This window comes from Alkalihalobacillus sp. BA299 (genome assembly GCF_017745675.1).
In the GTDB taxonomy this organism is placed as follows: Bacteria; Bacillota; Bacilli; order Bacillales; family Bacillaceae_F; genus Alkalihalobacterium.
This window is the reverse complement of the sequence record NZ_JAFLJM010000011.1, coordinates 1-57,671: the sequence shown is the minus strand read 5'-3', so window position 1 is coordinate 57,671 and position 57,671 is coordinate 1. Positions and strand designations below refer to the sequence as shown.

The window sequence follows — 57,671 nt, the reverse complement described above, 5'->3', positions numbered from 1 at the left end:
TAAAAAGAGCGTATCGTGGCCGTTCCCAGCTGTACAATCAATAGCGATATCGCCATGATGAACGACTTTTTCTAATAAAGTACGCGCAAAAGGAAGAATTCCATCTAACATCATCCCTTTTCAACTTCCCTTCTGTTATGTGAACCTACACAGAAATACTTACCTTGCCATGTGTTCCGTCGTTTGAGCTCTGCTTCTATTGTATTTAAGACATCCCATTTTTTTAAGCTCCACATTGGACCAATAACCATGTCTGCAGGTCCGTCTCCTGTTAAACGGTGAATAATCACTTGAGGTGGTAGCATTTCGAGTTGGTCGACAACAAGGTTAATATATTCATTAAAATCCATAAATTGCACAAGCCCTTTTTCATACTGTTTAACCATAGGTGTCTTTTTCATTAAATGAAGAAGGTGAATTTTAATCCCTTGGATATCTAGCTTACTCACTTCTTCTACTGTTTGCTTCATCATATCTGTCGTTTCTAATGGGAGTCCATTAATGATATGAGCACAGACCCGAATCCCGTGCTTTCTAAGCTTATTCACACCATCAACATAGCATTGATAGTCATGTGCCCGGTTAATGAGGAGAGCTGTTCGTTCGTGAACGGTTTGTAAACCAAGCTCTACCCAAAGATACGTACGCTCGTTTAACTCAGCTAAATAGTCAACAACGTCATCAGGTAAGCAGTCGGGGCGCGTTGCAATTGAAAGTCCAACTACCCCTTCCTGTTGTAAAATGACCTCATACATTTCACGAAGCTCTCTAACAGGAGCATACGTATTGCTATAAGCTTGGAAGTAACCGATATATTTACCACTTTTCCATTTACGATGCATCCGTTCTTTGATCGTATGAAATTGTGTCACTAAATCGTCTTTTCGGTCACCTGCAAAATCACCAGACCCACGTTCACTACAAAACGTACAGCCTCCACTCGCGACGTTTCCATCTCGGTTTGGACAATCAAAGCCTGCATCTAGAGGGATTTTAAAAATTTTTTCACCAAATTGCTGACGTAGATGATAATTCCAAGAGTGATATCGTTTGCCACCGAAGCAGAGAGGTACAGGTTCATGTTGTTTTATTTCCATTTATTAATCACCTTTATTGGGTTTAAGTTATTTATATATCCTATCATAAATAAAGGATAAACTCGAACGGCATCTTCACGGTAGTGAAATGTGATTGCTACAGATTAAACCGTTTCATCATAAAATTCAAAAAAAAAGTATTATTTTAGCGGAAAATGGTAAGAATGGTCTTGACAGAAAATCGACAAATTCATACAATAGCAAGTATATACACTCTTTTTACATGTGAAGAATGAAAAAAACGATGAAGAGGAATAGTAGTGATGTATCTCGTAATTAGAGAATTGACGGCTGGTGAAAGTCAATCGATGATCCCCACGAACTCGCCTTAAAGTTGCAGTAGTGAACAATTAGTAGCTGTTGCCGTACGCCGCGTTAAGGTTACTAAAGTGAGCATATGTATATAATATGCTAATTTGGGTGGTACCGCGGGAATTTTTAATATTGTGAACAACCTCTCGTCCCTAACGATAACGCTAGGGGTGGGAGGTTTTTTTATTCGATAAAAAATTATTACATATATAAAGGAAAACAATTAGGAGGAAAAAGGAATGTCTTTTCAACATCAAGCAATCGAGAAGAAATGGCAACAATATTGGGAAGAAAATAAAACGTTTAAAACGTTAGATGAGTTAGAAAAAAAGAAGTTTTATGCCTTAGATATGTTTCCGTATCCGTCAGGTGCAGGGCTTCATGTTGGTCATCCTGAGGGCTATACAGCAACGGATATCTTATCAAGAATGAAACGGATGCAAGGCTATAATGTACTTCATCCAATGGGATGGGATGCATTTGGTCTCCCGGCAGAGCAATATGCATTAGATACAGGAAAGCACCCGAGGGAATTCACACAACAAAATATTGATAATTTCCGAAGACAAATTAAAGCACTTGGTTTTTCATATGATTGGGACCGTGAAGTTGATACGACGGATCCGAACTACTATAAATGGACACAGTGGATTTTCCTTCAATTATATAAAAAGGGCTTAGCGTATGTTGATGAAGTCGCGGTGAACTGGTGCCCGGCTCTCGGTACAGTGCTAGCAAATGAAGAAGTCATCGATGGGAAAAGTGAACGTGGTGGTCACCCTGTAGAGCGCCGTCCGATGAAGCAATGGGTTCTAAAGATTACGGAGTATGCAGACCGCTTGTTAGAAGATTTAGAGGAGCTTGACTGGCCTGAGAGTATTAAAGATATGCAGCGTAACTGGATTGGTAAATCAGAAGGTGCAGAAGTCAGCTTTATGATCGATGGTCATGATGAGGCAATTACAGTATTTACGACGCGTCCTGATACTTTATTTGGGGCAACGTATATGGTCTTAGCTCCTGAACATAAACTCATTGAGCAAATTACAAAAAAAGAACAAAAAGAAGCGATTGAAGGTTATAAGAAAAAAGTAGCAACAAAAAGTGATTTAGAACGAACAGAGTTAGCAAAAGAAAAGACAGGGGTCTTTACTGGAGCGTATGCAATCAACCCAGTGAATGGAGAAAAGCTTCCGATTTGGATTGCTGATTATGTTCTTGTTAGCTATGGTACAGGAGCAATTATGGCGGTCCCTGCACACGATGAAAGAGACTATGAGTTCGCAAAAGAATTTAAGCTTCAAATTAAAGAAGTTGTTGCTGGTGGAAATATTGAGCAAGAAGCTTACACAGGAGATGGACCTCATGTGAATTCAGACTTCCTTGATGGATTAAACAAAGACGATGCAATTGCGAAAATGCTTGAATGGCTTGAAAAAGAAGGAAAAGGAACGAAGAAAATTACGTACCGTCTGCGTGACTGGTTGTTTAGCCGCCAGCGTTATTGGGGCGAGCCGATTCCAATTATTCATTGGGAAGATGGAACGATGACTCCTGTAGCCGAGGAGGAGCTGCCGTTAGTTCTTCCAGAAATGGACGAAATTAGACCATCAGGAACAGGAGAATCGCCTCTAGCTAACGCAACGGAATGGTTAGAAGTTGTTTGTCCTAAGACAGGTAAAAAAGGTCGTCGTGAAACTAATACGATGCCACAATGGGCAGGAAGCTGCTGGTATTACTTACGTTACATTGATCCCAAAAATAGTGAAAGACTGGCTGATCCGGAAAAGGTAAATCATTGGCTTCCAGTTGATATTTATATCGGTGGAGCCGAGCATGCGGTTCTTCACTTGTTATATGCCCGATTCTGGCACAAAGTTCTATACGATATTGGTGTTGTACCAACGAAAGAACCATTCCAAAAATTATATAACCAAGGGATGATTCTTGGTGAAAATAATGAGAAGATGAGTAAATCTAAAGGAAATGTTGTCAATCCTGATGATATTGTTAACAGTCATGGAGCAGACACTCTTCGTTTATACGAAATGTTTATGGGACCGCTGGATGCTTCGATTGCATGGTCAGAGAATGGTTTAGACGGGGCACGTCGTTTCTTAGATCGAATTTGGCGCTTATTTATTGACGAAGCGAGTGGCGAGCTTAACTCAATTATTACAAATGATGCAGGCTCTGAGGCGTTTACACGAACGTACCATCAAACGGTGAAAAAAGTAAGTGAAGACTTCGAGGGCTTACGTTTTAATGTTGGTATTTCTCAATTGATGGTGTTCATAAATGAAGCCTATAAACAGGAAAAATTACCAAAATCGCTAATGGAAGGCTTTGTGAAATTAATTTCTCCAGTCGCTCCTCATTTAGCAGAAGAGCTATGGGAAAAGCTAGGCCATCAGGAAACACTTGCTTATGAAGCTTGGCCAACTTACGATGAAGCGTATTTAGTTGAAGATGAAATTGAAATTGTTGTTCAAGTGAACGGGAAAGTGAAGGCGAAGTTAGTTATTCCGAAAGATGCAAATAAAGAACAAATGGAAGAGCTAGCACAAGCTGATGAAAAAGTAATAGAAGCAACAGAAGGAAAGACCATTCGAAAAGTAATTGCTGTCCCAGGAAAACTTGTTAATATCGTTGCGAATTAATGTAAATGGGGAAGATATTATTCTTTATTTCGGGATAATGCCTTTCCCGTTTTTTCATTTTTACTAATCCACGGTGGTAAAAATTTTGATGAACTAACAAGCCGGGGATAACTATCATTGTTGTGTATAAATCTGTGAATAACTTATATTATTGTACACAACTAATGTGGAAATATAAGATAATCCTGTAGATTATCTACACTTTTTATTCACAGTGAAACTATGTTTTTATCCACAAGCTGTGAATAAAATGTTGAGAAGTACATTTTAAAGTGAGTAAATAAAAAATGGTGTTTTAAAGATATAATATTTCAAAGAGATTACATGAAGTTCGTTTGAAGCATGTGAGTGTAGATGAAGGAATCATCAGAGCACTACAACAATATCATTAGCCTAGAAATGTAAGGGAGCTGTACAATGTACTCGGACATATGGTGGCGGTTTGCTCAAAGTCGTATTTTGTCATCGATGACATTCCAGAATAAATTAGAGATGTTTAACAGCGTTAAGCCGCATTCTTTCATTGAAAAATGCGGCTGTTTTTAAAAATAAGAGTTTGTTTTTGGGTTGAGAAATTTTATGAGTCTTAATTCTAACTCGAAATTTTAATACAACTATATTGTCAATCTAGCAGTAACGACCTAGAGCAAGTTAAGAACTTATGGCCGGTAAAAATACCGGTCCTTCTGGTCCAAGCGGAAGACCTAGCATAAACCACACAACTATAAGGATAATCCAAAAGATACCGAAAAAGATTGAATATGGAAGTAATGCAGCAATTAATGTTCCCATCCCGACTTTTGGATCATAAGCTTTAGCATAAGCAAGTATCAACGGTAAATAGGGAGTCAGCGGTGTGATTGGGTTTGTAATAGAATCACCGATCCGATAAAGCATTTGCGTAAGAGCCGGGTCATAACCCAACAGCATGAACATCGGCACAAATATAGGGGCTAAAATTGCCCATTTCGCTGAAGCACTACCGATAAACAAATTAATGAGTGCTATAACAATAATTAATCCGATAAACAACGGAATTCCCGTAAAACCTACATCCTGCAAAACATTTGCACCTTTAATGGCGAGGATTGGTCCTAAATTACTCCAACTAAAGAAGGCGAGCATTTGTGCAACAACAAATACTAAGACAATATAAGGTCCCATTGTACTCATCGATTTTCCTAGCATATCAGCAACATCTTTACCTGAACGGACCGTCTTTGCACCGATCCCGTAAAACAAGCTAGGGACTAAGAAAAAGATGGTGATTAGAGGAACAAGTGCCGACATAAAAGGTGAATTAGTAATTAATGATCCAGTCTCTGAATTTCTCAATAAAGAATCACTCGGAACCGATAAAAAAAGCAAGGGTACTGCTAAAACGAGCGTCGAGATTCCCGCCCAGCGCAGTCCACGCTTCTCCAATGACGAAAGCTCTTCTACTTGTTCAATTTTTCCTGAATACGTCCCGAAACGAGGAATCGTAATTTTATATGTGACCACTATCGCGACAATTAGCAACAAAAAGGTAGATACAATGATGAAGTAGTAATTCATTGCTGGATTTGCTACATATTCCGGATCAATTATTTGTGCTCCTGTTTGCGTAAAACTAGCGGCTAACACGTCTGCCATGCCAATCACTAAGTTAGCAGCAAATGCCCCAGATGTAGCGGCATAAGCAACAACTAGACCGACAAGCGGATTAAACCCTAGTGACATTAAAACGACAGCAGCAATCGGAGGTAATACTACAGTGGCTGCATCTGCAGCTGCATTTCCTAAAATTGCTAGTAAAATAACGACAGGAATAATCGCTTTCGTTGGAGCAGTAATTACCGTACGCTTCATAAGTGAGGAAAAAAAACCTGTAGCCTCCCCCAAACCAACTCCGATCAAAACGACTAATACCGCACCAAGAGGCGGGAAGCCACTAAAGTTGGTAACCATGCTTGTGAGAAAGTTAATCAAGCCTTCACCAGAGAGTAAGTTTACGGCTGAAATCGTTTCTTTTGTGACTGGATTAACAGCCGATACGTTCGCGAGTGATGCAAAAAAGGAAACAACAAGAATAACAGCTGAAATGATCACGAATAGAATAAGTGGATCCGGTAGCTTGTTTCCGTAAACCTCAATTTTGTCGAGGATTTGATTAAAAAGTCCTTTTTTATTCTCATTTGAAGGTGGGGGCTCTATAGCCTGTGGTTTAGATATTTGATTTTTCATTGGTCGTCCTCCTTTTAGTTTGATAAAGCTGTCTTCATATTTACTATTGACCTAATAACTTAAATGCTGAGTGAACAAACAATTTTACGCCACGCTCCAACGCTTCTTCGTCAAAGGTAAAACGAGGATGATGATGTGGATAAACAATTCCTTTCGCTACATTTCCTGATCCTACGAAAACAAAGCAGCCTGGAGCTTCTTTTGCCAAAGCCGAAAAATCTTCACTTGCCATAAGCGGTGGCATCTGCAGTAGGTATTCCTCACCAAATATGTCACGTACCGTTTCCTCAATTGCTTTTGTTACTTCTTTTTCGTTTATCGTTGGGCTGTATCCGAAATGATAATCGAAATGATAAGAAGCACCGTGAGCTTCGGTAATCCCCTTAACGATTCGTTGGATTAACAGAGGAACTTTTTTACGAATTTCAGGATTGAAGCTACGTACTGAGCCGCTTAATGTTAGTGAATGTGGAATCACATTATATGTGCTTCCTCCGTGGATCTTAGTTACGGAAACAACGAGTTTTTCCAACGGATCGTTGTTTCTGGCAACAATATTCTGGAGATGACTCACCACTTGTGAGCCAATCACAATAGGATCAACCGTTTCCTGCGGTTGAGAAGCATGACCGCCATTTCCTTGAATGGTAATATCAAATGTATCAGCAGCGGCTGTCATTGCACCAAAAGTCAGCCCGATTTTTCCAAGAGGAATTGTTGACATCAAATGAATACCGATAACGTTGTCTACCTTCTTCATTACACCAGCTTTCACCATTTCCTGTGCCCCACCTGGAAACAGCTCTTCAGCATGTTGAAATAAAAAACGTACCTCCCCTTTAATTTCGTGCTTTAACAGTGTAAGAATTTTTGCCGTACCAAGCAGCATCGCTGTGTGTCCGTCATGTCCGCAAGCATGCATCACGCCTGAATTCTTTGACACAAAGTCAAAATCATTTTCTTCTTCAATTGGAAGCGCATCCATATCTGCTCGCAGTGCAATAATCTTTCCAGGTTGCTGACCAATTAAACGAGCCATAACACTTGTTTTTGTCGGGCGTGAGATTTCCAAATTACGAAAACTTTGTAGTGTTTCATAAACAAATTGTGCAGTTTTTTCTTCCTGAAAAGATAGCTCTGGATACTTATGTAAATATCTTCGCCATCCAATCACTTCGTCTTTTACTTCCTCGATTAAATCTTGAAACATTGTCATTTTAGACACCATTTCATCTCCTTTTTTAATCATCTTAAGTAACAACTAATAATTAAGTGTACTTTAAGGAAAAAATTCCTTAAATGAAGTATAGTATTTCATGAAATTAATTTCAATAATTTTTTGAAATTTCCAAATGGAAATGTTTATTACTAAATCTAATGGTGGAAGTGTTCTTTTAAATAATTAAACATGCCAAAATAAATAAGCACCCAAAATCATGGGTGCTTATAACAATCGATAAAGTTTACTTGGCCTACCACGAGTGGCATAGGCCTCTTTGCCAACGCATTGTGCCAAACCAACTTCGCACATGTCCGTAACAATTCGCCTTACATTGCGTTCTGTCATCTCTATATGTGCCGCTAAGTCCTTTGTAGTAAAATCGCGCCATCTCATTTTTTGTATGATGGCCGATATTTTTTTATACGTTTTTACACTGATATTCCCTTTTTTTAACTTTTCAATAAGGATTTCATTTTGGGTACGGTTGGCATATTGCAGTTCTCTTTTTTTGCCAGGTGATTCGACAATCTTGCCATCATCTTGAACAATCACGATTTCGCGCTTTTTCATTTCCTTTGAATGTTGAATAGCACGAAAAGCATTTATTTCCGCCGAATAGGCGGTTTCGCCAAAGCCAATTCCAACGGCAACGGTAGTATCTGCTTCAAAAGCCAATTTTTGAATGGTCTCTTCAAGCGTAATAATTTCTCGCTCAATTGCGCCGCGAGAATTAAAAATCATGTATCTACCATTTCCTTTATCTGAAAAAGAACCATTTATTTTTTCAACAAGTTGAATTAACATTTCCTTTAGCCTAAGCTCTAAGTACTGTAAATGATAAGGAGTTTTCATTTCCTCTGCCACTCTGGTAAAATATTCAACTTCAATGATTTCAACTCCAATTTGTGTGTCCTTAAAGTAAGAAGTCTTTACTTTTTCAAAAAGAATCCGAAGAGTTTGTCGTATTTCCATTTTACTCATCGACAACCGATAGGCTGGAATTCCTTTTTCCCTTAAAGCTTCACACACTGATGGAAAACAAGTTAAAGCGCCTTCAATTTTTCCTTTATTCCATAAATTTAAGTGAAAATCGAATAATTCATTCGTATCAACGTCTAACTCAAACACTTTCGTATAAATTTTGGGGATTTTTATATTTAACTGTGACGAAGCTTCTTCACTAATATTGTTTGAGGACATTGTATCAACACTTAACTGCTCAATAATTTTTCCTTGTTCATAGATCATTTCTAAAAAAGAACTATAAAAACCCGATTCCGTTGCAGGAACATGGACCATTATTTTATCAGTATCTATCGTTTTTTTTGCAACTTCATAGGGAAGTGGACCTGAAAAAAGCCATGCATGTACGTGAGAATTATAATCCTTTACAATTCTTTCTACCTCTTCGGTTTTTACATAAGGAAAAGAGATGAATTCCAACTCATGTTTATATTCCTCTGCCAAATCCAAAATTTGTTTTATAGAAGAGTTTAGGCCGACTAATCCGATTTTATACATCCTGTATTCGACTTCCTTTATCATATGTAATATATTCATGGTTCCTTGGAGAACGTTTTCCTTTTGTACTATTTTATCATGTGACATGAAGGAAAAATAGGCTGTATACTTTATTAATATTTAGGTTTAAAATGGACATAAAAAACTTTGTTCAACATTAAGTACAGAATATTGGCATAATTATTGCGATTAAATTTACAGGAGAAGAAGAATTATAGAGTTTACTACAAATAAGGAGGAAATGAAATGAAAGTGATATTTATTCATGGTGCTGGGGGTTCAAGTAGTAAGTGGCGGAAAATAGATGAACATTTAAGAGAGATTCCGTTTGAATGCATTGACCTACCAGGACACGGATCGAACTCGGAGGAAATCGTAGAAACCGTTGAAGAATATGCAAAAAATGTGAATGATACGATAACTGAAGATGTAATTGTTGTCGGTCACTCGATGGGTGGTATGGTTGGAATAGAATTAGCAGCTATGAATCAGCATGTAAAAGGACTCATACTTGCAGCGTCATTTTATGAGCTTCCTGTCCACCCAAAGATTATTCGTCAATTAGAAACAGGTCACTTCCCAGAATTTCTTTTCCTAGCCTCTTACAGTAAAAATATTGATGAAAGCTTAATAGAAGAAGAAAATGCGGAACTTGATAGGACACCTGTATCCATTGCACTCAATGATTTTAAAGCGTGTGATTCATATGAAAAAGGCAAAGCGACGATTGCACAATTGACGTTGCCCATTCTAGCTATTTTTGGAGAAGAGGATCGATTGCTTCCTCCTAATGCACAAGTAGAAATCATGAATACGAATGAGAATATTCAACTTGAACTTCTTTCTCATGCTGGACATTTTATACAATTAGAACAGCCTAAGCAATTTGCTGAGCTTGTTCTAGCTTTCTATGAAAACATTAAAAATACAATAAATGTAAAATAAATTAAAACTGCACACAAGACAGGAGCCAACTACCCCTGTCTTGTGTTAGTTGGGGCTAATTTTTCAGCCACCATTTTCATTCCTAATGCTAACTGGTTTCAAAAGTGACAAAAAAATCGAATAATTTAAATACTTTTGTCGGAATTTATCATTATTTTGTGTATAATCTTGTGGGTAATCTAATTATTTATCCACAATTTAAACAATATGTAAGGAAAACGTTAATTTAACGTAAAGGAGTTTTACACAATTTGTGGGTGTGTTTATCCACAGGTTGTGCATAAGGTTGTGATTATCTTATGATTTCCTTATAAAATTCTTAGTTCCTGCAGAAAAACCAGCGGTATAACCCGTTGAAAACGCCACGGTAATATTATATCCGCCTGTATATCCATGTATATCTAAAACTTCTCCACAAAAATACAAGCCTTGCTTCTTTTTTGATTCCATCGTTTTCGGGTGAATTTCTTTAACTGAAACTCCCCCTCCTGTCACAAACGCCTTGTCTATCGATAATGTTCCGTTCACTTCAAAGCGAAAATCTTTAATGAGAAGGGATAGCTGACGAAGAAGTTCATTACCTAAGTTCGCACAGCTTATGACTGGATCCAGTTGAATCCTTTCTAAAAAGAAGGTCAGTATTCTATCAGGTAAATAGCCTTTTAACACATTTTTCACTGCTTTTTTCGGTTCATTCTTCGTTAGATCACGTAATTCTTGAAAAATATCTTCAGTCGTTTTATGAGGAAGTAAATCGATACTCATCCAAACGGTTGCCGGTTGGCTTTTTTTCTTCTTTAACTCTTTAACGACAAATTGACTACATCTTAAAACAATTGGCCCTGAAATGCCAAAGTGAGTAAAAATCATATCACCTTCATGGGTAATAACGTTTTTCCCTTTTGCATTAACGACAGACAATTGAACATCTCTTAATGAAAGGCCTTGAAGTGTTTTTGTTTGAATGAATGGTTCATTGGAAGTGATCGGCACTTCAGTTGGATATAAGTCGGTAATGGTATGACCGGCTTTTTTTGCCCAAGGATAACCGTCACCTGTGGATCCCGTGTGTGGAACACTTTTTCCTCCAGTAGCTATAATGACTGCCTCACAATTGATCGTCTCACCATTTTCTAAGATGACCCCAAGTACTTTTTCTTCGTCATATCGAACATCTTTTACAGGGGAATGGGTTCTGATTGTAACCCCAAGTTCTTTTACTCTGTTGATCAACGTTCGTACAACGGTCGAAGCTTTGTCACTGACGGGAAACATTCTCCCACGATCTTCTTCTTTTAAGCGAATACCTAAATTCTCAAAAAACTGGATAATATCTTCATTATTAAATACAGAAAAAGGACTATACATAAACCTTCCATTACCAGGAATATGGGCAATTAATTCATCAAGAGCCATGCGATTTGTGACATTACAACGACCTCCACCCGAAATCCCTAGTTTCCGACCGAGCTGATCCCCTTTATCAATTAGAAGAACAGCAGCTCCTTGACTTGCAGCAGCTATAGAAGCCATCAGTCCAGAGGGACCACCACCGATTACAATAACATCATACATATTGATATAGCACCTTTCATAAATGGTATTTACTCTTTTCTATAGTTTCTTTTTTGATTTTATCATTTGAATTGACTAGTTGCTAATCACTACAACGCGTTGATAAGGAAAAGCGCAAGCGCCCGTTTAGCGGTGCTTGCGCTAGACATCATCTGAAAAGTATACTTTCATATCTGAAAAAAGACGTCAAGTAGACGCCTTTAGTAAGAGGAGGTAATACTATTTTTATGCATACACGAATGAGATATTTATTGTTTTGATGGCTAGCAGTAGAATGTACCGACAATTACTAACAAGATAAACAATACTACGATTAACGCAAAGCTGTTGTTGTATGCGCTCATCACTTGCACCTCCTTTTTTCTTACTTAGTACAACTTATGCAATAAATCACGAAATGTAATAGGTGATATGTGGAAAGTGCAAAATTAAAGGTTGTATTTAGATAGAATGAATAATATATGAAAGTAACGACAATTCAATTGATCATGATAAAAGAGATGAGTACAATAAATAGATGGTAGCTATTTTATTTTCAAAACCTTCACGCTATGCGTGAAGAGCCAAGCATCCGCTTGGCTTACGGTCCAAAAGCTAAAAGCAGCAATCTTTGAGAAAAGAGCCAAATGAAAGTAACATTACATACAACAAAGCGAGATGAAATTATTTTTGTGAATTTGATGGTCCGAAAAAACGAAATTATTTTATAAAAATAATGAAAGATTGACTTGATACTTTGTCAAAATACTGTAGACTGTATATGTTCAGAGGTTGCAAATATTCAGGAGGACTCTATGTCAGACTCTAAACTTCTTCGCGGTACGATGATTTTAACGGCTGCGACGTTCATTTCAAAAATACTTGGTTTAATATATATTTTTCCGTTTAGTGCAATTGTTGGACAGCAAGGGCTAGCCTTATATGCATATGGGTATTTGCCCTATACGGTCATCCTTAGCTTAGCTACGATGGGGGTTCCGCTGGCTGTTTCAAAATTTGTTGCTAAATATAATGCATTAGGAGATTATTATACGGGTAGAAGGTTGTTTCGTTCGGGACTGGTGGTCATGTCGATTACAGGGTTTATGGCGTTTTTAATGCTGTTTTTTATGGCGCCTGTTATCTCTACGTGGATTATTAAAGACCCTAGTGAACTTCAAGGAAGTTCGATGGACGATATGATTTTTACGATTCGCATGGTCAGTACAGCGTTAATTATTGTTCCGATTATGTCAGTTATTCGCGGATACTTTCAAGGTTTTCAATCGATGGGGCCGACAGCGGTATCACAAGTTGTTGAACAAATTGTGCGAATTATATTCATTTTAAGTTTAACATTTTTAATTGTCGGAGTGTATCAAGGTAATATTGGAACGGCTGTTGGCTTTGCGACATTTGGAGCGTTTGTTGGAGCGATCGGTGGACTTAGTGTCCTATTATACTATTGGTTTAAAAGAAAAGAGCTTTTAAATCGTCAAATGAGTGAAAGTACAATTGATCATCAGATTTCTCTTAAAAAGATGTATCGTGAGCTCATTTCTTATGCGCTACCATTATCTTTTGTTGGCCTTGCGATCCCGTTATATCAGCTTATTGATTTATTTACATTTAACAAGGCATTAATGGCCTCAGGAGTTTCACAAGCGGATGCAGAAGTCGCATTCGGGGTGTTTTCCCAATCGTCACATAAGCTTATCCTAATTCCAGTGGCATTAGCTACAGCATTTTCGATTACGCTCGTTCCAACGATTACAAAATCGTTTATTGATGGAGATGAAAAGTTACTGCGAAAACAGGTAACGCAGACCTATCAAATTATCCTATTTTTAACGGTCCCTGCAGCTGTTGGTTTATCGATATTATCATACCCTGCGTTTGGTGTCCTTTTCGGATTTGCAGATGTTGAGATTGGTGGAAGCATCCTTCGCTACTATGCGCCAATTGCTGTGTTCTTTTCATTATTTGCTGTGTCAGCAGCAATATTGCAAGGGATGAATAAACAAAAGTATGCAGTGATTGGTTTAGTGATTGCTCTTGTTGTTAAGCTGGCTTCAAATTATTGGGCAATTTATTCTTTAGGTGCAGTAGGTGGGGTTTTAACGACATATGTTGGGTACGCGATATCGATTGCGATCAATGTGTGGGCGATTGGTAAGTTCGCAAATTATAGTTATCGGTTTATACTTAAGAGGTTTTTGCTCATTTCCATATTTGTAGCGGTAATGGCAATAGTCGTTATAGTATTAAAACATGTGCTAGAGCTTGTTTTTCCAATGACAGGATGGCTGAACGCGTTAATTATCTTAATTCCATCGATAGCTGGTGGCGGATTTGTGTATTTATTTTTTACCGTTCGCTCCCATTTAGCTGGTCATATTTTAGGTCATCGGTTTTCTTTTCTGCGATGGAAGAAAAAGAAAAGTGAAGCACAATAGAAAGAAACAACTAGTGAGAGTTTTTAACACATAGAGAGACATAATGAATGCTAGGGCAAGAAAACTGCCCTAGCATTTTCCTGTACAGATTTCAATAAGAATTAGAGCCATGTGTTAAAACCCGTCTGAATATGAGAAGCCTAGTTGGCGTTCGACTCTACGAAGACGACGATTCAGACGATTGATTTGCTCTTCTTGCTGTTCAACTGTGTGTTCGAGTCTAGATAAGCGACGTTCAATATTACGAGGAAAGGGCGAAAAGTATAAGTCAACTGCCTATTTTTCTACAAGAAGTGCCAGCAAAAGTCTCTTTCTCTTAGTTTCCTGGTTTGATATAATTGTACAAGCATAAAAAATTGAATTTGAATTTCCAATTACGATAGGACAGTAGTCTTCTTTTAAAAGTGTTCACAAAGGAGACTGATAGCCTTTTAAGTTAATTTGAGGCCATAAACTTGGGAGGGGCTATGAAATATTCGTTTACAAAAGACAATGACTGGTTACTTATTGTCGTTACTTTCTTATTAGCAATATTTGGTCTGATTATGGTATTTAGCTCTAGTTACGTTTGGGCTCTTTATACATTTGGTGATTATTACTTCTTTGTAAAGCGACAAGCGGTGTGGCTTGGGATAGGTGTCTTTTTATTTTTCATTGTCATGCATTTCCCATTTCGCCTTTATCGTAAAATATCCCCGATGATTATTTTAGGTTCTGTTATTATTTTGACGCTCGTTTTACTTATTGGGTTAGATGTAAACGGGGCCCAACGTTGGATAAAGATTGGTCCTTTTACATTACAGCCATCTGAGTTTGTAAAATTAGGAATGATTATTTACCTAGCTTCGGTATATAGCCAGAAACAAGCTTATATTAATCAATTTATAAAAGGAGTTATGCCCCCCTTAATCGTCGTAACGATTATCTTAGGATTAATTGTTCGACAACCTGATTTAGGAACAGCTACTTCCATTTTGTTAGTTACGATATTAATCGTATTTTTCTCAGGAGCAAAGATTAAACACTTATTATTTTTAGGCCTTTCGGGAGCAGCTGTGTTTGTGCTTGCAGTTCTTGCAGCCCCTTATCGAATGAAGCGAATTACATCATTCATGGATCCGTTTGCCTACGCTTCAGGAGATGGTTATCAAATTTTGCAATCCTATATAGCGATTGCGCATGGTGGATTGTCGGGTGCAGGTCTTGGACAAAGTGTTCAAAAGCTCATGTATCTTCCTGAGCCTCAAACTGACTTTATATTAGCGATTATCTCTGAAGAGTTAGGCCTGATAGGGGTTGCTTTTGTATTTCTTTGTTATACGATTCTCTTTATTAAAGGTGTGGTCATTGGTATTCGTTGCAAAAATGCTTTTGGAAGCCTATTAGCCTTCGGAATCGTCTTCCAATTTGGGATTCAAATTGTTTTTAACATTGGTGCTGTTTCTGGCTTATTACCGATAACGGGGATTCCATTACCTTTTATTAGTAATGGAGGTTCATCACTACTCGTATCGATGATATCAGTCGCGATATTAGCCAATATTTCAAGGGTAACCCGACAACAAAAGCGCCTCGCTGAAGAGACGGAAAATCGTTTAGGGGCATAACCTGTTTTTTATAAGGTAAGAAAATATAACTTGTCAGTGATGTCTAGCGCAAGCGCCAGCAGCTAGTGGACTTCGCTCTCCTCCTTACGATAAGTCAACATCGGTTCACTATCGATCACCGTGTTACCTTTATCTCGTTAGGAGGGCTTCAGTCCATACGCCGATGAACGGGCGCTTGTGCTTTTCTTAGATAGATGGAGGAAATTATGGAAGAACGTAAATCGAGTTTACAGCAGTTAGATTATACGTTATTGTTTTTACTATTTTTATTAATGTGCATAAGTTTAATGGCAATATATAGTGGTTCGGGTCAGTATTTTTCAAGTGACCCGACCTATTTTGTGAAACGACAAGTTGTTTGGTTTGCCATTGGGATCTTTTTAATGATAAGTGCGATGGTATTGGATTATGATTTATTTCGAAACTTTTCAATACCGTTATATATTATCGGATTAGTGCTACTAGTGCTTGTTGAGCTATTTGGAGTCATTCAAAATGGTTCGCAGCGGTGGATTGGTTTTGGAGGAATTTTATTTCAACCATCTGAATTTGTAAAAATCTTTGTTGTAATTGCTCTCGCTCATTTATTGTACCGAATTACAAAGGATGGTCGAGAGAAAGGATTTAGGTCGGATTGCATTCTTGTTGCCAAAGTTGCAGCTGTTGGGTTGCCACCGTTTTTTTTAATTTTAAAACAACCAGATTTAGGAACGGCTCTCGTGATTGGCAGTATCATTGCAACGATGGTATTAATGTCCGGAGTCGGGTGGAGAATGTTCACCTTACTTGTAACAAGTGTCATTGCAGGTCTTGGATTTTTAGTTTGGCTGCATAATCATTACTTTGTGTTATTTAATAAAATTATTAAAGATCATCAGATGGAACGAATTTATGGCTGGCTTTATCCAGAAGAAAATGCAGGAAGCTATGGTTACCAGCTTGTTGAAGCTTTAAAAGGAATCGGTGCAGGTAGATTGTATGGAAGTGGATACTTACAAGGGATGCAATCACAAAGTGAACCTGCTCGTGTTCCTGAACTTCATACTGATTTTATTTTTACGGTTATTGGTGAGGAGTTCGGTTTTCTTGGCGCTACTATTTTAATCGTTATTTACTTTTTGATATTTTACCGGATGATTGTGATTGCCTTTAGTTGTAATAACTTATTTGGAACCTATTTAGTATCAGGTATTGTCGGTTTATTAGTCTTTCAAATCTTCCAAAATATCGCGATGACGATTGGGTTAATGCCAATAACAGGTTTAGCCCTACCTTTTATTAGTTATGGGGGAAGTGCTTTAATGACCAATATGATAGCGGTTGGTATCGTATTAAATGTCAATATGAGAACGAGGCATTATATGTTTCAAACAGAAGAAGTATAGAAAAAGTGTCCACACTATCAAAAGACGAGATCAAGTACAATTATCATGTTGTGCAGTATCTTGTCATTGAGGTGTTGGACGCTTTTGTTTAAGCGCAGTTAATAAATGCTGTTGATTGAAAACTAGATAGGAAGTGGTAGACGTGATTTTATTTGTCGGATTTGGCCGTTTGACAAAAAGTCTATTGTCATTGAAAGAGAATGAAGCTAATATTCATGTTTTTCATAAAAAGGTCCGAACAAAGGATGATTACGAACAATTCAACGTTAAATTCCTGCAGCCCACTGAGTTTTCTGAAGTAACGCACGTTTTTTTATCATTACCTGCAACTGCTTACCCTAATTTTTTTACTGAATATGGTTCATACTTTCAAAAGGAAACAATTTTTTTTCATATGGCTACAGGATTGTTGAAAGCTGATGTCGAGCCATACATAAAAGGATGTAAAATCGTACCTTGTAAATGTATCGGACAAGCGGATCAAATGGTAGTCGATCAAAAAGCGATGCTGATTGTTCCAAAGCCGTTTGAGGAGGAAAGAAAGTGGCTTCAATCTTTTTTTTCAAAAGGTATCAGTGTGCTTGAAGGGAAAGAAGAGGATGTATTACTCATTAATCAACTGGCTACAAAAAAAGCGCTTGATTTAGCTGTATCATTAAAAACAGAGCTTCAAAACAAAGGATTTGATGAAAAGTGGATTGACCATTCGCTTGAAGTGACCGTTCGTGGGGTGATCAAGAGTTACTGCCATAAGCAGTTAGGAGGCTTTGGTCGAAAACTTTTAGAAGAGATAGAAAAGCAAAATGAGGTGTCGCTAGATGAGAATCGATAAATTGTTAGCTAATGTTGGCTTTGGAACGAGAAAAGAAGTGAAGAAGTTGCTAAAAACCGGTGTCGTGCATGTGGACGGTGAAACTGTTAAGGATGGAAAATTTCACGTCGATCCTGATAAACAGTCGGTTACAGTTCATGGTGAACAAGTGGAATATAAACAATATATTTATTTGATGTTAAATAAGCCAAAAGGGGTTATTTCTGCTACAGAAGATAACCAACATGAAACCGTTATTGATTTATTGGCGTTTGAGCATGCAATATATGAACCATTTCCAGTCGGTAGGCTTGATAAAGATACTGAGGGGTTTCTTATTTTAACAAATGATGGAAAATTATCTCATGAACTGATGTCGCCTAAAAAACATGTTGCTAAAACATATGTAGCAACGGTAAAAGGAGAAGTGACAGAAGAAGATGTTAAAAAGTTCAAAGAAGGGGTAGAACTTGATGATGGGTATGTCACCAAACCTGGACACCTCGTTATCCGCGAAGGAGGTCCGATTTCAACGATTGAGTTAACAATTACAGAAGGGAAATTTCATCAGGTTAAGCGGATGTTTCTTGCCGTAGGAAAAAAAGTTTTGGAATTGAAACGAATTTCAATTGGCCCACTTCACTTAGACCCAAAATTACGTCTTGGTGAATATCGTGAAATGACAGATGAGGAAGTGGAACTGTTAAGAAGCTCTAAAGGAAGCTAATAAATACACTTATCCTTCTGATGTTATCATTGCGCGATGTTGGATTGATAAAGAAAAACAGCCACGTAAATCAGTGGCTGTTTTGGGTTCATTCGAATTTTAAGATACTTTCGTTTTCTTCTTGTTTACGGTCCACTTTCCACGGCTAGGACTAAGTACTAAATCATTATACTCTAAGACGTTCAAGTCTCTCTGGATCGTTCTTTGAGTTATGCCAAACTCTTCAACCAATTCATTCGTAGTGACAGTCCCCCTTTGTTTAATATAGAGGTAAATCGACTTAATTCGAGTCAGCATTCGATCAGTTGAAGCTTTCAAAAAACCACTCCTTGTTATAAATGATCGTCCTTACAACCATTGTATTAAAGGGGGGTAATGATCATTCGTGCCAATTACAGTTATGGCTGCATGGTCGAATGAGCAGTGATAGGACATTAGCCTTTAATATCAATGTTCTGTCCTAGAGTTGGGTGAGGGGCTGATGCCTTTTCGGAAGTTGATTTGATGAAACCTCATCAAGCATATTCACTGCAAAAGCTGCTTGTGTTGCCATTGAACTTTTTAGTATATTAATACGTAAAGTTTGTTGTAACTGACTAACATTCGCAACCATCATATGGCTAAAATTCACATCAATTCCCTCCTTGCTACTTATTGTACAATAATTCATTTAATTTAGCAAAGTACCGTGTTACATTTTAGAACAAACGAAAGGCTGTGAAGGAATATTGTCTAAAATTAGTTGGAAGAACGAAGTGGATAAAAGGAAAGCTGAAATTATTAGCGAAACGCGGAAATTCCTGCAGATTCCAAGTGTTTTGGACGAAAGAAGTGCAGGTCCAGGTCACCCATTTGGTATGTCAATTCAGGATGCTTTAACCTTTTTATTAAAAAAAGGTGAAGAATGTAACTTTTCTGTTAAGAATTTAGATGGGTATGCCGGCTACATTGAATTTGGTCAAGGAGAGGAATCTGTCGGCATTTTATGCCATATTGATGTAGTTCCGGAAGGGGAAGGCTGGTCTAGTCCTCCGTACGCTGCTGATATTATTGACGATAAAATCGTTGCTCGCGGGGCGATTGACGATAAAGGTCCGACGATGGCGGCTTATTATGCGATGAGAATCGTCAAAGATTTAGGAATACCATTATCAAAGCGTGTACGAATGATTATTGGAACGGATGAAGAAAGTACGTGGCAATGTGTCGACCATTATTTTAAACATGAAGAAATGCCGACCGTCGGTTTTGCACCAGACGCAGATTTCCCAATTATATACGCCGAAAAGGGAATTTGCGATATTAAGCTTGAGTTTAAGGCTAACGAGGAAACACAAGGGACTTTGCCGTATTTAATTCGATTTCAATCAGGCAGGAGACTCAATATGGTTCCGGATGAAGCGACGGCAACGGTCGAACTTGCGGCTGGAAGTGAAATTAAACTGAAAAAACAGTTTAATCAATTTTTGAAAGCGAATAATTTAGAAGGTTTAACGACAGAAGATAAGAATCAGTTCACTTTTGTTGTAAAAGGAAAATCAGCACATGGAATGGAACCGAAACTAGGTATTAATGCAGGGGTATATTTAAGTCAGTTCTTGCAGAAGTTGCTACCAGATGGTGAAGCGAAGCAATTTGTCGATTTCATTACAGCTTATTTATATATCGACTCAAGAGGACATCGTTTAGGGATTGCTTATTCGGATGAGATTACAGGTGAATTAACGGTCAACTGTGGGCTGATTTCCTATGAAGTTGGTCAAGGTGGAAGTGTTGGGTTAAATATTCGCTACCCTGTGACAAAAAAAGGGGAAGAAATGATTGAGCAGCTTCAATTAGTAGCTAAGGAGCATCATCTTTCACTTCAACTACTCGATCATTCCAAACCACATCATGTGGACAAAGAACATTCTCTTATTCAAGCCTTATCGAAAGTTTATGAGGACCAGACTGGTGAAAAAGCTGAACTTCTTTCTATAGGTGGGGGCACATACGCACGTTCTTTAGAAGCTGGAGTGGCATTTGGACCTTTATTTCCAGGACGTGAAGACGTTGCGCATCAAAAAGATGAGTATATTCTAATTGATGATTTATTAAAAATGACAGCCATCTATGCTCAGGCGATTTATGAGCTAGCTAAAGCATAAACGAGGGTAATTTTTAAGCATATGCGGGGTTGAAGTGCCTGACACTTAGCTTTATTAGTTAACCACAACATTTGCTTGTCGGAGCTAATCAGGCGCCTTCCGCTTTTCTTATGTCTAGCTGCAGTCGCCAGCTCCTCGAGGACAAATAACCTGCCAGATAAAAGTCAAAAAGCGGACTTTGATCAGTCAGAACATTTGCTTGTCGGAGCTAATCAGGCGCCTTCCGCTTTTCTTAGTATAATGTGTACTGTTGTAAGAATAATAAAGACAGCAAACGTTTTTGAGAAGGAGGTATTTTTTATAGTGCAAAAAAAATTACTTTTCATCCTTTTCGGATTGCTTCTTTTTGGTGGAAGCGTTGGGTATGCAAAGGCTGGAGATCATTATAACGAACTTTATTGGAAACCGCAGTCAATCGAAAAGCAATACCAAATCATGGGGTATCAATCGATTCAAGCTGCAGTTAAAAAATTTGAGACCTTATATCAAAAAAAAGTAAGCTTACCTACAAAAAAGCCCCCTATCGAGATTACACATTCTTTTGGAATAATTGACTCTTATAGTTACCCGCCAAAGTTAGAAATAGAGTATATCAATGAAGAGAGACCGAAAGAACAAATCAAAATGTTTGTTATACCAGAGGATCAAGGAATATATAAAAAAGCACCGGTAGCTCAGCTGTATACGTTAGATGATGGAGGAAAAGCGATTCAATTGCGGGATAGATATCACAATATCCTAATATTTCAAAAAGGCGGTTGGGAATATATTCTTGCTAATAGTAAAAGAATTGAGGAGAAAGTATCGATTCATGATTTAATTGACATGGCCAATTCGATTGGAGAAAAAGACTAACTCATTGCTATATAGGTCATGGTGTTGATTTGTAAGACTTTTAGCATGAGTTAGTCAAGTGCATTATTATTTATTTTCAAAATCAAATAAATCAGTTGATAAATAACGCTCTCCTGTATCACAGGCAATGGCAACGACAACGTCATCAGGTGACAATGATTTAGCCACTTCGAGAGCAGCGAAGCATGCAGCACCAGATGAAGGTCCAACGAGTATACCTTCTTTTTGAGCCAGCTCAATGGCTGCCCAATAAGCATCCTCATCTTCAATCTTTTTAATTTCGTTATAAACTCTTTCGTTTAAGATAGGGGGGATAAATCCAGGGCTTGTCCCGACAAGTTTATGTGGTCCTGGTTTTCCTCCAGATAGTACAGGTGAACCTGCAGGCTCAACCACATGAACAGTAGCTTCTGGATAGAATTTCTTTAATTCCTCTCCTGTACCTGTAATCGTTCCACCTGTCCCAGAAGCTGCGACAAAAGCAGATAGTTTCTTTCCGATACTATCGAGCGCTTCTTTGATTTCAACAGCTGTTGTATAACGATGAGCATCAGGGTTAGCCGGGTTTTCGAATTGCATCGGAACAAAGCTATTTGGAATATGTTTAGCTAATTCATGTGCTTTATCAATGGCACCCGGCATTTTTTTTTCGCCGTCTGTTAACACAACTTCCGCTCCGTAAGCTTTTAGAATATTAATACGCTCTTGGCTCATCGTATCTGGCATAGTTAAGATTGCCTTGTACCCTCTTGCTGCAGCGTTCATTGCAAGGCCAATCCCAGTATTACCGCTCGTTGGCTCAATGATTGTCGCTCCTGATTTTAACAAGCCGTCTTTTTCTGCTTGTACAATCATTTGATAAGCAGCACGATCTTTAACGCTGCCACTTGGGTTAAAGAATTCAAGCTTAAGATACACAGCTGCACCTTTTTTATCTGCAATTCGGTTTAGTTTGACTAAAGGGGTATGACCGATTAAATCCGCAATATTGTTTACAACTCGCATGTAGTCACTTCCTTAATATTCTATGTAATAAATTTTCTCAATCTTATTTTATCATATGCAACAGGATAATTCCTATCGTCTAAATTGGTTATATAAACCTATATTATTTGTTTGATAATGTTTTACAAAAATTGTAACGACAAAATATGAGATATTCGTTAAAATATGAAGAGAGGGTGTATTAATGATGAAAACACATTTTTTTTTAGCTATACCTGTATTAGGTCAAGCCAATGTAAGCTTAATAGAGTGGAAAGAGCGTAATATTCAACAGTTCCCATTTCAAAAATGGGTACATCCACACGATTTGCATATCACTCTCGTATTTTTAGGTCATGTAGAAGAAGCTATGTTAAGGAGTCTTGGCGACCACATCGATGAAGTGATCAAAAGCTTTCCGTCATTCGCTCTGACGATTAATGAATTAAATACATTTGGTGAGAAAAATCGACCAAGAATTTTTTGGTCTAGTGTTGAAAAAGAGGAGCGATTATACGATTTACAAAAGAAAGTTGCAAATGCTTGTGCCGATCTGGGAATAGAGATTGAAAATCGCCCGTATCGTCCTCATATCACATTAGCAAGACGCTGGAAGGGGAATGATCATTATTCCTCAACACAGGCTTCGCAATCGTTTACCCAAGAGTATAGAAGCTCATGGAATGTGGACAAATTCCATTTATACCAATCGCATATAGGAAAAAGTCCAGTGTATGAGCCAATTCGTACTTTTTTCTTGTAGAATAAGAAAATATAAATTTCGAGAATGTCTAGCACAAGTCCCCTGTCATGGCTGAACAAGTCACTTGCACTTTTCTTACAAGAAGAGGAGTAGTGTTTTCTTTATGATATTACGTACAGTTCTTCATATTACAATCTTATATTTATTTTATTGGGTGGGAGTATTCATCCAACGGACATTCGATTTATTTATTCCAGGGAGTATCATAGGAATGTTATTATTGTTTGTTCTTTTTGTAACTAAAGTGATCAAACCAAAATGGATCGAATACGGTACCTCCTTGCTATTGAAGCATATGCCTTTATTATTTTTGCCTGTCACTGTAGGAGTATTGAATTTTCTAGACGTATTTTCTGGCAAAGGAATTATTCTTGTTTTTATTGCGTTAATTAGCACGTTAGTAGTTATGGTATGTTCTGGAGCACTAAGTCAATTTCTTGCGACAAGAAAGGAGCAGAAATGATGGATTTATTACTAGCGCTTCTTTTTATAGGTTTAACGGTTATCGTTTATGTGGGTGCTCGCAGCTTTTATCAAAAATATCCTTATCCGTTTACACTACCACTTGTGGTTGGAACTGTCGTAATGATTATTATTTTAGTGGCATTTAACATTCCATACGATACGTATAAGGTAGGTGGTGAATGGATTGAGAAATTATTAGGTCCAGCTGTAGTTGCACTCGCTTACCCTTTATATAACCAGTTAAATATGTTAAAAAAGTACTTTACCTCGATCATCGTTGGTGTATTTGTTGGTGCAATTATTGGGATTGTTAGCGGATTGCAATTAGCGAAGTGGATGGGTGTCGAAGAAATATTAATCTATTCACTTATTCCGAAGTCTGTTACGACTCCCGTTGCAATGGATGTAGCAAAAACAATAGGTGGAGCTCCACCGTTGGCCGCTGTTTTTGTCATGGTTGCTGGTATTGGTGGAGTTGTATTGGCTCCATATATTTTTAAATGCTTTAAAATTAACCACTATATAGGAAAAGGAATTGGGACAGGTAGTGCTGCTCATGCAATTGGAACGGCTAAAGCATTAGAGAATAGTGAGGAAGAAGGAGCAGCAAGCTCGGTAGCAATGACTTTAAGTGCAATCGTTGTGTCGATTTTTGGTCCTATGCTCGTTTTTCTATTAGTCTAGTTTCCTTCTTAGATTCGCACTAATATGTCAAATTAGTAAATGTGGAGGTTCAGGTTTTGGCCCACTTGATAAAATTAGAAGATTATATTTCTAGGTATCAATTTGATATGCAACGGTATCCGACTCAGTTTACAAGAATGAAGAAGGAACGTTGGTACTACTTAAAAAATGAATGGGAACATTTAAATGTATCTGTTTCAATGGACGAAAAAGAAGGTGAAAATTCTGTTAGTCATGGGGAGCAGTCGAATACCGTAATGAGCACAGTTAAGAAGCTAAAGGGATGGAGGTTGTTCCAAAAAAGAAAGACCACTGAAGATAAAGAAGCTGCTTCTTCAGCCGAAGAAGAAAAAGACCGAATTACCTTAAAAGCTAATAGTCTTGACGATTTAAAGCAATTATTTTTAGATGATATATTTGGATCACAACTGATGTGGGCAAGTTCATCGCTGCTAGAACGATCCTATTTAAATCCTAAATATAAGTATGATGAACACTTGCGATTTTTTGCCCAGAAAATGCCTGATAATTATTTTTTAATGTATTTGCCTGTGTTTTGGATGAAACAAGCACCAATAGATATGGATATTATATTAATTACCCCTAGTGAAGTTCATTGTATAACGACATTAGAAGGTAGTGAACACAGTATTTTTCAAGCCTCTTCTGAGCGCTTTTGGATCGAGCAAGTAAAAAAAAGCGAAAGAAAACGATTAAGTCCAATTGTTTCCCTAAATCGAATGGCAAGTATCATCAGTGATATAATGAAAGAGAACCATTGTGAATTCCCAATAAAGAAAACCGTTCTTTCGAAGGATTGCTTCATTGATCATAATGCACAAGGGTTAAAGGTGGAATTGATTGATAAGCGGAGTTTCTCACAATGGCAACATAAAATGAAAAAACATCCTTCTCCAATAAAAAGTCACCAGTTAAAAGTGGCAAAGATGTTATTAGATCACTGCCACACCTCAGCACATGTTCGGCAAGAAATAGAGGATACTAAAGAAAATGACAATGAATAGTTCGTTATATCTCTATGAATAATTGTTAAGGGGTTGGGTATACTTTAATTTTATGAAGAGAATTAAAAACAAGGCTGGCTTATATGATAGTGTTGGCACTTCATCGGTATGGTTAGATGAACTTAGTATCTTTATGTATGAATTCCGATGAGGTCTAACGATTATTAAGTCAGTCTTTTAAATATTGTAAAAAAGGGGATAAGTATGAACCGTAGACATCAAGAGTCTCAGAATATATTAGATCTAAAACAGTACTCATGGCTCGTTCGTAGACAATATAACTGGAAAGGCCGTGAAGAATATTCAATTGAAGTCAAAGGGCTCGACGGATGTATTGGATATGGAGATACATACAAAGAGGCGAAAGAAGATTTAATTCTCGCAGTTCGACTTTGGTTAAAGAAACAAGGATTAACCAAACTACCGAAAAAAAAGAATAAACATCGACCGCTATTGATTATTGAACCTGCGATGACGAAAGAAGAGTTTGACCAAGTGAATTTCGTCATTAAAGAATGGAATGAATAAACTAGCCATCTCTGCGATCATGTTATTATTATTATTGTGATTATGTGTGATAAGAAAAGAATTGTTAAATATGAATAATAAAGGGGCTACCATATTCTTCTTTTGGTAGCCCCTTTCGATCCTTTTTAATTGGCTGTTTTCGTAAACTTTGTTGCTTTTGGACCGTTTTTTGAAAATAAAATAGCCTTTTCAAGACAAATTCATTTGTCTGAACGGCTATTTTATTTTCAAAACCTTCACGCATAGCGTGAAGAGCCAAGCATCCGCTTGGCTTACGGTCCAAAAGCTAAAAGCAACAATCTTTGAGAAAAGAGCCTTTTAATTAAAGACGATTGTTTTATTACCATAAGTAATGATGCGGTCTTCGTTATGCCAAGAGACTGCTCTGGCTAATGTGATTCGTTCAACATTTCGACCAACTATCTTCAACTGTTCTGCTGTATACCGATGGTTTACACGAAGGACATCTTGTTCAATGATTGGGCCTTCATCTAAGTCATCCGTAACATAATGCGCAGTAGCTCCAATAAGTTTTACCCCACGGTCGAATGCTCGTTTATATGGGTTTGCACCGATAAATGCTGGTAAAAATGAATGATGAATATTAATGAGTTGTTGCGGAAACTCTGAGACAAAGTTTGGAGATAATATTTGCATATATCTCGCCAGGACGATGAAATCGACATCATATTGTTTAAGAAGTTGAATTTGTTGCTGTTCAGCCTCAACCTTTGTGTCTTTACTGACTGAAATATGGTAAAATGGAATACCATAAGACTCAACCGTGTCTTTTAAGTCTGGGTGATTGCTAATGACCAGTGGAATATCAACAATTAATTCTCCTGAGCGCCATTTCCAGAGTAATTCCAATAGGCAGTGATCTTCTTTTGAAACAAAAATGGCCATTTTCTTCATTCGTTTCTCACTTTCAAGTCGCCATTCAATCGAAAAATCCTCAGCTATTGGCGCGAATTCCATTTGAATAGCTTCAAAAGCTTTATCAAAATCATCTATATCAAACTCGATTCGCATATAAAACATTCCACTTTCAGGATCTGTTGTATATTGATCGGACTGTACGATATTAGCACCTTGTTCATGTAAAAAAGTAGAGATAGCCGAAACAATTCCTGGACGATCTGGACACGTTATTAATAATTTAGCGCGTTTTTCTAATTTTCTTTGTATCATTTTCTTTCTTCCACCCTTATTAAAACATTTTAGTAAAAGAGTAACATGTTTATATATAAAAAGAAAAGAGTAAAACAACGGGGTACCGAATATTAAATTATATAAAGTAAAATAATTATTGATGGTCAACAAATAACCAAATAACCACTTTTGAAATATACTAAGGATATAGAGAAAGTTAGGGGGCATGTTTATGAGGGCTTTTCAGGTTCAGAAAGCAACTATAAAAGAAGTAGATCAAATAATAGTCGTCATGTCCTCACCGATTGAACAATATGAACATGATTTCTTTAAATTGCGTACAGGGAATAAAGAAATTCCTATCCTTAATATCAAACAAATAAAGTCTGGAGAATATACTTTACAGTTATTAAATCCAATCGACTTTGGTAAAGAATATACGTTATTAACAAGTACAGGCGAACGTTCATTTGTTGAAGTAGGTGACGTTGTTAGAACAAAAGCCTTTGATGATATGTTTTACTATGATGGAGACGACCTAGGAGTTGCTTACTCAAAGACAGGAACAACTTTTAAAGTTTGGGCGCCTACTGCTACAGAAGTAAGATTGGTTATTTTTGATGATTGGCAAGAAGAAAAAGGTATTGAAATTCCCATGGTTCGCAAGGAAAGAGGAGTTTGGAAATTGACGTTACCTGGTGAGCAAGATGGTCTATTCTACCTTTATAAAGTCCGTGTAAATGGGACTTGGAATGAAGCTGTTGACCCATACGCAAAAGCACTTTCCGTCAACGGATTAAAAGGAATGGTAATCGATTTATCAAAAACAAACCCAACACGCTGGCCAAGAAAATTGCCGTTCCATGAACGAAATCAAACGATTATTTATGAAGCGCATATTAGAGATTTTACGATAGGGAATACAAGTGGGATTGAAAAGAAAGGGAAATATTTAGGCTGGATTGAGGATAATACGACGGGAATAAACGGAACAGCAACGGGGTTAAATTATTTAAAACAATTAGGAGTCACACATATTGAACTTTTACCTATAAATGATTTTGGCAGTATTGATGAGAAAAAGGTGGATAGTTACAATTGGGGGTATGACCCAACTCATTACTTTGTACCAGAAGGAAGTTATTCTACTAATCCAGAAGATCCCTATGTCCGAATCAGAGAAGTAAAAGAATTAATTTCTACATTGCATAAACACGAACTGCGTGTCATTTTAGATGTTGTTTATAACCATGTGTATATTTGGGAAACGAGTGACTTTGAAAAAATCGTCCCAGGCTATTATTTTAGATATGATCAAAATGGGCAAATTTCTAATGGAACTGGAGTAGGAAATGATATTGCCTCTGAACGAAGAATGGTGCAAAAATTTATTTTAGATTGTGTGTCGTATTGGGTAAAAGAATATAATGTCGACGGTTTTCGCTTTGATTTAATGGGAATTTTAGATTTGGAAACAATGAAAAAGATTGGTGATCGATTATATGAATTAAATCCATCAATCGTCTTATTAGGTGAAGGTTGGAATTTACCGACTGCATTCCCGTTTGAAAAACGGGCAGTCCTAGATCAAGCAAAAAAAATAGAAAAAATTAGTTTTTTTAACGATCGATTTCGAGATCGTTTGAAAGGAAGTAGTTTCAATCATTTGGAAAAAGGATTTATTAATGGAAATGCTCAATTAACGGAAAGTACAAGAGAAGTATTAGCGGGAACTATGGGAGTTTTCCAGGCACAAGATCAACTTTTTTCAACCCCACAGCAATCGATAAATTACATCGAATGTCATGATAACCACACACTTTGGGATAAACTTGCTCTTTCAAACGGAGGAGACCCCGAAGAGTATCGATATAATATGCATCGACTAGGAATTTCGATGGTGTTAACAGCACAAGGCATTCCATTTATACATGCAGGACAAGAATTTTTTCGGACAAAATATGGAGTAGAAAACAGTTACAATGCCCCGGATTCAATCAATGCATTTGATTGGGATCGGAAAGCAAAGTTTATTGATAACGTAGACTATGTAAAAGGCTTAATAGCACTTCGGAAAAGACATCCTGCTTTTCGTTTAACTTCTGTCCAATTAGTGCAAAAGCATATAAAACCATTCAATACGCCAGCACACGTGATCGGGTATGTATTGGATGAATTACAAGGGATCGATGAATGGAGTCGAATAGCCGTTATTCATAATGGCAGTTGGTCAACAATTGAAATACAGTTACCTTACAAAGGCGAATGGCACGTAGTCGTTGACGATAAGAGGGCAGATTTGATACCATTATATTCGGAAAAAGACAAGTATATCAAAATTCCGCCAATTAGTACAAAAGTACTGTTTCAGGCTTAGGGCAGAGCCGAATCAAGCGGTTCTGCTTCATGATTCTATGAAATTTTACATAGGCTAACTTAGAAAATTGGGTTATACTGTAGATAGCAAATTGTTGGAAATGGACAACAAAAGGAAATTGAGGGTGAAATGGTTGAAATTTTTTTTAGGAGACGACTGGCATGTAACACCAGCCGGTGGAGCAACAGGAGAAGCGTATATTGCACAACAAGGTGACCAGAAGCTTTTTTTAAAGCGGAATTCGTCTCCATTTTTAGCCGTTTTATCTGCAGAAGGCATCGTTCCAAAGTTGCTATGGACGAAACGATTAGAAAGTGGAGATGTGATTACTGCGCAGCGATGGGTGAATGGGCGAGAATTAAAATCATATGAAATGAATGGTACGAATGTAGCCCAGTTATTAGGAAAAATTCATCGTTCTAGTGAGTTACTTGATATGTTTAAGCGTATTGGGAACTCGCCTTTAACTCCAAATATTATTATAGAAAATCTTCAAAAGAAATTAGCTTCACTTCAATCTAATGATGAAATATTAGAGCATGGATTAATTTACTTGTTTAAACAAAAAGATAAGGTCGAACATCATCGATTCGTCGTTTGTCATACCGACGTTAACCACAATAATTGGATTTTGAGTGAAACTGGGGAGCTTTATTTAATCGATTGGGATGGGGCCACAGTTGCAGACCCAGCACTTGATTTAGGCTTACTACTATATTTATATATTCCTGAACCACAATGGGAAAGCTGGCTAAACCAATATGGCATCTCTTTAACAGCAGAATTACACTTACGAATGCATTGGTACGTTATATCACAAACGATGTTTATAATTCTTTGGCATACACAAAGAGATGAATGGAATGAAGTAAATCGATGGGAAAAATATCTTGTCGAGCTCCTAAAAGATAACTCCCTATAATTGCTGTCGATAAAAGAGGAAGAACGCTTAAAGATGGCAAAAAATGAGAAATTCCCCAGGAAATATGGGGAATTTTTTGATTTCAGAATAAAAAAGTATAAATTTCGAGGGTGTCTAGCTGCAGGTGTCATCGGCTCGAGGTCGCTTCGGTCCATCAAACGTGTCCAAAAGTCAGGACACTAATTGCTGGCCCTCCAGCGCTTGTCGCCGATAAGCAGACACCTTCCGCTTTTCTTATTGTCTAGCTGCAGCGCCCACCGACTAGCGAGACTTCCCTCACCGCCGTACGATAAGTCAACATCGACTCACTACCATTCGCCGTGTTTCCTTTATCTCCTGCGGTTCAGTCCAGTCCGTACGTCGGTAAACGAGCGCTTCCGCTTTTCTAGGTGAGGGTAGTGTTATCAAGGACTTGAAGCCATTGTGTTACATCTTGATTTTCAAAAGGTTGATGATTATTGACATTCATTTGCTGGATATGCTGTAAAGCTTGTAGTAAGTTAGGGTCAGTTTGATTTTCAGCAAGCAATGATTCTGTCAGACGGTTGATCTGTTCATATTCATCTTTTGTCATATATTGCTCAGTTGATTGGTTTTTTAAAATATCAGCGAGAAGTCCTAGTTTATCGTAATTGTTCATTGGCATAACCGATACGTCCTTTCAGCATAATATACAATAATTATAGTATTAGAATACGTTAAATGTGGACTTGCTATCCTTAAACCTTTAAAATTCACAGCAAAAAAGATGTGCATCTATACAATAATTCAGAAAGAACCTATAATAGAAAATTGAGTAATTACCGTTGAAAAGATTCTGATGTAATTTTAAAGGAGTGAAATCATGCGTTTACGAAATAAACCATGGGCCCAAGATGAGATCAGTAAAGAACCTACAATTGTCATTGGAAACCCAGAACAACATAAAGGTCAATGGAAGGAACTATTTGGGAATAATAACCCTATTCATATTGAAGTAGGAACAGGTAAGGGACAATTTCTAACTAAGATGGGCCAAGCTCACCCCGAGATCAATTACATTGGGGTTGAGAAGTATACGAGTGTAATAATCACTGCGGTGGAACGAGTTCGAGATGAAAATATTAGTAATGTTAAATTTTTAAATAAAGATGTTCTAAACTTGGGCGAATATTTTGAAAAAGGAGAACTTGATCGGGTTTATATCAACTTTACTGATCCTTGGCCAAAAGCAAGACATGCGAAAAGAAGACTTACACACGAAGGTTTTTTAAAACTTTACGATACATTATTAAAACCTTATGGTGAAATCCATTTTAAAACAGATAATCAAGGTTTATTTGAATATTCTCTGCATAGCTTTTCGAAGTATGGAATGACCTTGAATAATGTAAGTTTAGATTTGCACAAAAGTAATTTTGAAGGAAATATTATGACAGAATATGAAGAGAAGTTTTCCGCCAAAGGAATGCGAATTTATAGATGTGAGGCAGTGTACGCTAATTCTCAATAATTTGTAAAAATACAAAATAGTTTTTTGTGAAATCATGTTCTAATAAGTTTTAGAAATAAATATGGACAAAATGAAAAACAATATGAAGGTATAGTGTTAATGATTTTCTTTAACACTATACCTTTTTTTGAACTTTATCTAATATTGCCGAAAAAATTATAAGTAATTTAATTAGACTTGCAGTTGGCGTATTAATAGATTGTGACCGAATCGATACATTTTTTTGAGTGTTTTTGATTATTTTTGATAAAAAATGATCGATAGTGGTTGAATTTGAAAGCGTTTCACTTTATAATAGAATTATTAGTAGCAAGAAAGAAGGTGTTAGAATGCTAACTGCTGAGCGGCATCATTTAATTCTTTCACTATTACATGAAAAAGAAATTGTAAAGTTACAAGAGTTCGTTGAAATAACCAATGCATCAGAATCTACGATACGTAGGGATCTAACTGATCTAGAAAAGGCCAATAAACTTAAGCGAGTCCATGGTGGAGCTTCACTTATTCAGAAGCGATTGATTGAGCCCACTTTAGCTGAAAAAACGGTCAAAAACAGTCAAGAAAAAATAGAGATTGCAAAGTATGCTGCACAATTTATTGAAAATGGCGACTCCATTTATCTTGATGCTGGGACGACGGTAACGGAAATGATTCCTTTTTTAAAAGAAAAAGAAATAGTCGTTGTCACGAATGCTATTAACAACATCAATTCATTAATGGAATATGGCATTGAAACTCATGTTATTGGGGGACTTGTGAAATCAGCGACAAAAGCCTTCGTCGGAAGAGCAGCAATTCAAGGTATAGAATCATTCCGGTTCGATAAAGTATTCCTTGGTGCAAACGGAGTTCACCTCGATTACGGATTAACGACACCAGATACGCAAGAAGCATTTGTAAAAGAATGTGCATTACGAAAAGCACAGCAAGCCTTTTTACTTGTGGATCATACGAAGTTTGGTGAAGTCGCCTTTGCAAAGATTGCAGATATAAATGAAATTACGATTATTACAAGTTCGTCTGTAGATGAAGACATTATTCAAGCATATAAAATGAAGACAGAGATTAAGGTGGTAGGCAGATGATATACACTGTGACATTAAATCCTTCTATAGATTTCATCGTTAATGTAGAAAATTTTAAACTTGGTGAATTAAATCGAAGTGATACAGAAATAAAACAACCCGGCGGGAAGGGCATTAATGTTTCAAGAGTACTTACTCGTTTAGGAAAAAGGTCTACAGCTACTGGATTTATCGGTGGCTTTACGGGGGATTTCATTGAACAAAGGATGAAACAAGAAGATATTGCAACTCGCTTTGTTCATGTAAACGAGGACACACGTATTAATATAAAGCTAAAGACCGAAACCGAAACAGAGATTAATGGAGCAGGACCCGAAATTTTAGAGCAACATATAGCAGAATTAAAAGAAATTATTTCAGAACTGCAAGCTGGTGATTGTCTTGTGTTAGCAGGTAGTGTTCCGAAAACATTAACGAGTGACATTTACCTACAGTTAATGCAAATTGGTGAGCAACGTGGTGCAAAGGTTATCGTCGATACAAGTGGGGATGCGTTAGAACGAATTATTGAAAAAAAACCTTTTTTAATTAAACCCAATCATCATGAATTAGGAGAGCTTTTTTCTACAAAAGTAGATGCAATTGAGGATGCTGTTCCTTTAGCCGAACGATTGTTGGATAAAGGAGTAGAAAATATTATCGTTTCGTTTGCATCAAAGGGTGCGTTATTTTTGAATAAAGATCATTGTGTTCATGGTAGCGTTCCAAAAGGTGAAGTCATTAATTCGGTTGGTGCAGGAGATACTGTCGTTGCTACGTTTTTAGCGTATTTAGATGACACGAATGATAATTTACAGGCTTTTCAAAATGCCATAGCTGCAGGAAGTGCAACCGCTTTTTCTAATGGATTTTGTACGAAGGAAAGTATAGAAAAATTAGTTGCAGAAGTAGAGTTGACACCAATAAAGAGAGGATGATTCAAATATGAGAATTTCTGAACTATTAAAAAAAGATACAATGATATTAAATTTAAAAAGTTCAACGAAAGCTCAAGTCATTGATGAGTTAATTGATCAACTAGATCGTGCGGGTCGCCTAAATGATAAAAAGGGATATAAAAAGGCGATTTTAGCTCGTGAAGAACAAAGTACTACAGGTATTGGAGAAGGAATTGCAATTCCTCACGCAAAGACAGCAGCGGTGAAAACCCCAGCTATTGCCTTTGGTCGCTCACAAAAAGGAGTAGATTATGAAGCACTAGACGGACAGCCGAGTCACCTATTTTTCATGATTGCTGCAAGTGAAGGGGCAAACAATGAACATTTAGAAACACTATCTCGTCTAGCAACTTATTTAATGGATACGAACTTCCGCAATGCTTTATTAGAAGCTCGAACAGAAGAGGAAATCCTTCAAGCGATTGATGCGAAGGAAGCAAGTGAAGAAGAAAGCACTGAAGAAGTTGCAGAACAAACAGAAAATGGAAAGTTTGTACTAGCTGTTACAGGCTGTCCAACAGGGATTGCGCATACGTATATGGCTGCGGATGCTTTAAAAGAAAAAGCGAAAGAATTAGGTGTACAAATTAAAGTTGAGACAAATGGTTCTGGTGGTGTAAAAAATCGTTTAACTTCAGATGAAATAGCAAAAGCGGATGCGATTATTGTTGCTGCAGATACAAAAGTCGATATGGATCGCTTTGCTGGGAAAAAGGTTATTCAAGTTGGTGTAACAGACGGTATTCGTCGTCCCAAAGAGTTAATTGAAAAAGCGGTTTCCGGTAATGTAGCTGTTTACCAGTCTACAGGTGGTTCAAAGCAAGACGGTGCTTCAGAAGGTGGAGGTAAAGGAGGTTTTTACAAACACTTAATGAATGGTGTTTCAAATATGCTTCCGTTCGTAATTGGTGGAGGTATCCTCATTGCTTTATCGTTTGCTTTTGGTATTGAAGCATTTGATCCAGAACACCCAAGTTACCATCCAATTGCTGAAATGCTAATGACAATCGGTGGTGGAAATGCATTTGGATTAATGATCCCTGTATTAGCTGCGTTTATTGCGATGAGTATTGCAGATCGTCCTGGGTTCGCGCCTGGTATGGTCGGTGGTTTAATCGCCTCAACTGGTGGCGGTGGATTTTTAGGTGGATTGATCGCAGGTTTCTTAGCAGGCTACTTAGTTGTTTTAATTAAGTGGGCACTTAAAAACTTACCTCGTTCCTTAGAAGGTATTAAAACGATATTGCTTTATCCTGTGTTCAGTATATTATTTACTGGTGTGATTATGTTATCAATCGTAGGACCATTGAGTACTTTTAATACAGGTCTTGAAAATTGGCTTGGCGGCATGGGTACAACGAATGTTGTATTGCTTGGAATTATTCTTGGTGGAATGATGGCAGTTGATATGGGTGGACCGATCAATAAAGCTGCATTTACTTTCGGAATTGCGATGATTGATGCGGGTAACTTTGGTCCACATGCAGCCGTTATGGCTGGTGGTATGGTACCACCATTAGGTATTGCAATAGCCACAACTTTCTTTAGAAGTAAATTTACAAAACAAGAACGCGAAGCAGGAAAAACAAACTATATTATGGGTGCTTCATTTATTACAGAAGGAGCTATTCCATTTGCAGCAGCAGACCCAGGACGTGTCATCCCGTCAATCGTTGTTGGATCAGCTGTAGCCGGAGCATTAACAATGATGTTTGGAATTGGTTTACCTGCTCCTCATGGTGGAGCGTTTGTTATCGCACTTGTTAGTGGAAACCCATTACTGTATCTCTTAGCGATTATTATTGGTGCAATCGTTACAGCGATCATGCTTGGAATATTAAAAAAACCAGCAAAATAAAAATAAAGAGGCTGCTGTTCAGCAGCCTCTTATCATTTTATGGTATCAGGCACCTTTAACAATTTACTATGTTAAAGGGCCTGATACATTTTTATTGAGTTACATCTAAGATCGTTCCTGTTTTGGCATCAACAATGAAATCATACTGTAGACTTTTATCGTGCTCAGTAGATGCGGTTACTCCTCCACGATAAACGGTGTATTCTAACTGATTTTTGTCCCACGTTTCGGGTATCATATGAATCCAAGACCCTGTTACATTAAACGAGTGAGATAATTTGTTTTTAACCTGCTTTAATGCTTTCTCTGGTGAAATTAGATCTTGCTCTAATTTTGAGCGTAATAAAAGTCCTGCGGCGAGACCAACACCTATTCCAATAGCAAAACGTTTCATTCCCAAAGCTATCCCACCTTCATTTTTTGTCATTACTTAAAGTATACTTAATTTTTATTAGATTTCCAAATTTGTATCAAGCTAAACCCTTTATTTAATCAGTAAGCAACTACGTTTTACTGGAAAATCCAATCAGCTTTCGGTAAAATAATCGTGTACATAATTTTTTCGGAACTCGAAAGGAGTCTAGTCATGAATAAAGAAACATTAGCTCTTTTTAAAACATTGACCGAACTTCCGGGTGCTCCTGGATTTGAACATGAAGTTCGTCGCTTCGCTCGTTCTGAATTAGAAAAGTATTCAGATGAAGTAATCCAAGATAAGCTAGGAAGTATTTTTGGAGTAAAAAAAGGTGATAAAAACGGACCAAAAGTAATGGTTGCAGGCCATATGGATGAAGTTGGATTTATGGTTACATCGATTAGCGAAAAAGGACTTCTACGTTTTCAAACATTAGGTGGCTGGTGGAGCCAAGTTTTACTAGCTCAACGGGTGCAAATTATTACAGATAATGGACCAGTTATTGGGGTTGTTGGGTCAACTCCGCCTCATTTATTAGAGGATGCACAGCGAAATAAACCAATGAACATTAAAGAAATGTATATTGATATCGGTGCAGATGACAAAGCTGATGCAATAAAAATTGGTATTAAACTTGGTCAACAAATTGTTCCGATTTGCCCGTTTACGCCGATGGCGAATGAAAAGAAAATTTTAGCTAAAGCTTGGGATAATCGTTATGGGGTAGGTTTATCGATAGAACTACTAAAAGAATTACAAGGTGAGCAACTGCCGAATACACTTTATTCTGGAGCGACAGTACAAGAAGAAGTGGGACTACGAGGTGCAGCTACTGCTGCAAATATGATTCAACCTGATATTTTTTATGCATTAGATGCTAGTCCTGCCAACGATGCAACAGGCGGCAAGGATGCTTTCGGACAGCTAGGTAAAGGTGCACTTCTTCGTATTTATGATCGAACGATGGTTACACATCGAGGGGTTCGAGATTTTGTACTGGATACAGCAGAAACCCATAACATTCCGTATCAATATTTTATTTCTCAAGGTGGAACAGATGCAGGCCGCGTGCATACGAGTAATAATGGTGTTCCATCGGTAGTTGTTGGAGTATGCTCACGTTACATTCACACACATGCTTCGATTGTTCATGTAGATGATTATGCAGCTGCAAAAGAATTATTAACGAAGCTAGTAAAATCAACGGATAATAATACATTAGAGCAAATTTTGAAAAATAGTTAATATAGAATTTTGAGGGCAGTGCCAAATCGTGCACTGCCTTTTTATAGAAGGTAAGAAAGAAGGGCTATTAAGTGCACCCTCCTCTACCTACTTTCCTGAAATGAAACTGTTTTATCCAACTTAATTGCCATTATTAATAGTAACCAAGGCTGAAAATCTAAGTAAATTGAAGAAATCGAGAGGAAATCCCTACTTTAATGAGGGAGTATAACTTTTCAGATGATGTCTAATGGACTTCGCTCCCCCTCCTTACGATAAGTCAACATCGGCTTGTTAACTCTCGCCGTGTTTCCTTTATCTCATAGGTGTGGCTCCAGTCCTTACGCCGCTAAACGGGGTGCTTGTGTTTTTCTTAAGTCGATCTATTGAATCTGATGATTTAAAATTTTATCATAAAAAAATCTAAAACGAAAAAGATGAACAATGAGGTGAAGCTAGTGGTTATTTACGCAGTAGGATCGACGAATCCTACAAAAATTAGTGCGGTACGAAACGTTATTAAAGAAGAAAATAAGAAAATTATTGGAATGAAAGTAAGCTCAAATGTTTCAGAACAGCCATTTTCGGACGAAGAAACGATGGAAGGTGCAATTACACGTGCGAAAGGTTGTCTCGTTGACGAGAAGGTAGCTGTCGGCTTCGGCTTAGAAGGTGGAGTGCTGGAGACTAAAGCTGGCTTGATGCTATGTAATTGGGGAGCATTAGTCGACCGCGAAGGAGAAATCATAGTTGCCAGTGGTGCGAAAATCGTATTACCTGAAGAATTAGCCAGTCAAGTTAGAGAAGGTAAAGAATTAGGAGAAGTCATTGATGGGTTTGCTCATGAAAAAGATGTTCGAAAAAAAGGCGGAACTGTTGGGGTGTTAACAAATGGCTGGATTTCACGAAGTGAGATGTTTGAGCACATCGTTCGTTTGTTAGTTGGACAATATGAGTTTAAAAGAAGCTAATCTAGTTAAAAAAATGAAATTAGGTAATTTCTACATCTACAACACCCCTTAAAATAAAAAGGATACTCAATAGCTATACTTTTCACCGAACAGGGCAATCACTACATCTGCTTTCTGTAGTAAGATTTGAGTCCTTAAGTTATTAATGCAATTGAAATGTTTTTCTTAATAGAAGGCTCTTTTCTAAAAGATTGTTGCTTTTAGCTATTGGACCGTTAACCAAGCGAAAGCTTAGTTCTTCACGCTTTGGCGTGAAGCCTTTGAACATAAACCAGTCCAATAGCAACAAAGTTTACGAAAATACCTTAGTAGAAAAATATAAATAAAAAGAGCTACTGATACTATTGACCTAAAATACATACGAAAGTTGTCGAAAACAGGCTGTACTTGTCAAGAAAAATCGTTTCAAGGTATGATAAAGATAATAAATATTTTAATTATTTGAAAGGACGGTTACGAGTGAGGCCATTTATCTTATTAGTGACAATAGTATCATATATCCTCCTAATGGCAGGGTGTCAAGTTTCAGAAGAGGAAGCAGTAGAAGCAGCTAAGAATATATTCATTAATAGTTTTTCTCCCGAAGAAATAGCTGAGGCGAATTTTGAAGCTGCTCAAGTTGATTTTTATTTACCTAGTGGAATGGAAGTAACAGAGGAAATAGAGTTTAATCTCCAATTAGAGAAAAATGATCAAATCTTTTTAATGTTTTTTATTCCAATTGAACCATGGGATAGTGATGTACACCTTAAAAGGGATCAAGAGTTTGAAAAGGATGCTATTATTTTTGAAGAATTTCAAGAAGCGGATAAACTAGGTTATTTAGCCATTTCTCCTAATGAGGAAGGCTCCTATAAGGTAATTGTCGGTATAGGCGGTGCTAAAATGACGACCATTGCAACTGTAGCTGATTTAGCTGAAAGCACTGAAATTATGACTGAAATATTACATAGTGTTCAGTATAAAAACGAATCTTAAAAAGAAAGGTTCTTTTGAATACTATTTAAAGTAAGTTATTATTAGGAGGAATTTAATTTGGGATTTCTAAAGCGTAAAGGAATCGAATTATCTTGGAGAACTTATGTGATCACAGCCTTAAGTTATATGGCCCTCGGACTATTCTCCTCCTTAATTATTGGTCTGATTATTCGAACCGTTGGTGAGCAGCTCGGGAGATTTCAGTTAGGGGCTTTTCCAATATTTTTAACTGAAATGGGTGGGCTAGCAATGGGGCTGATGGGCCCTGCAATTGGAGTTGCGGTTGCTTATGGCTTAAAAGCGCCTCGACTTGTCCTGTTTGCTGCTGTTGTGAGCGGTGCAGCAGGTGCCCAGCTCGGTGGTCCTGCAGGTGCATTTGTAAGTGCATTACTTTCAACAGAAATTGGGAAGCTTGTTTCAAAGGAAACAAAGGTAGATATTATTGTAACGCCTTTTGTGACAATTGCAGTTGGGTTCTTTGTAGCTAATTTTATTGGTCCAGCCATTCAATCAGGAATGACTAAATTTGGTAGTCTTGTGATGTGGGCAACAGAGCAGCAACCGTTATTAATGGGAATCTTAGTAGCTACCCTGATGGGACTCGCATTAACTGCACCTATTTCCAGTGCAGCGATTGCGATTATGCTTGAATTAGAAGGAATTGCAGCTGGAGCAGCAACAGTAGGATGTGCTGCACAAATGGTCGGTTTTGCTGTAAGTAGTTACCGCGAAAACGGTGTATCTGGACTCATGGCATTAGGAATTGGTACATCGATGCTACAAGTACCAAATATCGTAAGGAATCCATTAATACTCGTTCCGCCTACAGTTGCAGGAATTTGCCTTGCGCCTTTTGCGACGGTTGTTTTTCAAATGGTCAATAATCCAGCGGGTGCTGGTATGGGAACGAGTGGTTTTGTTGGACAAATCATGACGTTTACAGCAATGGGGTTCTCTTGGAATATTTTTTTTATCATATTATTTCTACATATATTAGGTCCTGCTATCATTAGCTTAGTTATATCTGAATGGTTTAGGAAAATGAATTTAATCAAACTTGGTGATATGAAAATTGACCAATAATAATATTTATTTAGGAGGAATGTAAAATGAAAGAGATTCAATCAATAGAAATGTTTAACAATGAAATCCAATCGGGTATATCAGTTGTTATGTTTTCAGCTGATTGGTGCCCAGACTGCCGGGTGATTGAGCCGTTTTTGCCTGAAGTTGAAGCGGAATTCTCTCAAATGAACTTTGTGTATGCGAACCGTGATCAATTTATCGATTTATGTGGTGAATTAAATATATTTGGAATTCCGAGTTTTATTGTCTATCATAATGGTCAAGAAGTGCATCGGTTTGTTAGTAAAGATCGCAAAACACAAGAAGAAATTAAAACATTCTTAACAGAAGCACTAAACAAGTGTTAATGTCAATATCATGTTATACTTAATACATGATATTAGTAAGGGGGACGTTTTATGGACCTTCATATGCTAAGGGAAACTCTAGAAAAGCGTCTAGAGAGACCTGAGTGGACAATTAAGTATGATAAAGATGAAGATCGCCTTCGCATTGAAAACAAAGAAATTCGTAAAGGGGCTAACGTAGCGTTAAAGCCACTATTAACGAAATATGAAAGAGTAAAGGAAGAAGCGATAGAAGAAGCGGTACGTTATGTAGAAATTACACTTACAGCGATGGAACGTGATATTTCTCTAGATGGAAGAGAAAAAGACATTTATCCTGTAATTCGCGGAACTTCTTTTCCAATTGAAACGAAGGATGGAAAGCAGCTAGTTTTTGATGAACATACAGCGGAAACGAGAATTTTTTACTCCGTAGATATGGGACATTACTATTCGCTTATTGATGAGGATATGTTGGAACGGAACCAATATGATCGCAAAACGATAAGAGAGGTCGCCATGTTTAATGTTCGATCTTTATCTCATCCGTTAAAAGAAGATCAAGTTGCTGAAAATACGTTTTACTTTTTAAATACAAATGACGGTTATGATGCAAGTCGCATTTTAGATGAATCTTTACTAGAAAGTATGAAACAGAAAGCAAAAGGGACACTAGCTGTTGCAGTTCCACATCAAGATGTACTTATTTTTGCTGATCTAATCAATAATACAGGTTATGATGTGCTAGGACAAATGGTGTTTCAATTTTTCACTCAAGGACGAAATCCGATAACAGCACTTCCTTTTATTTATGAAAATGGCGAGTTAGAACCGACATTTATCCTTGCTCAACGAAAGCCTAAACACTAAAAATGTATTAAAAAATATGAAAAATGTAATATCTTTCACTACCACTAGAGATTTCTAGTGGTTTTTGCGTTAAAATGAATAGACTAGCAAAATATTAATTTTTTGCCAAAAAAGTACTACCCTTTAAAAAGTAGGTGAAAAAGTGGTTTCCAAACATACGAAATGGTTACGCAAAATCCAAGAGTGGTTTTTGGGTAAAGAAGAGACATCGACGGTGGAACCAAACAGAAGAAATTCTCATTACGGGCGGTTAGAAGCCGATGATAGGCCAACTGAAATGAGAGTCGTTCATCAGTACCCAAAACAAGGGAAATTTCGCTTTCCGGTGATAGAAGATGAGCCAGAAGTAGTTCAGTCGAAAAAGAAAGGTTATGAAACAAAGAATGACAAACAAAGTAAGTCAGTAGAAAAAACAAGAGTTGATTCTACATATCAAGGTTCAAGAGAAGAGGACAAAAGCTCAAACGAAAAAAAACGTGAATTGTTTACAAATAGTCAATTTAAGCCGACGGCCATTCCGTCTCCTGTCTATGGATTTAAACAACGAGAAAAAAAGTATGTAGCACCAATAGTAGAAGATTTTCAAGTAATTGAGACTTCTTCCAAAGAAGACTTTCTCAAGCCACCGGCAAAGTCAGGAGAGTTGAGTGGTTATCAAATTGACCAAAAAGGTGGGATTACAAATGATGAATATGAGGTTGCAGCAACGATTGAGTTAGACACTCAAGAAAATGGAGATCTGAATCTTCTTCCTAGACAACAACTAGCTGATGAATTTTTAAGTAGAGAAACAGAGCTTACTCAAGGACAGGAGGAAGCTATTGAAAAGCTTATGAAGCAGCAGGAACCGGAGGAAATCTACGAAGAACTCGAGCATCAGCCGGAGTCAGAGGAAGTCTACGAAGAACACGAGCATCAGCCGGAGTCAGAGGAAGTCTACGAAGAGCCAGAGCATCAGCCGGAGTCAGAGGAAATCTACGAAGAACACGAGCATCAACCGGAGTCAGAGGAAATCTACGAAGAACACGAGCATCAACCGGAGTCAGAGGAAATCTACGAAGAACTCGAGCATCAACCGAAGTCAGAGGAAATCTACGAAGAACTCGAGCATCAGCCGGAGTCAAAGGAAGTCTACGAAGAGCCAGAGCACCAAACGGTGTCGGAGAAAGTCTACGAAGAACCTCCACAGCAACCAGACCTAGAACAAGAAAAGGTAGGTTTTCAACCGCATCAAGAAGTGGCTAATGGAGTGGATAAAGAAATACCTTCAAAAACCCAAATACAACAAGAGAAAGTTAGAAAACCTCAAAGTGAACAGGTACCTATGAATAAAAAGCAAGAAGAACCTATTAGAAAAAATACTAAGACGTTTCCATTTAATGTGCTCATGCTGCCACAAGATCGACTAGATAAGCAAAGAAAAGCTTCAAATGTAGAGAAGGTAAGTTATTATTTTCCACCGATCCATATGCTAAACATACCACCACGTCAAGAGGAAGAAGATTCAGCTTGGTTAAATGAACAAGGAGAGATTTTAGAATCGACATTGCAAAATTTTAATGTCTCGGCCAAAGTCATTCATGTCACAAAAGGCCCTTCGGTGACCAGATTTGAAATTCAGCCGGCTCCTGGGGTAAAAGTTAGTAAAATTACTAGCTTAACCGATGATATAAAACTGTGTTTAGCTGCAAAGGATATTCGTATGGAGGCGCCGATCCCTGGGAAACATGCGATTGGTATAGAAGTTCCTAATATGAAGAGTGACCCTGTATTTTTACGTGAAATCTTACGCCGTGGAGTATTCCAAAAGGGCTCTCCGCTTACAGTAGCTTTAGGCTTAGATATTTCTGGGCAACCTATCGTGACCGATTTAGCAAAGATGCCACATGGTCTTGTAGCAGGAGCAACGGGTTCTGGTAAAAGTGTGTGTATTAATTCGATCCTTATAAGTCTTTTATATAAAGCGACACCGGATCAAGTGAAGCTATTATTAGTTGATCCAAAAATGGTAGAGTTAGCACCGTATAACGAATTACCTCACTTAGTGACACCTGTGATTACAGATGCGAAACAAGCTACTGCAGCCTTAAAATGGGTTGTAGCTGAAATGGAACGGCGTTATGAGTTGTTCTCTCAGCAAGGAGTTCGAGATATAGGAAGGTATAACGATCTATATTCTGAACATCCAGAAAAACCAGCCCTTCCGTACATTGTCGTCGTTATTGATGAGTTAGCAGACTTAATGATGGTTTCTCCTCAAGATGTAGAAGAGGCGATTTGTCGGATTGCTCAAAAAGCAAGAGCTTGTGGCATCCATTTATTATTAGCGACTCAGCGTCCATCTGTGGATGTTATTACAGGATTGATTAAAGCGAACATTCCAACACGAATTGCATTTTCAGTATCTTCTCAAGTCGATTCACGGACAATCATTGATATGAATGGTGCAGAACGACTACTAGGAAAAGGTGATATGCTATTTCATGAAAATGGAACAGCTAAGCCTATTCGGGTTCAAGGTACATTTGTTTCCGATGAGGAAATTGAAAGGGTCATTGAATTTGTAAAAAAGCAACGAAAACCACAGTATTTAATTGAAAATGAGCATCTAAATAAAGGACAAGAAATAGATGGACAAGAAGATGATTTATTTGAAGAAGCTTGCTATTTTGTTATTGAGCAAGATGGGGCTTCGGCTTCTAGTCTACAAAGACGTTTCCGAGTTGGTTATAACAGAGCTGCAAGGTTAATTGATATGATGGAGGCAAAAGGAATTGTCTCTGAAGCAATGGGAAGTAAACCGCGCCATATTCTCATGTCTGTAACGGAATTCGAAGAGAATATATTAGCGACTACAAACGAGTAAATCTTGTTTTCTTACAGAAGGTTATATATATTATAAGAAAAGCAAAAGCTGCTAGACAAGAAAAGATAAACGGTCCTGTATGGATGAGATCCTCCAATCAAGGGAAGCATAAACTAAAAATGTGTTTTACAGGAAATAGGTCCAAGGAGATTAATATGAAAGAAATCGAACTTAAGTTACAAGGAAAAATAAAACGATTGACAAACAAAACCTTCAAATTTGATGAACGTGTAAAAGAAGGTTGGTTTTCTGCGGTATATTTCTTGAAAACTCGTGAAATCGTGGAAAAGCATAAACCAAACAATACTGTTACCATGCAATTTTTTCAAAAAACAAATGCAGTCCTATGTGGAACTGATGAAGTAATTGCACTGATAAAAACATTTGCAAAGGACCCAGATAGCCTAGAAATTCATTCTCTAAAAGATGGCGATAAAATCAAACCATTTGAAACGGTTTTGACAATTACAGGACCATACCAAAACTTTGGGTATTTAGAGGGAATTATTGATGGGATTTTTGCACGAAGAACGTCAGTGGCAACGAACGTGTATAATGTCGTTAAATCGGCAAGGAAATCCGGGATTCAAAAGCCAGTCATCTTCATGGGAGATCGAGATGATCACTTTACTCAACAAGCTGGTGATGGATATGCTGCTTATATTGGAGGTTCAAAAGCACAAGCGACCCATGCTATGCATGAGTGGTGGGGTAAAAAAGGAATGGGAACGATGCCGCATGCACTTATTCAATTATTTGAAGGTGACGTAGTCGCTGCAACCCATGCCTATAAAGAGACATTTCCCGAAGATGATTTAATGTCACTTGTCGATTATAATAATGACGTTATTACAGACTCTTTAAAAGTAGCAAGAGAATTTGGAGACCAGTTAAAAGGGGTTCGTGTCGATACGTCACGTACGATGGTCGATAAGTATTTTTGTCGTAATCCTGAAGTAATGGGTTCATTTGACCCACGAGGAGCCAACCCTGAGCTACTTTTTGCACTGCGAAAGGCACTTGATAAAGAAGGCTATACTCATGTGAAAATTATTGCTACTGGTGGATTTACAGCGAAACGGATTGCAGAATATGAGGACTTAAATGTCCCAGTGGATATTTATGGTGTTGGAAGTAGTTTATTAAAAATTAATATCGGCTTCACGGGGGATAACGTAATTCTAAATGGAAAAAGTGAGGCCAAAGCGGGGAGACAATTTAGAGAAAACCCTCGTCTCGAGCTTGTAGAATAATACACCCTCGAGGTCAAATAACTCCTCAGATAAAAGTCAAAAAACGGACTTTTCATCTGGAGGACCATTTGCTTGTCGGAGCTAAACAAGCACCTTCCGCTTTTCAATTGACCTGTCGTAAATGACGGGTCTTTTTTTAGAGGGTGGGCATATACTGTCTGATGTAGGAGAAAATGTGGTCATAGACCTATTTTTTTAGATGCTTTCATTTGATAGTTTTTCTATTCGCTTGTTTCTGTTATAATAAATCTTTGTATGACGTATCCTAATTAAAAATATTTATTCCCCAATTTAGTGGAATTTTCATACATAAGTAGTAATAGTGCTTTTTAATGGAAAAGATATCATCATTTATTTGGAGGTCCAGTCAATGACTGTTTACCATTTTATTGGAATTAAAGGATCGGGAATGAGTGCATTGGCCCAGGTCATGCATGATATGAATTATACTGTTCAAGGTTCTGATGTTGACAAAGTCTTTTTTACACAAAAACCGTTGGAAGAAAAAGGTATACCAATTTTTTCATTTAATGCAGAAAACATTGAGGAAGGGCAGATTGTAATCGCTTCTGCTGCTTATAAAGATGATCATGTAGAAATTAAACGAGCTAAGGAAATTGGGCTTGAGGTTTATCCCTACCCCACTTTTTTAGGAGAATTTATAAAAAAATTTACGAGCATTGCTGTAACTGGCGCTCATGGTAAAACGTCGACAACTGGACTATTAGCACATGTTTTGGGAGAGGCGCAACCAACCTCCTTTTTAATTGGTGACGGTACGGGCAAGGGAGCCCAAGATAGCAAGTATTTTGTATTTGAAGCATGTGAGTACCGGAGACATTTTTTAAATTATACACCTGATTATTGTATTATGACGAATATTGATTTTGATCATCCCGATTACTTCAAAGACGTTGATGATGTGTATTCAGCCTTTCAAGAAATGGCTATGCAAGTAAATAAGGCGATTGTAGCTTGCGGTGACGATCAATATTTACAGGAAATTCATGCAAATGTACCGGTTGTTTTTTATGGTTTCGGCGAACATAATGATTTTCAAGGAAGAAATGTGCAAGTGACAGATTCAGGGCTTTCATTTGATGTTTTTGTCAGAAATAACATCTACGGTACTTTTACGATCCCTGGATATGGAAAACATAATGTTCTTAATGCTTTGGCCGTGATTGCGTTATGTCATTATGAAAATGTACCAGCTGAAGTATTAAAGGAACACCTAGCAACTTTTCAAGGTGTAAAGCGTAGATTTAGCGAAACATTTATAAATGAACAAGTGTTGATAGATGATTATGCTCATCACCCAACTGAAATTTATGCGACAATTGATGCATCAAGGCAAAAATATAAAGAAAAAGAAATTGTAGCCATTTTTCAACCACACACATTTACTAGAACGAAAGCGTTTTTAAATGAATTTGCTAATAGTTTGAATGAAGCAGATAAAGTTTACTTATGTGATATATTCGGTTCAGCTCGTGAAGACAAAGGAAGTTTAACAATTGATGACTTAAAGGAATTAATTCCTAATAGTGAAGTTATCGATGAAAGTGAAGTTGAAAAGCTCAAAATGCACGAAAATGGCGTTTTATTATTTATGGGTGCTGGTGACATTCAAAAGTTTCAAAATGCGTATGAAGAGGCAATTAAATAAGTCTAGTACTAAAGCAGAAGACGAGGAGGACCTCAGCAGCTTCTGCTTTTTTGACTGCACCTGTCTTCAATTATTTAAGAATGTTGGAGACAGTTTCTAATAAAGCAAGTAATACGTAAAAAGGTTACTTAAGGTTTTCTGGATTTAGCGCTTCTAACTCAGGGATAACAAAGCGACCGTCTTTACGGATGAGGACATCGTCAAAGTACATTTCTCCGCCACCATATTCAGGGCGTTGGATCATGACTAAGTCCCAATGGATCGCAGAATAGTTATCATTATAAGCGTCATCGTAACATTGCCCTGGTGTGAAATGGAAGCTACCATCAATCTTTTCGTCGAAGAGGATGTCCTTCATAGGATGAAGGATATAAGGGTTTACACCAATGGCGAACTCTCCAACAAAGCGAGCGCCTTCGTCTGTATCAAGAATTTTGTTAATTCTTTCATTGTCATTTGAAGATGCTTCAACAATTTTACCACCCTTAAATGTAAACTGGACGTTATCAAACGTAAAACTCTGATATGGTGAGGGTGTATTAAATGAAATCGTACCGTTTACTGAGTCTTTAACGGGTGCTGTATACACTTCTCCATCTGGGATATTCATATGGCCGGCGCATTTAATTGCTGGAATGCCTTTAATGGAGAAGGTCAAGTCTGTTCCTTGACCTTTAATTTGTACTTTATCCGTTCTGTTCATTAAATCAACAAGTGCATCCATTGCTTTGTCCATTTTCCCATAATCTAAATTACACACATCAAAATAAAAATCCTCAAAACTTTCCGTACTCATATTCGCTAATTGTGCCATTGATGAGGAAGGGTAGCGCAGTACACACCATTTTGTTTTAGGAACTCGTATTTCTCTGTGAACTTTGGTGCCAACGGTTTTACTATGTATTGCCATTTTTTCAGAGGGAACATCACTTAACTCAGAGATGTTATCACCCGCACGTAAGCCGATATACGCATCCATTTCTTTCATCACATTTGCTTCAAATTGTGCCGTTAATGCTTGCTGTTCTTCTGATGCATTCATTAGGATCGCCCGATCGACATGATGATCTTTTAAAGTAACGAAAGGCAAACCACCTGCTTCGTACGCCTCTTGAACAAGGGCGTTCACTAATTCTTTTTGTAGCCCGAAATTCTCTATTAATATTTTTTCACCTTTTTGAAGGCGTACAGAGTAATTAATAAGATTTTTGGCTAAAGTTGTAATCCTTGGATCTCTCATGGAAGTTTCCCCCTAATTAATCGATTGCTTTATCTTATTGTATACGATTCAACGGAATTATAGTAGCAGTGAGCTTAATTATTAAGTTTGTGAGTGAAGCTATATTTTAAATAGGCTCTATTCTCAAAGAGTGTTGCTTTTAGCTTTTGGACCGTAAGCCAAGCGGATGCTTGGCTCTTCACGCATAGCGTGAAGGTTTTGAAAATAAAACAGCCTTTAAATAAATGAAGGAAAATCTTACTTCATGTAGAAGTTATTATCAAGTCTCCGTTTAAAAATACTTCTAAGTGGGTAAATAGCATGATGTAGGGAGGTGGAGAAAAAACAATGATTATCGTTTACATAAGTGTAGCAGTTGTAGCAATAGCCTTTTTCATATTAGTCATTTACCTTATCCAAACGCTGAAGTCCGCTACGAAGACATTGAATAATGTGGCGGATACTGTTAGTAGTTTAGAAAAGCAATTACAAGGAGTTACAAGAGAGACCGAACATTTACTCCAGAAGACAAATCGACTTGCAGATGACATACATGACAAATCACAAGCCTTGAATACGATGTTTGACTCGGCAAAAGAATTAGGTCAATCGGTGCAAACCGTCAATAACTCTTTAAAAAAAGTATCAAACACTGTTGCAAGGCAATCCGATCAACAATCCGCTCAAGTTGCTCAAGTTGTTCAATGGGGAAATGCAGCCATTGACTTATATTCGAAGTGGAAAGAAAAAAAGCAACAACATCCTAATGATGTTAATTCATAAAAGGAGGAATTTGATATGGGTGATATGAATACGAAAGATTTTTTAATCGGCTCTTTAATTGGTGGAATTGTAGGTGCTTCAGCAGCTCTTCTTCTGGCTCCAAAATCTGGTAAGGAGCTTCGTACTGAAATTAATGAACAAGCACAAATGGCAAAGGAAAGAACGACGAAATTAACGAACTCAGCCTATGAAAGAGGAAATGAATGGGCATCACTAGCGAAAGAAAAATCGTCTAACCTTGCCAAAACCGTATCAGAGCAATCTTCTCAAGTCGTGGATAAAGTTAAGGAAGTTACAAAAAATATTAAGAATGATGTAGAGGATGCAAATAGCTCTGCTGAAGACTTGGTAGCAGATGTATCTGATCAAGTGACTGAAAGTAGCGAAGACCTAAAAGAAAATATTCAACAAGAAGTAGAAAACATGCATAATACCATTACAGAAGAAACAGAAAAACGAAGAGAAGCAGCGGAGCAAGTATAAAGGAGCAAATATCCAAATGCAGAAAGTAAATACAATCGAAGAGTTCACACAATTATTAAATGAGAATGATAAATTATTTTTATTGAAAAATAGCACAACTTGTCCAGTAAGTCATGAGGCTTATAAGGAATTTACAAAATTTGCTGAAGCAGAGCCTGGTGGAACGTTTTTTTACTTAAACGTTCAAGAAGCACGTCCTTTATCAAATGCTATTGCAGAACAATTTGAAGTCAAACATGAATCTCCACAAGCTCTATTATATTCAGGTGGAAAAATCGTTTGGCATGCCTCCCACTGGAATGTGACAGCTTCTAAATTGAAGGCGGAATGGAATAAACTTTAATATCGCTAAAAAGAGTGCAGTAAAATATCAGTTCTATCAACACTTGTTATAGTAAGACCGCATAAACTTATGTGGTCTTGCCAAATGAAGCAAAATAAACATGAAATAATCGCATTGGAAGTTTCAATCCAATGCGATTTTTCATGTTCATATAATTGTTATTTTTATTTTTATTCTGCATTAAATGACTTAAAACGAACGAAGCGAACCTCAAGCTTATCCCCACTATAAATGGTTTCACTAAAAGAAGCGTCTATACCGTTTTTGAGGACGACTACTCGTTGATTAGGTTGTGGAACAATATCAAAGTCAACGTACCGAAAAATATCTTGAAAAATAAACGGTTCATGGTCTGAAGTAGAAAGAGATAAAGATTCACCTAGCACTAAAGGAGCATCATTTTCTATAGGTTTTGTTCCTCGCATGACTCTAACGGAAGACTTGACTAGCTGAACAGGGTCACCATTAAAAAAAATGGAAATTGATTGTTCAGTTGTGCCGTTCAAGCTTGCGAGTAGGTCTGATGTTGTTACATGATTTTGAACTATAGAAATGTTCAATAGATCCCCACTCTTTATAGACGAATGTAAGCTAGCTGCTGTACCATTTATGGTGATTGTGCTCTTAGGTGGTATTGTTACTTTATTACCATCGACATAAACGTAAAACGGTGTAAGAGACGTCATTTCATCTACGTAATGGAGAGTAGTCAGAACATCTTTAACGGTCTTTGGTAGTTGAATGGATAAATCATCTCGTTCATGTAGCCATTCTTCACGATTAGCCCGTCGTCCGTTTTTTAAAATACACGCAGTTACTGAAATAGGCTGATTGTTGAGCGTTATATTTACAGATGGTATGTCCTCGATAATGTCTGAGACTTTAGCAGTGGCAGCAGCACCATCTTTTCCTTTTTCAGTTGAAATTGTATCATTGGCTTCTAAAGGAGAGTCAAGCGATACTTTATCCCCATTTTTTAAAATGGTAGGTGGTTCCCCGTGAAATCCAGGAATCGTTACGAGCTGTCCGTTGACATAGATCATCATCGCACTTCCAGGTCTTCCATATAATTTTGATATTTCAACTCCAGCAGCAAGGAGCCCATCCCCGACCGTTAATTTTTTTACATCAAATACACGAATGGTCCGTCCGTTGACGGTAATACTTATGTATTCAATAGGGTTTTCTTTCGCAGCAATCGCTATTCCTATTGGTGTAACAAGTTCAGGACCAGCCTTCATTCCCTCTGTGGATGCTAGTGTTTTAATGGCATCTATCCCCCGGATGGCGACGCGGTTTTCTGGAAGGTGTAGTGCCTTTGCAATGTATGTTGTTAGACGTGGTGTCATACTCCCCCCACCAACTAACATGACTGCTTTAGGTGCTTTTCCGTTGAGCTCTAATATTTGGGCAGTAATTGAGCGGGCTAATTCAGTAATGGTTTCTTCAACTGCTTGTATTACTTCATCTCTATGAAATGTGGTTTCGAAGCCAAGAATATCGGTAACAGTTACTTCTTCTTTTTCAGATAATTGTCTTTTAATAAGTTCAGCATCAGGAAAATCAAGTAAGAAATGATCACTGATTGCTTCTGTTACCTCATCACCAGCAATTGGAACCATCCCATACGCTGTTACGGTTCCTTCATCCGTAATGGCAATATCAGAAGTTCCGGCACCAATATCGACGAGTGCTACATTTAACCTTCGCATGGATGGGGGTATCAGAACATTAATCGCGGCAATCGGTTCAAGTGTTAAAGCTTCTAGCTCTAAATCACTACGCTGTAAAGCTGCAAGTAAGGACTCAACAACGACTTTCGGTAAAAATGTTGCGATCACTTCAACAGTTGCCGTTTGACCTGATTGATCAAGAAGACTACCAATTTTTTCACCATCAAGTCGATAATCAAGAACAGAATAACCCACGCAATAATAATTAAAGCTTTCTTGATCTTGAAAGTCGTTTGCTAGTGAAAATTGTGCTTGCTGTACAGCACTTAATTCTAAGTGAAGAATATCATCCTGATTAACGAGATTCTTCCCAGCAATATTTAGCTCCACTTTGGCACGCTTTGTCTTTAACGATCGTCCTGCAGCTGCTACGCAAACTTTTTTTAATTTTCCGTGCTTTTCCTCTAATTGTGATTTTATTTTAATAATTAATTCAGAAACAGATAAGACATTATGAATTTGGCCATCTAACATTGCACGTTCAGAATGCTCTTTTGAAATAACATCGATCACTTGATAGTTATTTTTTTCCTCCTGTAAAAGGAGCCCAACGACAGATCGAGTTCCAATATCTAAAGCAAATATAGGTAAATTTTCAATTCTGTTCATATGTAACACCTTCTTAAAATGTATTTCATACACTATTAAATCAACATTTATACGCTTTTTTTAAATAATAAATTTCACTTTAGTGCTTAAAAGCGTTTAATCAATAAAGAAAAAAATCGTGACATATAGTAAAATATCGTATATAATAATCCCTAATCATTAGAAATGTACCATATTTCTTAAAACTTTGAAACATACAAGAAGGAGTGGGAGAGTTGAGTAACGAGCAGTTAGATAATTTAAGAGACAAGTTAGATGAGGTTAATTTACAGCTATTAGAGCTAATTAATGAGCGTGCCCGCTTAGTGCAAGAAATCGGTAAGGTAAAAAATAAGCAAGGTGTAAACCGATTTGATCCAGTTCGTGAGCGTAAAATGCTTGATTTAATTGCTGAAAATAATAATGGGCCGTTTGAGACATCAACATTACAGCATCTGTTTAAACAAATTTTCAAAGCAGGATTAGAGCTTCAAGAAGATGATAATCGCAAAGCACTACTTGTTTCTCGTAAAAAGCATCCTGAAGATACAATTATTGATATTAAAGGAGAACTCGTTGGTGATGGTCAGCAACGTTTAGTCATGGGACCATGTGCTGTTGAAAGCTACGAGCAGGTTGCTGCTGTTGCTAAGGCTATGAAAGAACAAGGCATGAAATTATTACGTGGTGGTGCGTTTAAACCTCGTACATCGCCGTATGATTTCCAAGGACTTGGACTTGAAGGTTTACAAATTTTAAAACGAGTAGCTGATGAATATGATATGGCTGTCATTAGTGAAATTGTTCGTCCTGAAGATATTGAAGTAGCAGTAGAATACATCGATGTTATCCAAATCGGTGCACGTAACATGCACAACTTTGAATTATTAAAAGCAGCAGGATCTGTTAATAAACCAGTCCTATTAAAGAGAGGTCTTTCTGCAACAATTGAGGAATTCATTAATGCTGCAGAATATATTATTTCAAAAGGTAATGGCAATATTATGCTTTGTGAGCGTGGAATTCGAACATACGAAAAAGCAACACGTAACACATTAGATATTTCTGCTGTACCAATTTTGAAACAAGAAACACACTTACCAGTATTAGTGGATGTTACTCACTCTACTGGACGTAGAGATTTATTACTTCCTACTGCAAAAGCTGCACTAGCAATTGGTGCTGATGCGGTTATGGCGGAAGTACACCCAGATCCTGCGGTAGCACTTTCAGACTCTGCTCAGCAGATGGATATCGGGCAGTTTAAGGAATTTGTAAGTAACCTTAGAGAGTCTGGACTTTACAAATTTTAATATTCAAAATAGCAAGCCTTCTACCATTGTTTTGTAGAAGGCTTTTTGTCGGAATAAAATTAGGTATAGGAAATATATGTTACGGACATTGCTAAAGATAGGATAATATACGTACATTAAGGAGACGTATCGACACTTTTCTACATAAAATAAGGAAATTCAAAAACTTTACTCAAAAATACTCATAATGTTGTCGATATAACTATTGTAAACAGATTGCGGAACCTCCTTAATGTATCGTATGATAACAATACAATTAAACCTAGTTATAAAAAGTTAATTAATATAGAGGAGGATCATCGTGAATACGACAATTTATGATGTAGCAAGAGAAGCAGGAGTATCAATGGCAACCGTTTCTCGTGTTGTGAATGGAAATCCAAATGTAAAACCAGCAACTCGAAAAAAAGTAATGGAGGCAATCGAGCAACTCGGTTACAGACCAAATGCAGTTGCTAGAGGGTTGGCTAGTAAAAAAACGACGACAGTCGGTGTAATTATCCCCGATATTTCAAGTATTTTCTTTGCGGAGTTAGCTCGTGGGATAGAAGATATTGCAACGATGTATAAATATAATATTATTCTTTGTAATTCAGATCAAAACAAAGACAAAGAAATTCGCCTCATTAATACATTACTAGAAAAGCAAGTGGATGGCATCGTCTTTATGGGAGGGCAAATTACAGAAGAACATGCTGCACAATTTAAGAACTCACCTGTTCCGGTTGTTTTAGCAGCTACGTTAGATTCAGAGAAAAAGATCCCGTCTGTTGTTATTGATTATCAACAAGCTGTTTTTGATGCCATCAATCATTTAATTTCGGAAGGCCATAAAAAAATTGGTATGCTTTCAGGTCCTCTTGAAGATCCGGTAAATGGGTACCAAAAGTTTGCAGGCTATCGCCAAGCCATTGAGGAAGCTGGATTAACATTTAATGAAGAATTGATAAAAATCGGGGATTATACGTATGACTCTGGTATTGAAGCAATGCAAAGCTTTTTAGAGATGGAAGAAAAGCCGTCTGCAATATTCGCATCTACCGATGAAATGGCATTAGGAATCATTCACGGGGCACAAGATAAAGGGTTTAATGTTCCGAATGATTTTGAAGTCATAGGCTTTGACAATACTCGTCTAGCAACAATGGTTCGTCCAACCTTAACGACGGTAGTACAACCTATGTATGATATCGGGGCTGTATCCATGCGATTACTAACAAAATTTATGAACAAAGAAGAAGTCACAGACCATATTGTCGTTCTGCCACATCGGATAGAGTTTAGAGATTCTACCGTTCATAAAGAAAGTTAAACATCGTCTTAAAGAGTAAGTTTAAAAAGGAGGACAAAAAGAGCCGAGAAGGTTGAGGCGGCGAAGGTTCGAGCAGCGCAGTGTATGTTTTTAATACATGAGCAGCACAGAAGCAAGCCAACGAAGAGATTCGACAGCTATTTTTCCTGGACTTTTTAAACATCGTCTTAAAGAGTAAGTGGTAGTGGGCAAAGATTAGGGAGAGGAATATGAAAAAGTTCGATATATTAACGGTTATAGGTATCTTTGTAGGGATTTTAGTGCTATTATTAGCCATTTTTTCTAATTCAGGTCCATCTGGTGTTGTGTTTTTTATCCAAATCGCATCAATATTAATTGTTTTTGGTGGTACATTAGCAGCTACAGTTATTAATTTTACGATTGCTGATGTAAAAGTTTTGCCAAAAGTGTTTATGGAAGCTTTCCGGCATGAAGATCATAACTTAAACCAATTAATAGAAACATTTGTTGAGCTATCAGGGAAAGCGAGACGTGAAGGTTTATTAGCTCTTGAGGCAGGGCTAGAAGAAGTAGAGGACCCATTTATTAAAAAGGGTGTTTTACTTGCGGTTGACGGAATTGAACCAGATGTCATCAAAGATATTATGATGGCTGAGGTTATTGCGATGGAAGAAAGACACCGAAAAGGACGAGCGATCATTGTAAAGATGGGAGAATATGCTCCTGCTTGGGGGATGATTGGAACGCTCATCGGTCTTGTACTTATGTTACAAAACTTAAATGATCCAGCTACTTTAGGGCCAAATATGGCTGTGGCATTATTAACGACTCTTTATGGGACAGTTTTAGCTAATTTAGTCTTTTTACCGATGGCTTCAAAACTTGAAAATAAAACGGAACAAGAAGTGTTTGTGAAGCAAATTATCGTTGAGGGAGTTATTGGTGTCCAATCAGGTCAGAACCCGAAAATATTAGAAGAAAAACTAAGTGCATTCATTCCAAAAGGAAAAAAAGCAAGTGAGAATGAAGAGACGAGTGGTTTAAATGTTGAATCGTAGACGTCGTCAAGAAGATAAAGGTGCTCCAAAATGGATGGTCACTTTTTCGGATTTAATGACTCTTATTCTAGTATTCTTCATTCTATTATTTTCGATGTCTGTCGTAGATGCTGAGAAATTCCGCGCAATCGCAGAATCCTTTCAACAACGTCAAGTTCTAGATTTCCTGCCTTCAGCCATTGAATTTGAAACTCCAAAAGAAGATAGAGGCGAACAACGAAGAGACCCCTTTGACGAAGGGAAATTTGGTGGAGAACAAGATGTAGATATGGATGAGCTCTTAGAAGAGGTTCAAGAATTTTTGGTAACCAATGATTTAAACGAATTGATATCAGCAACTCGTGATGATAGGGGAGTTGTTCTTGTACTTCAAGAGCGGACGTTATTTGAAACAGCTGAAGCTGATGTACTACCAGACGCGAGACCGTTTTTAGATAAAGTTGGGACATTACTTGCTGCGATACCTAATATGGTAAAAGTAGAAGGACATACGGACTCAAGACCAATTTCAACGTATCGTTATCCATCAAACTGGGAGTTATCCGGAGCTCGTGCAAGTAGTGTTATTCGTTATTTAGTCGATAATCATGACCTTGAAGCTAACCGATTTATTGCAACAGGATATGGTGATACTCGTCCAGTTGTACCAAATACAACTGTAGAAAATTTACAAACGAATCGCCGTGTCGTTATTGTAATTTCTGACCCTACCTACGAAACAGATGAAACATTCTAAGGGGACTCATTATTTTGAGTCGCCTTATTTTTTTGCAATCATCTGAAAAGCGTAAGCGCCCGTTTAGCGGCGTATGGACTGGAGCCCTCCGAATGAGATAAAGGAAACACGACGAAGCGTTAGAGAGGCGATGTTGACTTATCGTAAGGAGGAGAGCGAAGTCCACTAGACGCTGGGCGCTGCAGCTAGACAAGAAAAGCGTAAGCGCCCGTTTAGCGGCGTATGGACTGGAGCCCTCCGAATGAGATAAAGGAAACACGACGAAGCGTTAGAGAGGCGATGTTGACTTATCGTAAGGAGGAGAGCGAAGTCCACTAGACGCTGGGCGCTGCAGCTAGACAAGAAAAGCGTAAGCGCCCGTTTAGCGGCGTATGGACTGGAGCCCTCCGAATGAGATAAAGGAAACACGCCGAAGCGTTAGAGAGGCGATGTTGACTTATCGTAAGGAGGAGAGCGAAGTCCACTAGACGCTGGGCGCTGCAGCTAGACAAGAAAAGCGTAAGCGCCCGTTTAGCGGCGTATGGACTGGAGCCCTCCGAATGAGATAAAGGAAACACGCCGAAGCGTTAGAGAGGCGATGTTGACTTATCGTAAGGAGGAGAGCGAAGTCCACTAGACGCTGGGCGCTGCAGCTAGACAAGAAAAGCGTAAGCGCCCGTTTAGCGGCGTATGGACTGGAGCCCTCC

Annotated in this window: 51 protein-coding genes, 1 pseudogene and 1 other annotated feature (1 of these 53 running past the window's edge); of the genes and pseudogenes, 36 read left to right on the top strand and 16 right to left on the bottom strand. The window is 37.7% G+C overall.

Going from position 1 to position 57,671, the window contains the following annotated elements; translation table 11 throughout:
* Nucleotides 1–114, bottom strand: partial view of a tRNA 5-(aminomethyl)-2-thiouridylate-methyltransferase MnmM gene (gene mnmM, locus J0N78_RS15055; protein WP_209123938.1) — the 5' portion only. 459 nt of this gene lie to the left of the window's left edge; only the first 114 of its 573 coding nucleotides appear in the window; it begins with the start codon at nt 112–114; its stop codon lies beyond the left edge, outside the window.
* Nucleotides 111–1,097, bottom strand: coding sequence for a tRNA modification radical SAM protein MnmL/YtqA (gene mnmL, locus J0N78_RS15050; RefSeq protein ID WP_209123937.1), 987 nt, complete (start codon nt 1,095–1,097; stop codon nt 111–113). The genes mnmM and mnmL overlap by 4 nt, the downstream gene beginning before the upstream one ends.
* Nucleotides 1,098–1,332: 235 nt before the next feature.
* Nucleotides 1,333–1,566: a binding site (T-box leader), on the top strand.
* An 82-nt stretch (nt 1,567–1,648) separates the two neighbouring features.
* Here mnmL and leuS point away from each other — a divergent pair.
* Nucleotides 1,649–4,069: a leucine--tRNA ligase gene (leuS, locus tag J0N78_RS15045; protein WP_209123936.1), complete on the top strand. Its 2,421-nt coding sequence runs from the start codon at nt 1,649–1,651 to the stop codon at nt 4,067–4,069.
* Between the two features lie 651 nt (nt 4,070–4,720).
* Here leuS and J0N78_RS15040 read toward each other — a convergent pair.
* The 3 genes from J0N78_RS15040 to J0N78_RS15030 all read right to left on the bottom strand — a co-directional run bounded on the left by J0N78_RS15040 (nt 4,721) and on the right by J0N78_RS15030 (nt 9,038).
* Nucleotides 4,721–6,295 (bottom strand): AbgT family transporter, encoded by a 1,575-nt coding sequence (locus J0N78_RS15040; RefSeq protein ID WP_209123935.1) that lies wholly within the window; start codon nt 6,293–6,295, stop codon nt 4,721–4,723.
* A 43-nt stretch (nt 6,296–6,338) separates the two neighbouring features.
* Nucleotides 6,339–7,523: a M20 family metallopeptidase gene (locus J0N78_RS15035; protein ID WP_209124047.1), complete on the bottom strand. Its 1,185-nt coding sequence runs from the start codon at nt 7,521–7,523 to the stop codon at nt 6,339–6,341.
* A gap of 216 nt (nt 7,524–7,739) precedes the next feature.
* Entirely contained in the window at nt 7,740–9,038 is a 1,299-nt protein-coding gene (locus tag J0N78_RS15030) for a helix-turn-helix domain-containing protein (RefSeq protein WP_209123934.1), read from the bottom strand.
* A 246-nt stretch (nt 9,039–9,284) separates the two neighbouring features.
* Here J0N78_RS15030 and J0N78_RS15025 point away from each other — a divergent pair, with 246 nt between their 5' ends.
* Nucleotides 9,285–9,983: an alpha/beta fold hydrolase gene (locus J0N78_RS15025; protein ID WP_209123933.1), complete on the top strand. Its 699-nt coding sequence runs from the start codon at nt 9,285–9,287 to the stop codon at nt 9,981–9,983.
* A gap of 297 nt (nt 9,984–10,280) precedes the next feature.
* Here the strand turns inward: J0N78_RS15025 and J0N78_RS15020 are convergent, their stop codons facing one another.
* Both J0N78_RS15020 and J0N78_RS15015 read right to left on the bottom strand, forming a co-directional pair.
* Nucleotides 10,281–11,558: a BaiN/RdsA family NAD(P)/FAD-dependent oxidoreductase gene (locus tag J0N78_RS15020; protein WP_209123932.1), complete on the bottom strand. Its 1,278-nt coding sequence runs from the start codon at nt 11,556–11,558 to the stop codon at nt 10,281–10,283.
* A gap of 263 nt (nt 11,559–11,821) precedes the next feature.
* Nucleotides 11,822–11,902: a YjcZ family sporulation protein gene (locus J0N78_RS15015; protein ID WP_209124046.1), complete on the bottom strand. Its 81-nt coding sequence runs from the start codon at nt 11,900–11,902 to the stop codon at nt 11,822–11,824.
* Nucleotides 11,903–12,352: 450 nt separating this feature from the next.
* On the opposite strand from J0N78_RS15015, the gene J0N78_RS15010 reads away from it, so the two are divergent.
* The 5 genes from J0N78_RS15010 (at nt 12,353) to J0N78_RS14990 (ending at nt 18,523) form a co-directional block, all read left to right on the top strand.
* Nucleotides 12,353–13,993 (top strand): putative polysaccharide biosynthesis protein, encoded by a 1,641-nt coding sequence (locus J0N78_RS15010; RefSeq protein ID WP_209123931.1) that lies wholly within the window; start codon nt 12,353–12,355, stop codon nt 13,991–13,993.
* Between the two features lie 467 nt (nt 13,994–14,460).
* Nucleotides 14,461–15,600, top strand: coding sequence for a putative lipid II flippase FtsW (gene ftsW / locus J0N78_RS15005; RefSeq protein WP_209123930.1), 1,140 nt, complete (start codon nt 14,461–14,463; stop codon nt 15,598–15,600).
* A gap of 206 nt (nt 15,601–15,806) precedes the next feature.
* Nucleotides 15,807–16,985, top strand: a complete 1,179-nt coding sequence (gene rodA / locus J0N78_RS15000) for a rod shape-determining protein RodA (protein ID WP_209123929.1) — start codon at nt 15,807–15,809, stop codon at nt 16,983–16,985.
* A gap of 142 nt (nt 16,986–17,127) precedes the next feature.
* Complete coding sequence (locus tag J0N78_RS14995) at nt 17,128–17,817, top strand: hypothetical protein (protein WP_209123928.1); 690 nt, start codon at nt 17,128–17,130, stop codon at nt 17,815–17,817.
* On the top strand, nt 17,804–18,523 hold the full coding sequence (locus tag J0N78_RS14990; protein ID WP_209123927.1) for a pseudouridine synthase: 720 nt from the start codon (nt 17,804–17,806) through the stop codon (nt 18,521–18,523). The genes J0N78_RS14995 and J0N78_RS14990 overlap by 14 nt, the downstream gene beginning before the upstream one ends.
* A gap of 99 nt (nt 18,524–18,622) precedes the next feature.
* Here J0N78_RS14990 and J0N78_RS14985 read toward each other — a convergent pair whose 3' ends face one another.
* Both J0N78_RS14985 and J0N78_RS14980 read right to left on the bottom strand, forming a co-directional pair.
* On the bottom strand, nt 18,623–18,841 hold the full coding sequence (locus J0N78_RS14985; protein ID WP_175576473.1) for a DeoR family transcriptional regulator: 219 nt from the start codon (nt 18,839–18,841) through the stop codon (nt 18,623–18,625).
* Nucleotides 18,842–18,983: 142 nt separating this feature from the next.
* On the bottom strand, nt 18,984–19,154 hold the full coding sequence (locus tag J0N78_RS14980; protein WP_209123926.1) for a hypothetical protein: 171 nt from the start codon (nt 19,152–19,154) through the stop codon (nt 18,984–18,986).
* 97 nt (nt 19,155–19,251) lie between these two features.
* Here J0N78_RS14980 and pepV point away from each other — a divergent pair, with 97 nt between their 5' ends.
* A complete protein-coding gene (gene pepV, locus J0N78_RS14975) occupies nt 19,252–20,670 on the top strand; it encodes a dipeptidase PepV (RefSeq protein ID WP_209123925.1) in 1,419 nt (472 codons plus the stop codon).
* 303 nt (nt 20,671–20,973) lie between these two features.
* Nucleotides 20,974–21,525, top strand: a complete 552-nt coding sequence (locus tag J0N78_RS14970; protein ID WP_209123924.1) for a hypothetical protein — start codon at nt 20,974–20,976, stop codon at nt 21,523–21,525.
* 66 nt (nt 21,526–21,591) lie between these two features.
* On the opposite strand, the gene cysK is transcribed toward J0N78_RS14970, so the two are convergent.
* Nucleotides 21,592–22,530, bottom strand: a complete 939-nt coding sequence (gene cysK, locus J0N78_RS14965; protein WP_209123923.1) for a cysteine synthase A — start codon at nt 22,528–22,530, stop codon at nt 21,592–21,594.
* Nucleotides 22,531–22,714: 184 nt separating this feature from the next.
* Between cysK and thpR the strand changes: the two genes are divergently transcribed.
* From thpR to J0N78_RS14940, 5 genes are all read left to right on the top strand, one after another.
* A complete protein-coding gene (gene thpR / locus J0N78_RS14960; protein WP_209123922.1) occupies nt 22,715–23,272 on the top strand; it encodes an RNA 2',3'-cyclic phosphodiesterase in 558 nt (185 codons plus the stop codon).
* A gap of 103 nt (nt 23,273–23,375) precedes the next feature.
* Nucleotides 23,376–23,735 carry a CidA/LrgA family protein gene (locus J0N78_RS14955; RefSeq protein WP_209123921.1) on the top strand — a complete coding sequence of 120 codons (360 nt, stop codon included), beginning with the start codon at nt 23,376–23,378 and terminating at the stop codon, nt 23,733–23,735.
* Nucleotides 23,735–24,421: an LrgB family protein gene (locus J0N78_RS14950; protein WP_307794950.1), complete on the top strand. Its 687-nt coding sequence runs from the start codon at nt 23,735–23,737 to the stop codon at nt 24,419–24,421. The genes J0N78_RS14955 and J0N78_RS14950 overlap by 1 nt, the downstream gene beginning before the upstream one ends.
* Nucleotides 24,422–24,477: 56 nt before the next feature.
* On the top strand, nt 24,478–25,446 hold the full coding sequence (locus J0N78_RS14945) for an NERD domain-containing protein (protein ID WP_209123919.1): 969 nt from the start codon (nt 24,478–24,480) through the stop codon (nt 25,444–25,446).
* 204 nt (nt 25,447–25,650) lie between these two features.
* Complete coding sequence (locus J0N78_RS14940; RefSeq protein ID WP_209123918.1) at nt 25,651–25,974, top strand: type II toxin-antitoxin system HicB family antitoxin; 324 nt, start codon at nt 25,651–25,653, stop codon at nt 25,972–25,974.
* Nucleotides 25,975–26,292: 318 nt separating this feature from the next.
* Here J0N78_RS14940 and purU read toward each other — a convergent pair whose 3' ends face one another.
* A complete protein-coding gene (gene purU / locus J0N78_RS14935; RefSeq protein WP_209123917.1) occupies nt 26,293–27,165 on the bottom strand; it encodes a formyltetrahydrofolate deformylase in 873 nt (290 codons plus the stop codon).
* Nucleotides 27,166–27,358: 193 nt separating this feature from the next.
* On the opposite strand from purU, the gene pulA reads away from it, so the two are divergent.
* Both pulA and J0N78_RS14925 read left to right on the top strand, forming a co-directional pair.
* Nucleotides 27,359–29,503, top strand: coding sequence for a type I pullulanase (gene pulA, locus J0N78_RS14930; protein ID WP_209123916.1), 2,145 nt, complete (start codon nt 27,359–27,361; stop codon nt 29,501–29,503).
* 133 nt (nt 29,504–29,636) lie between these two features.
* Nucleotides 29,637–30,425: a phosphotransferase family protein gene (locus tag J0N78_RS14925; protein ID WP_209123915.1), complete on the top strand. Its 789-nt coding sequence runs from the start codon at nt 29,637–29,639 to the stop codon at nt 30,423–30,425.
* A 385-nt stretch (nt 30,426–30,810) separates the two neighbouring features.
* Here J0N78_RS14925 and J0N78_RS14920 read toward each other — a convergent pair whose 3' ends face one another.
* The gene (locus J0N78_RS14920) at nt 30,811–31,071 is read right to left on the bottom strand and encodes a YtzH-like family protein (protein WP_209123914.1); all 261 of its coding nucleotides are present in this window, start codon (nt 31,069–31,071) and stop codon (nt 30,811–30,813) included.
* Nucleotides 31,072–31,269: 198 nt separating this feature from the next.
* Here J0N78_RS14920 and trmB point away from each other — a divergent pair, with 198 nt between their 5' ends.
* From trmB to J0N78_RS14900, 4 genes are all read left to right on the top strand, one after another.
* Complete coding sequence (trmB, locus tag J0N78_RS14915; protein WP_209123913.1) at nt 31,270–31,917, top strand: tRNA (guanosine(46)-N7)-methyltransferase TrmB; 648 nt, start codon at nt 31,270–31,272, stop codon at nt 31,915–31,917.
* 329 nt (nt 31,918–32,246) lie between these two features.
* Nucleotides 32,247–33,002 carry a DeoR/GlpR family DNA-binding transcription regulator gene (locus J0N78_RS14910; RefSeq protein WP_209123912.1) on the top strand — a complete coding sequence of 252 codons (756 nt, stop codon included), beginning with the start codon at nt 32,247–32,249 and terminating at the stop codon, nt 33,000–33,002.
* Nucleotides 32,999–33,919 (top strand): 1-phosphofructokinase, encoded by a 921-nt coding sequence (gene pfkB / locus J0N78_RS14905; RefSeq protein ID WP_209123911.1) that lies wholly within the window; start codon nt 32,999–33,001, stop codon nt 33,917–33,919. The genes J0N78_RS14910 and pfkB overlap by 4 nt, the downstream gene beginning before the upstream one ends.
* A gap of 7 nt (nt 33,920–33,926) precedes the next feature.
* Nucleotides 33,927–35,798, top strand: a complete 1,872-nt coding sequence (locus tag J0N78_RS14900; RefSeq protein ID WP_209123910.1) for a PTS fructose transporter subunit IIABC — start codon at nt 33,927–33,929, stop codon at nt 35,796–35,798.
* Between the two features lie 91 nt (nt 35,799–35,889).
* On the opposite strand, the gene J0N78_RS14895 is transcribed toward J0N78_RS14900, so the two are convergent.
* On the bottom strand, nt 35,890–36,192 hold the full coding sequence (locus tag J0N78_RS14895; protein ID WP_209124045.1) for a PepSY domain-containing protein: 303 nt from the start codon (nt 36,190–36,192) through the stop codon (nt 35,890–35,892).
* 192 nt (nt 36,193–36,384) lie between these two features.
* On the opposite strand from J0N78_RS14895, the gene J0N78_RS14890 reads away from it, so the two are divergent.
* Both J0N78_RS14890 and J0N78_RS14885 read left to right on the top strand, forming a co-directional pair.
* Nucleotides 36,385–37,458, top strand: a complete 1,074-nt coding sequence (locus J0N78_RS14890) for a M42 family metallopeptidase (RefSeq protein ID WP_209123909.1) — start codon at nt 36,385–36,387, stop codon at nt 37,456–37,458.
* 437 nt (nt 37,459–37,895) lie between these two features.
* Entirely contained in the window at nt 37,896–38,408 is a 513-nt protein-coding gene (locus tag J0N78_RS14885) for a DUF84 family protein (RefSeq protein WP_209123908.1), read from the top strand.
* A 75-nt stretch (nt 38,409–38,483) separates the two neighbouring features.
* Here the strand turns inward: J0N78_RS14885 and J0N78_RS14880 are convergent.
* Nucleotides 38,484–38,555, bottom strand: a pseudogene (locus J0N78_RS14880) (YtoQ family protein); the annotation flags it as partial.
* 312 nt (nt 38,556–38,867) lie between these two features.
* Here J0N78_RS14880 and J0N78_RS14875 point away from each other — a divergent pair.
* The 7 genes from J0N78_RS14875 (at nt 38,868) to murC (ending at nt 47,456) form a co-directional block, all read left to right on the top strand.
* A complete protein-coding gene (locus J0N78_RS14875; RefSeq protein ID WP_209123907.1) occupies nt 38,868–39,386 on the top strand; it encodes a hypothetical protein in 519 nt (172 codons plus the stop codon).
* Between the two features lie 57 nt (nt 39,387–39,443).
* Entirely contained in the window at nt 39,444–40,469 is a 1,026-nt protein-coding gene (locus tag J0N78_RS14870; protein WP_247747342.1) for a PTS sugar transporter subunit IIC, read from the top strand.
* 26 nt (nt 40,470–40,495) lie between these two features.
* Nucleotides 40,496–40,819: a thioredoxin family protein gene (locus tag J0N78_RS14865; RefSeq protein ID WP_209123906.1), complete on the top strand. Its 324-nt coding sequence runs from the start codon at nt 40,496–40,498 to the stop codon at nt 40,817–40,819.
* Nucleotides 40,820–40,870: 51 nt separating this feature from the next.
* Complete coding sequence (locus tag J0N78_RS14860) at nt 40,871–41,668, top strand: DUF1444 domain-containing protein (protein WP_209123905.1); 798 nt, start codon at nt 40,871–40,873, stop codon at nt 41,666–41,668.
* A 142-nt stretch (nt 41,669–41,810) separates the two neighbouring features.
* The gene (locus J0N78_RS14855) at nt 41,811–44,534 is read left to right on the top strand and encodes a DNA translocase FtsK (RefSeq protein WP_209123904.1); all 2,724 of its coding nucleotides are present in this window, start codon (nt 41,811–41,813) and stop codon (nt 44,532–44,534) included.
* Nucleotides 44,535–44,689: 155 nt separating this feature from the next.
* Entirely contained in the window at nt 44,690–45,787 is a 1,098-nt protein-coding gene (locus J0N78_RS14850) for a nicotinate phosphoribosyltransferase (RefSeq protein WP_209123903.1), read from the top strand.
* Nucleotides 45,788–46,157: 370 nt separating this feature from the next.
* A complete protein-coding gene (gene murC, locus J0N78_RS14845) occupies nt 46,158–47,456 on the top strand; it encodes a UDP-N-acetylmuramate--L-alanine ligase (protein WP_209123902.1) in 1,299 nt (432 codons plus the stop codon).
* 124 nt (nt 47,457–47,580) lie between these two features.
* On the opposite strand, the gene J0N78_RS14840 is transcribed toward murC, so the two are convergent.
* Nucleotides 47,581–48,696: an aminopeptidase gene (locus tag J0N78_RS14840; RefSeq protein WP_209123901.1), complete on the bottom strand. Its 1,116-nt coding sequence runs from the start codon at nt 48,694–48,696 to the stop codon at nt 47,581–47,583.
* Between the two features lie 327 nt (nt 48,697–49,023).
* Between J0N78_RS14840 and J0N78_RS14835 the strand changes: the two genes are divergently transcribed.
* From J0N78_RS14835 to ytxJ, 3 genes are read left to right on the top strand one after another with little or no spacing between them, the layout of a single operon-like run.
* Nucleotides 49,024–49,458 (top strand): DUF948 domain-containing protein, encoded by a 435-nt coding sequence (locus J0N78_RS14835; RefSeq protein WP_209123900.1) that lies wholly within the window; start codon nt 49,024–49,026, stop codon nt 49,456–49,458.
* Nucleotides 49,459–49,473: 15 nt separating this feature from the next.
* Nucleotides 49,474–49,941, top strand: coding sequence for a YtxH domain-containing protein (locus J0N78_RS14830; protein ID WP_209123899.1), 468 nt, complete (start codon nt 49,474–49,476; stop codon nt 49,939–49,941).
* A 16-nt stretch (nt 49,942–49,957) separates the two neighbouring features.
* Nucleotides 49,958–50,284, top strand: a complete 327-nt coding sequence (gene ytxJ, locus J0N78_RS14825; protein ID WP_209123898.1) for a bacillithiol system redox-active protein YtxJ — start codon at nt 49,958–49,960, stop codon at nt 50,282–50,284.
* Nucleotides 50,285–50,454: 170 nt separating this feature from the next.
* On the opposite strand, the gene J0N78_RS14820 is transcribed toward ytxJ, so the two are convergent.
* Nucleotides 50,455–52,626: a cell division protein FtsA gene (locus J0N78_RS14820; protein WP_209123897.1), complete on the bottom strand. Its 2,172-nt coding sequence runs from the start codon at nt 52,624–52,626 to the stop codon at nt 50,455–50,457.
* Nucleotides 52,627–52,841: 215 nt separating this feature from the next.
* On the opposite strand from J0N78_RS14820, the gene J0N78_RS14815 reads away from it, so the two are divergent.
* From J0N78_RS14815 to motS, 4 genes are all read left to right on the top strand, one after another.
* On the top strand, nt 52,842–53,918 hold the full coding sequence (locus J0N78_RS14815) for a bifunctional 3-deoxy-7-phosphoheptulonate synthase/chorismate mutase (protein WP_209123896.1): 1,077 nt from the start codon (nt 52,842–52,844) through the stop codon (nt 53,916–53,918).
* Nucleotides 53,919–54,219: 301 nt separating this feature from the next.
* The gene (gene ccpA, locus J0N78_RS14810) at nt 54,220–55,230 is read left to right on the top strand and encodes a catabolite control protein A (protein ID WP_209123895.1); all 1,011 of its coding nucleotides are present in this window, start codon (nt 54,220–54,222) and stop codon (nt 55,228–55,230) included.
* A gap of 209 nt (nt 55,231–55,439) precedes the next feature.
* Nucleotides 55,440–56,249, top strand: coding sequence for a flagellar motor protein MotP (gene motP, locus J0N78_RS14805; RefSeq protein ID WP_209123894.1), 810 nt, complete (start codon nt 55,440–55,442; stop codon nt 56,247–56,249).
* The gene (motS, locus tag J0N78_RS14800; protein WP_209123893.1) at nt 56,236–56,985 is read left to right on the top strand and encodes a flagellar motor protein MotS; all 750 of its coding nucleotides are present in this window, start codon (nt 56,236–56,238) and stop codon (nt 56,983–56,985) included. The genes motP and motS overlap by 14 nt, the downstream gene beginning before the upstream one ends.
* Nucleotides 56,986–57,671: the final 686 nt, after the last annotated feature.

What these genes read in the sequence shown, in the direction of transcription:
- motP (WP_209123894.1), top strand. Translation starts at nt 55,440, where the DNA reads ATGAAAAAGTTCGATATATTAACGGTTATAGGTATCTTTGTAGGGATT.
- pfkB (WP_209123911.1), top strand. Translation starts at nt 32,999, where the DNA reads ATGATATACACTGTGACATTAAATCCTTCTATAGATTTCATCGTTAAT.
- J0N78_RS14940 (WP_209123918.1), top strand. Translation starts at nt 25,651, where the DNA reads ATGAACCGTAGACATCAAGAGTCTCAGAATATATTAGATCTAAAACAG.
- J0N78_RS14895 (WP_209124045.1), bottom strand. Translation starts at nt 36,192, where the DNA reads ATGAAACGTTTTGCTATTGGAATAGGTGTTGGTCTCGCCGCAGGACTT.
- J0N78_RS14830 (WP_209123899.1), top strand. Translation starts at nt 49,474, where the DNA reads ATGGGTGATATGAATACGAAAGATTTTTTAATCGGCTCTTTAATTGGT.
- leuS (WP_209123936.1), top strand. Translation starts at nt 1,649, where the DNA reads ATGTCTTTTCAACATCAAGCAATCGAGAAGAAATGGCAACAATATTGG.
- J0N78_RS14990 (WP_209123927.1), top strand. Translation starts at nt 17,804, where the DNA reads ATGAGAATCGATAAATTGTTAGCTAATGTTGGCTTTGGAACGAGAAAA.
- J0N78_RS15020 (WP_209123932.1), bottom strand. Translation starts at nt 11,558, where the DNA reads ATGTATGATGTTATTGTAATCGGTGGTGGTCCCTCTGGACTGATGGCT.
- ftsW (WP_209123930.1), top strand. Translation starts at nt 14,461, where the DNA reads ATGAAATATTCGTTTACAAAAGACAATGACTGGTTACTTATTGTCGTT.
- J0N78_RS14910 (WP_209123912.1), top strand. Translation starts at nt 32,247, where the DNA reads ATGCTAACTGCTGAGCGGCATCATTTAATTCTTTCACTATTACATGAA.
- ytxJ (WP_209123898.1), top strand. Translation starts at nt 49,958, where the DNA reads ATGCAGAAAGTAAATACAATCGAAGAGTTCACACAATTATTAAATGAG.
- J0N78_RS14840 (WP_209123901.1), bottom strand. Translation starts at nt 48,696, where the DNA reads ATGAGAGATCCAAGGATTACAACTTTAGCCAAAAATCTTATTAATTAC.
- J0N78_RS15030 (WP_209123934.1), bottom strand. Translation starts at nt 9,038, where the DNA reads ATGTATAAAATCGGATTAGTCGGCCTAAACTCTTCTATAAAACAAATT.
- J0N78_RS14890 (WP_209123909.1), top strand. Translation starts at nt 36,385, where the DNA reads ATGAATAAAGAAACATTAGCTCTTTTTAAAACATTGACCGAACTTCCG.
- J0N78_RS15025 (WP_209123933.1), top strand. Translation starts at nt 9,285, where the DNA reads ATGAAAGTGATATTTATTCATGGTGCTGGGGGTTCAAGTAGTAAGTGG.
- J0N78_RS14820 (WP_209123897.1), bottom strand. Translation starts at nt 52,626, where the DNA reads ATGAACAGAATTGAAAATTTACCTATATTTGCTTTAGATATTGGAACT.
- rodA (WP_209123929.1), top strand. Translation starts at nt 15,807, where the DNA reads ATGGAAGAACGTAAATCGAGTTTACAGCAGTTAGATTATACGTTATTG.
- J0N78_RS15015 (WP_209124046.1), bottom strand. Translation starts at nt 11,902, where the DNA reads ATGAGCGCATACAACAACAGCTTTGCGTTAATCGTAGTATTGTTTATC.
- J0N78_RS14850 (WP_209123903.1), top strand. Translation starts at nt 44,690, where the DNA reads ATGAAAGAAATCGAACTTAAGTTACAAGGAAAAATAAAACGATTGACA.
- J0N78_RS14950 (WP_307794950.1), top strand. Translation starts at nt 23,735, where the DNA reads ATGGATTTATTACTAGCGCTTCTTTTTATAGGTTTAACGGTTATCGTT.
- cysK (WP_209123923.1), bottom strand. Translation starts at nt 22,530, where the DNA reads ATGCGAGTTGTAAACAATATTGCGGATTTAATCGGTCATACCCCTTTA.
- J0N78_RS15035 (WP_209124047.1), bottom strand. Translation starts at nt 7,523, where the DNA reads ATGGTGTCTAAAATGACAATGTTTCAAGATTTAATCGAGGAAGTAAAA.
- murC (WP_209123902.1), top strand. Translation starts at nt 46,158, where the DNA reads ATGACTGTTTACCATTTTATTGGAATTAAAGGATCGGGAATGAGTGCA.
- J0N78_RS14900 (WP_209123910.1), top strand. Translation starts at nt 33,927, where the DNA reads ATGAGAATTTCTGAACTATTAAAAAAAGATACAATGATATTAAATTTA.
- purU (WP_209123917.1), bottom strand. Translation starts at nt 27,165, where the DNA reads ATGATACAAAGAAAATTAGAAAAACGCGCTAAATTATTAATAACGTGT.
- J0N78_RS14865 (WP_209123906.1), top strand. Translation starts at nt 40,496, where the DNA reads ATGAAAGAGATTCAATCAATAGAAATGTTTAACAATGAAATCCAATCG.
- J0N78_RS14860 (WP_209123905.1), top strand. Translation starts at nt 40,871, where the DNA reads ATGGACCTTCATATGCTAAGGGAAACTCTAGAAAAGCGTCTAGAGAGA.
- J0N78_RS15010 (WP_209123931.1), top strand. Translation starts at nt 12,353, where the DNA reads ATGTCAGACTCTAAACTTCTTCGCGGTACGATGATTTTAACGGCTGCG.
- J0N78_RS14920 (WP_209123914.1), bottom strand. Translation starts at nt 31,071, where the DNA reads ATGCCAATGAACAATTACGATAAACTAGGACTTCTCGCTGATATTTTA.
- pulA (WP_209123916.1), top strand. Translation starts at nt 27,359, where the DNA reads ATGAGGGCTTTTCAGGTTCAGAAAGCAACTATAAAAGAAGTAGATCAA.
- thpR (WP_209123922.1), top strand. Translation starts at nt 22,715, where the DNA reads ATGATGAAAACACATTTTTTTTTAGCTATACCTGTATTAGGTCAAGCC.
- J0N78_RS14835 (WP_209123900.1), top strand. Translation starts at nt 49,024, where the DNA reads ATGATTATCGTTTACATAAGTGTAGCAGTTGTAGCAATAGCCTTTTTC.
- mnmL (WP_209123937.1), bottom strand. Translation starts at nt 1,097, where the DNA reads ATGGAAATAAAACAACATGAACCTGTACCTCTCTGCTTCGGTGGCAAA.
- J0N78_RS14955 (WP_209123921.1), top strand. Translation starts at nt 23,376, where the DNA reads ATGATATTACGTACAGTTCTTCATATTACAATCTTATATTTATTTTAT.
- trmB (WP_209123913.1), top strand. Translation starts at nt 31,270, where the DNA reads ATGCGTTTACGAAATAAACCATGGGCCCAAGATGAGATCAGTAAAGAA.
- motS (WP_209123893.1), top strand. Translation starts at nt 56,236, where the DNA reads ATGTTGAATCGTAGACGTCGTCAAGAAGATAAAGGTGCTCCAAAATGG.
- J0N78_RS15040 (WP_209123935.1), bottom strand. Translation starts at nt 6,295, where the DNA reads ATGAAAAATCAAATATCTAAACCACAGGCTATAGAGCCCCCACCTTCA.